The 57,671-nt window shown below is 74.8% G+C and carries 8 protein-coding genes (2 of these 8 only partly in view); 7 read left to right on the top strand and 1 reads right to left on the bottom strand.

Translation table 11 applies throughout. The features are described from left to right. Together ACIF6L_RS24825 and ACIF6L_RS24830 are read left to right on the top strand one after the other, a co-directional pair. Positions 1-1,774, top strand: partial view of a KGGVGR-motif variant AAA ATPase gene (locus ACIF6L_RS24825; RefSeq protein ID WP_396491194.1) — the 3' portion only. 977 nt of this gene lie to the left of the window's left edge; the window shows 1,774 of its 2,751 coding nt (coding positions 978-2,751); its start codon lies beyond the left edge, outside the window; the stop codon is at positions 1,772-1,774. A 277-nt stretch (positions 1,775-2,051) separates the two neighbouring features. Beyond that, positions 2,052-2,888, top strand: coding sequence for an N-6 DNA methylase (locus ACIF6L_RS24830; protein WP_396491195.1), 837 nt, complete (start codon positions 2,052-2,054; stop codon positions 2,886-2,888). 126 nt (positions 2,889-3,014) lie between these two features. Here the strand turns inward: ACIF6L_RS24830 and ACIF6L_RS24835 are convergent, their stop codons facing one another. Further along, complete coding sequence (locus ACIF6L_RS24835) at positions 3,015-4,028, bottom strand: methyltransferase (protein WP_396491196.1); 1,014 nt, start codon at positions 4,026-4,028, stop codon at positions 3,015-3,017. A 271-nt stretch (positions 4,029-4,299) separates the two neighbouring features. Between ACIF6L_RS24835 and ACIF6L_RS24840 the strand changes: the two genes are divergently transcribed. The 5 genes from ACIF6L_RS24840 to ACIF6L_RS24860 form a co-directional block, all read left to right on the top strand. Beyond that, positions 4,300-4,980: a DUF1707 domain-containing protein gene (locus ACIF6L_RS24840; RefSeq protein ID WP_329490239.1), complete on the top strand. Its 681-nt coding sequence runs from the start codon at positions 4,300-4,302 to the stop codon at positions 4,978-4,980. A 406-nt stretch (positions 4,981-5,386) separates the two neighbouring features. Next, on the top strand, positions 5,387-19,729 hold the full coding sequence (locus ACIF6L_RS24845) for a type I polyketide synthase (RefSeq protein ID WP_396492578.1): 14,343 nt from the start codon (positions 5,387-5,389) through the stop codon (positions 19,727-19,729). A 39-nt stretch (positions 19,730-19,768) separates the two neighbouring features. Next, entirely contained in the window at positions 19,769-29,383 is a 9,615-nt protein-coding gene (locus ACIF6L_RS24850) for a type I polyketide synthase (protein WP_396492580.1), read from the top strand. 61 nt (positions 29,384-29,444) lie between these two features. Continuing rightward, complete coding sequence (locus ACIF6L_RS24855) at positions 29,445-49,124, top strand: type I polyketide synthase (RefSeq protein WP_396491769.1); 19,680 nt, start codon at positions 29,445-29,447, stop codon at positions 49,122-49,124. Positions 49,125-49,234: 110 nt separating this feature from the next. Continuing rightward, positions 49,235-57,671: the 5' portion of a type I polyketide synthase gene (locus ACIF6L_RS24860; protein ID WP_396491771.1), read on the top strand. 6,533 nt of this gene lie beyond the right edge of the window; the window shows 8,437 of its 14,970 coding nt (coding positions 1-8,437); the start codon lies at positions 49,235-49,237; its stop codon lies off the right edge, out of view.

Genomic DNA, 57,671 nt, shown 5'->3' on the forward strand with positions numbered 1-57,671 from the left:
CTTGGCCGGAACGGAGATGTTGGTCCGTCAGCTCGGGCAAAAGGCGCCTGCTTTGCAGGGTGTGGACCCGGCTACGTCGATCATCATCACCCAGTACCGGATGGACGCTCACACGGTCCAGGTTGATGCTGCGCGTAGGGCGCTCTCGGCAGCCCTCGGCGCAGCGCTCGGCGGATCGGCCGCGACGGCCGACGACACCGATACCGTAGCCGTGGATACGGCCTTGTTTGCGCAGCCGGTCCTGAGCCCCTTCAGGGAGGAGCTGCTTGCGCTCCCCTCGTCCTGGGACGCGGTACTGGAGGTCGTCTCGTCGTGCGGAGTCGCTGATGGGCTCGAATCGATCCTTCCGGCACCTTCACTGCGCGCCGTAGCCGGGTCCGCACCCTTGGCGCGTGCGGGGGTGGACTACGCGCAATTGCGAGGGAACCTGGCTCGTACCGCCGGCAACCTCGTCTACGCGGAACAGAGCGGCCTGTCGTCTGCCGGTGGATTCCTGGTGACCGAACCGCTTCGTCGCCTGCTCGCCGACCACCGTACCGAGCTGCCCCAGGTCCTCGTCGTAGGGGCAAAGGGAGCGGGTAAGACATTCATGTACGCGAAGGCATGCGCGGCGCGTACGTGGCAGACCTTTGCGGGACAGTCAGGGATCACTGGTGTGACGGTGGAAGCCCCCATCGTTCCTGTCCTGGAATCGGCAAATCTGGAGTCCACGGACTTTGAGCCGCAAGACCTCCGCGATGAATTCGCGGCGCAGCACGGAGGTGGCGCCCACCTGGACATCACCGTGTCCAGTGCGGACCGGCTGAAAGCGGGCCTGGGAAAGCTCAGTGGTCAGGACGAACTCGGTTGGCGGAGTCTCTGGCTGGAGTGCCTTGCTGTGTCATGCGGACTGGAAGTCTCCGATGGCACGACTCCCGAGGAGGCGCTGATCAGCCTTGGTCGGCGGGCCAGGGCGGTATTTGTGATCGACGGCCTCGAGGATCTCCTGCAGAACCTTGACAGCGATGCTAAGCGCACGGCGCTGAGAGTTCTGCTGATCGACGTCCTCGGATGGCTTCGGTCGTTGCGTGGTCGACCCTTCGGGCTCGTGGTGTTCGTTCGCCGGGACCTCGTGACCGGGGCGGTTCGGCAGAACAGTGGTCAGCTGCTTGGTCGATTCAGTCACTATGCCCTGCACTGGAGTAAGGAGGAGGCGCTGAGGCTGGCATTGTGGGTGACCGCACATGCTGATGCCCTGCCCGAGCCTGTCCCCCTGTCCAGGATCACCGATCTTTCGGAGGATGAGCTGATCAATAGCCTCATCCAGGTGTGGGGCTGGAAGATGGGTAGCGAGAAGTCCAGAGAGGCGCGCTCGCACCTGTGGGTCCCCGCTGCTCTCGGGGATTTCAACGGCCAAGTGCAGGCGCGGGACGTCGTTATGTTCCTCGCGACAGCCGCGAAGAATTCAGAGCAGTACAACGACACGGTAGAAGATCGTGTACTCGTGCCGACCGCGATGCGGAAGGCGCTGCTCGAGTGCAGCAGAAACAAGATTGTTTCAGTGGGGGAGGAGGACAAGGAGATCGGCAAGCTGCTGGCGCACATGCAGGGCCTCGGCCACTCCGTCACGGTTCCGTTCGAGCTGGAACAGGTCGACCTGACCACGGCGCAGGCCGATCTGCTGATCGAGTCCGGTGTTTTCAGCAAGGGCCAGGACGGGCGCTTCTGGGTGCCGGAGATCTACCGGCATGGCCTCGGGTTCAACAGCGAGCGGCGTGCCAGGGTGCTCTGGTAACCGGCTGTGCTGTCCTGAGGGTCCCGCCCGTGAAGTGTCGGGCAATTGATCAACTGTGCCACGGCAGCTCTTAGGTGGTGGTCTTCACGGGCGAGGCGTCCATGAAGACCACCACCTATGCGGAACCCCGCTGGTTGTGGGTCGTGACTGGCAGCTGGTCTCGTGCGACCTCGCACCGTGAGGCGCGATCTTGGGGGCGCCGAGCGAGACGGTGTCAGGGTGTGCAGTGCTGGCTTAGGACGACTTGGCGATAGTCGTGTCCTCCCGGAGCAGCGTGGTGAACGCTCTCAGTTGCGCCCGCGCGGAGGGCGAACTCGCCTGGCTCCAGCAGGCGTATGCGCACACCGCACCGGGCGGCCATGTGCTCATGGTGATGCCGGCCTCGGTCGCCTACCGGAAGGCCGGCCGGCGGATCCGTGCCGAGCTCATCCGCCGCGGCATCGTCCGCCAGGTCGTAGCCCTGCCCGGCGGGGTCGCCTCCGGTCACGTCCTGCCGATCCACCTCTGGACCCTGCGACGGCCGGAGGAGGGCGAGCCGCGTCCCGACAGCGTCCGCCTGATCGACCTGACCGAGAACAAGCCCGGCGGCCCGCTGCGGCCGACCGACGCACAGGTCGTCGATGTTCCACTGGTCGATCTGCTCGACGATGTCGTCGACCTCACCCCTGCCGTGCACCTGCCCACTGTCCGGCGCGGCCTCGCCCACGAGTACGAACAGGCTCGTTCCGACCTCGCCGACGCCCTAGCGGGGCTGCAGAGCCGGCTGCCCGAGCTGCGCCGCGGCGACGGTGCGGACCTGTGGGACGGGGCCACCGTCACCGTCTCCGACCTCATCCGGGCCGGTCTTGTCGAACTGCAGGACGGCGAGCCCCGCGTGGTCGGCGGCCAGGTCGACCCCGAGTACCTCGACGGGTTCCTCCGCGCCGGTTCCAATGTCCGCCGCTCCACGTCCCAGAGCGGCTCCTACCGCCTCGACGTCAAGGGCGCCCGCATTCCCCAACGCGAACTTCCCGTCCAGCGGCGCTACGGAGCCTCGTTTCGTGCTCTGCTCGACATGGAGCGGGAGGCCACTCGGCTGGCCCGGGCTGCTCAGCGACTCGCTGAGATCGCGTGAGGGACTGAGAGCTGGAGGTCTCGAACCTGGCGGTACGTGAGCCGGACGGCTGTGGCCGCTTGCGTCGCCGGGACGGCCCGCTGGGCCGCCTCCCCGGGGAGGCGGCCCAGCGGGCCCGGGGGGCGGTCAGGCGAGGGTGCAGGTGGTGACGGTGAGGTCGGCGGGGCAGGGGGTGAGGGAGACGACCTGGAGGCCGGCGGCGGCGGCTTCGCGGCGCATGTCGGTCTCGGTGCGCTCGCGGGTGTTGGGCTCGCCGACGATCATCTTGATGACGTTGCGGAAGGCGGCGCCGGAGTCGTGCTCCGCGAGGGGGTCGATGACCAGGAGGGTCGGGGAGCCGTCGGCGCCGGCGCTCATGGCGCGGCGGATGTTGCCGAGGATCTGGATGCCGCTCTCGGAACTCCAGTCGTGGAGGACGTTCTTGAGGATGTAGAGGTCGCCGCCCTCGGGCACCTCGCGGAGGATGTCGGCGGGGCGGTAGGTGAGTCGTCCGGCGAGGTCCGCGTCGCCCGAGGCGCGGAGTTCGGCCTCGGCCCGCCGACAGGTGTCCGGACGGTCCACGCAGACGCCCTTGAGGTGCGGGTGGGCGGTGAGGATCGCCTTGAGGAGCGTGCCGTTGCCGCCGCCGACGTCGATCACCGTGCGGACGTCCTCGAACGGGACGTGCTCCGCCAGGATCTTGCCGATCGGCCGGGCCCAGTCCTGCATCGCGAGGTCGAAGATCCGCGCGGTCTCGGGGTCCTTCTCCAGGTACTCGTAGAGCGGGACGCCGAAGGCGTGGGGCATGACCGAGGTGCCGGTCCGGACCGCCTCGGCCAGGCCGCCGGCGGCGGCCTGGGCGTAGAGGCCGCAGAGCAGCGCGGTCAGGTGCCGCATCGAGTCGGGGTGGTCGGTGCGGAGCAGCTCGGACTGGGGCGAGTTGGTGTAGCGGCCGTCCTCGTCCCGGGCGAAGATCCCCAGCGCCGTCAGGGCCGTCATCAGGGAGACCAGCGCGTCGCGGTCCGCGTCGACGGCCTTGGCCAGTTCGGCGGCCGTGGCCGGTCCGTCCGCGAGGGCGTCGGCCACACCCAGCCGAGCCGCGGCGCCGACCGTCGCGGACGTCAAGGATCCCATGACAAGACTCACCAGCGACGTTTCCATGGCCCCGTTCACTTCCTAGGCTTAGACGGCAGGTTGCGCATGACGGTTCGTTCGGCCGACGGTAATGCGGGGAGGCGCCGTGCGTCGCGTCGTTCAACTGCCCCGTCCTGAGACGGGAGTTCGAGGCCGGGCGGCGCCCGGGGATCCGGTCCGGCTCGCGGGGGCCACCAGTTGAACACGGCCGAATGTTCCGCTTGCGGTCGAAGGGACAAACCGGTGTCATGTACCGTCGATTCGATGTGACTCCCCAGAGAAGGATCAGGCCGGAGACATGACGGATGACACGGCGTCGAACGGTCGCAAGGCCGGGGACGTGTCCGCGGAGGACATCAGGGCTTCGCACGCCGACCGGGACGAGGTCGTCGAGATCCTCCGCGACGCCGCGGCGGACGGCCGGCTCACGGCCGAGGAACTCGACGAGCGCCTCACGGTGGCGCTGAACGCCCGCACCTTCGGTGAACTGGCCGGGCTGACCCGCGATCTGCCGGTCGCCCCCCTCGCTCCGGTCGTCCCCGCGCCCGCGCCCGTTCCCGCGCCCCCGGTGCGGACGGGCCCGCCGGGCAAGGACATCGTGGAGATCAACCAGCGCTTCGGCACCCTGCGCCGGTCCGGGCCCTGGGAGGTCCCGCGCCGGCTGGACGTCCGCATGCACGGGGGCGACGTCAAGCTCGACTTCACCCAGGCGGTGATCACGCACGACACGCTCGACCTCGACGTCTACCTGAGCATCGGCGGTGACCTGGTCATCGTGGTCAGGCCCGGCATCGTGGTGGCGACCCACGACCTGGCCGTCGGGGTGGGCGACCTCAAGGTCCGCGTGCCCAAGGCGGCCTGGAACGAGCCGACGGAGCTCCGGGTGAACGTGACCGGGCGGGTGCGCGGCGGCGACGTGGTGGTGCGGTACCCGCGGCGGACGCTCGGGCAGTGGATGCGCGGGGAGAGCGCGCTCTGAGGTAGCGGTCGGACCGCGGTCCGGCAAGGGGCGGTGGTCCCGGTGAGGGCGGTGGTCGGCTCGGAGGAGCCGGCCACCGCCCCTTGCGTTGTGCGAGGAGGGTGTGCGAGCGCGCACGCACCGCCCTGGACCTGAATAGCCGGGCGATGGTATTCAATGATGTCCGGTACCCGCGCGCACCGGTGGAACGAGTGCTGGATTCCTCGATTCCCGGGCGTGGTTCAAGTGTTCAACTGCCACGTTGCGCCGCCCAGCAGGGGCTGGATACGTTCCTGTCGATGGTGGGCTCGATCATTTGCAGGTATTGAGAACTCTCGATTTTGCCTAATTTCCGCGGTAATCCCGCACCGCGGCTGTGCAGATCAGAACTGGCATATCCTCGGCAAGCAGGGATGGCGGAATTCACATGGCGAACGAAGAAAAGCTCCGCGATTATCTCAAGCTCGTGACGGCTAATCTGCGCCAGGTCCGCCGTCGCCTGGCTGAGGTCGAGGAGCGGAACCAGGAGCCGATCGCGATCGTCGGCATGGGCTGCCGCTTCCCCGGCGGGGTGCAGGGCCCCGAGGAGCTGTGGAGGCTCCTGGCCGAGGGGACCGACGCGATCGGCCCGTTCCCGCAGGACCGCGGGTGGGACCTGGAGAACCTCTACGACCCCGACCCGGACCACCCGGGCACCTCGTACGCGCGCCACGGCGGGTTCATGTACGACGCCACCGAGTTCGACGCGGGCTTCTTCGGCATCTCGCCGCGCGAGGCGGTCGCGATGGACCCGCAGCAGCGCCTGCTGCTGGAGGTGTCCTGGGAGGCGCTCGAACAGGCGGGCATCGACGCCGCCTCGCTGCGCGGCAGCCGGACCGGCGTGTTCGCCGGCGCCTACACCCAGGGCTACGGCACGGACCCGGCGGTGCAGACCGGCGGCTCGGAGGGCCACCTCCTCACCGGCATCGCGACCAGCGTCACCTCGGGGCGTGTGGCGTTCACCCTCGGCCTGGAGGGCCCGGCCGTCACGGTCGACACCGCCTGCTCCTCGTCGCTGGTCTCGCTGCACCTGGCCGCCCAGTCGCTGCGCTCCGGTGAGTGCTCGCTGGCGCTGGTCGGCGGCGCGACGGTGATCTCCAGCCCGTCCGTCTTCGTGGGCTTCTCCCGCCAGCGCGGGACGTCGGTGGACGGGCGCTGCAAGTCCTTCGCCGAGTCGGCGGACGGCTCCGGCTGGGCCGAGGGCGTCGGCGTGCTCGTCGTGGAGCGGCTGTCGGACGCCCGGCGCAACGGGCACAAGGTGCTGGCCGTGATGCGTGGTTCGGCGGCCAACCAGGACGGTGCGTCGAACGGTCTGACCGCGCCGAACGGTCCGGCGCAGCAGCGGGTGATCCGGGCCGCACTGGCGAACGCCGGGGTCCGCGCCGACGAGGTCGACGTGGTGGAGGCGCACGGTTCGGCGACCACGCTGGGCGACCCGATCGAGGCCGAGGCGCTGATCGCCACCTACGGTCAGGAGCGGACCGAGGGCCGGCCGTTGTGGCTGGGTTCGGTGAAGTCGAACATCGGGCACACCCAGGCGGCCGCCGGTGTGGCCGGTGTGATCAAGATGGTGCTGGCCCTCCAGCACGAGCAGCTGCCCGCGACGCTGCACGCGGACGTGCCGACGCCGCACGTGGAGTGGGCGGCCGGGGAGGTCCGGCTGCTCAACGAGGCGGCGGCCTGGCCGACCGGCGAGCACGTGCGCCGGGCCGGCGTGTCGTCGTTCGGGATGAGCGGCACCAACGTCCACATCATCCTGGAGGAGGCCCCGACCGCGGACGGTGAGTCCACGGGGACGGACGAGCCCTCCGGTGAGGACGCGGACGAGGCGGACGCCCTGGACGAGCCGGTCGGTGAGGCCGGGGTGGTGGCGGTGCTGGAGCCGGCCGGGCCGGTGGCGTGGCCGGTGTCGGCGCAGTCGTCGGAGGCGTTGGCGGGTCAGGCGGATCGGTTGCGGGAGTGGGTGTCGGCGCGGCCGTCGGTGGATCCGGTGGGTGTGGCGTGGTCGTTGGCGGCGACGCGGTCGGTGTTCGAGCACCGGGCGGTGGTGGTCGGTGGCGGTCGTGAGGAGCTGGTGTCCGGGCTGGGCGGCCTGGTGGCCGGGTCGGGTGCGGCCGGGGTGGTGTCGGGGGTTGCCCGTTCGGGTGGTCGGACGGCGTTCGTGTTCGCGGGTCAGGGTGCGCAGTGGGTTGGCATGGGCCGTGAGCTGGCTTTGTGCAGTCCGGTGTTCGCGGCGCGTCTGGCGGAGTGTGAGGTGGCGCTGGCGCCGTATGTGCCGTGGTCGTTGAGTGAGGTTCTGGCGGGTGCCGAGGGTGCGCCTGGTCTGGACGCGGCTGATGTGGTGCAGCCGGTGCTGTGGGCGGTGATGGTGTCGCTGGCGGCGGTGTGGGAGGCCGCGGGCGTCACGCCGGACGCGGTGGTGGGTCATTCGCAGGGTGAGATCGCGGCGGCGACGGTCGCGGGGATGCTCAGCCTGGAGGACGGCGCGCGTGTGGTGGCGGTGCGGGCTCGGGCGCTGACGAGTTTGTCGGTGCTGGGTTCGATGGTGTCGGTGGTGATGCCGTCGCAGGCGGTGCGGGAGATCGTCGAGGGTTGGGGCGAGCGCCTGTCGGTGGCGGCGGTGAATGGCCCGGCTGCGGTGGTGGTGTCGGGTGAGCCGGAGGCACTGTCGGAGTTCGAGCGTGAGTTGGCTTCGCGCAAGGTGCTGCGGTGGCGGATTCCGGCGACGGACTTCGTGGCGCATTCGCCGGCGGTGGAGCCGCTTGAGGCGGTGCTGGCGGCGGAGTTGGCCGGGATCGTGCCGCGGGCGGGTCGTGTTCCGATGATCTCGACGGTGACGGGCGAGTGGTTGTCCGGTACGGAGGTGGACGCGGGCTACTGGTTCGCGAACCTGCGGCGGATGGTTCGTTTCGAGGAGGCCGTCCGTACGCTGCTGGGTGGCGGTTACGGCTCGTTCGTCGAGGTCTCCACACACCCGGTCCTCACCGCCGCGGTGGCGGAGACGGCCGAGGACGCCGGTGTCGCCGATGTCCTGACGGTGGGCTCGCTGGAGCGTGACAACGCGGGGGCCACCCGACTGCTCACGGCGTTCGCGCAGGCCTATGTCGGTGGTCTCGCGGTGGACTGGAAGGTTGTGCTGCCCGCCGCCGAGGTGGTGGAGCTGCCGACCTACGCCTTCCAGCGCCAGCGGTACTGGCTCCAGGCCCCGGCCCGGACCGTCACCGTCGGCGGGGACGGCTCCGGCACGGCGGCGGAAGCGGAGTTCTGGGCCGCCGTCGAGGGCGGCGACCTGGCCCGGCTCGCGGACACCCTGGCGATCGAGGACCAGCAGCGCCTCGCCGAGGTGCTGCCCGCACTGGCGTCCTGGCGCCGCCGGGAGCAGGACCGCTCGGTCACGGAGGCCTGGCGCTACCGGGTGACCTGGGCCCCGGTGACGGAGCAGTCCGCCGGTGCGCCCGCCGGTCGCTGGCTGGTCGTCACCCCGAGCGGCACCGCCGACGAGGCCTTGGCCCGGCAGTGCACGGCGGCCCTGACCGCCCGCGGCGCCGAGGCGGTGTCCCTCGACGTCCCGGCCGGGACGGTCGACCGTGCGGACCTCGCCGCACTGCTCGCCGAGGCGTTGGCGGACGGCGGGGAGCTGTCCGGCGTGCTGTCACTGCTGGCGACCGACGAGACCCCCCTGCCGGCCCACCCGGCGGTGTCCACCGGCCTCGGCACGACGCTCGCGCTCGTCCAGGCCCTCGGCGACGCCGGGGTGGCCGCGCCGCTCTGGGTCGCCACCCGCGGCGCCGTCGCGGCCACGCCGGGCGAGGTGCCGGCCGGTCCGGCGCAGGCCCAGGTCTGGGGCCTCGGCCGGGTCGTCGCACTTGAACACCCCGACCGCTGGGGCGGGCTGATCGACCTGCCCGAGGTGCTGGACGACCGGGCGGGCACCCAGCTGGCCGCCGTGCTGGCCGGCTGCGGCGAGGACCAGGTCGCCATCCGGCAGACCGGTGTGCTGGGCCGTCGCCTGACCCGCGCGCCGCAGCCCAAGGCGGGCCGGGACTGGACGCCGGGCGGCACCGCCCTGGTCACCGGCGGCACCGACGCCATCGGTGGGCACGTCGCCCGCTGGCTGGCCGACCGCGGTGCGTCCCGGTTGGTGCTGAGCAGCGCCGCGGGTCCCGCCGCTCCCGGTGTCGCCGCGCTGGCGGCCGAACTGGCCGCCCGGGGCTCCCGGGTGGACGTGCTGGCCTGCGACGCGGCCGACCGGTCCGAGCTGGCCGGCCTGCTCGACCGGATCGCCACGACCGGCCCCGCGCTGTCCTCCGTCCTGCACCTCGCGGAGGCCATCGACAACCAGCCGGTCGAGAACCTCGGCCTCGCGGACCTCGCCGCCGTGCTCGCGGTCAAGGCGGAGGCCGCGCGGTGGCTGGACGAGCTGACCGCCGACCTGGACCTCGACGCCTTCGTCCTGTTCTCCTCGGTCGCCGCCGTCTGGGGCGGTGGCCAGCAGCCCGGCTTCTCCGCCGCCAACGCCTCCCTGGACGCCCTGGCGGAGCGCCGGCTGGCCCGGGGCCTGGCCGCCACCTCGGTGGCCTGGGGCCCGTGGAGCGTCGGCGCGATGGGCTCCGGGGACGACGCGGCCCAGCTGGAGCGGCGCGGGCTGCGGCTGCTGGGCCCCGACCCGGCCACCCGCGCGCTGTCCCGGATCCTGGACGGCGGCGAGGCACTGACGACGGTCGTCGACGTGGACTGGGCGCGGTTCGCCCCGCCGTTCACGCTGCGCCGGCGCAGCCCGCTGATCGAGCACCTGCCCGAGGTCGCCGGGGCGCTGGCCGGCGACGGGCCCGACCCGGCCGTCGACCGGGAGGCCGGCACGCCCCTGCGCCGGCAGCTGGCCGACCTGCCGGCCGCCGAGCAGGACCGCACGCTGGTCACCCTGGTCCGGGCCGAGGCCGCCGCGGTGCTGGAGTACTCCTCGCCGGAGGCCATCGGCAGCGGCCGGGCCTTCAGCGAGCTGGGCTTCGACTCGCTGACCGCCGTCGAGCTCCGCAACCGGCTGGGCGCCGCCACCGGCCTCAAGCTGCCCGCCACGCTGCTCTTCGACTACCCGAGCCCGGTGGTGCTGGCCGGCTACCTGCGGACGGAGCTGCTGGGCGACCGGACCGCGAACGCCGGTGCGGTCGCCGTCACCGGCCGGGCGGCGGCGGACGACGACCCGGTGGTCATCGTCGGCATGGGCTGCCGCTTCCCCGGCGGGGTGCGAAGCCCGGAGGAGCTCTGGGAGATCCTCGACTCGGGCACGGACGCGATCGGTGCCTTCCCGCAGGACCGCGGCTGGGACCTGGACGGCCTCTACGACCCGGACCCGGAGAACCCCGGCACGGCGTACGTGCGTCAGGGCGGATTCGTCTACAACGCGGCCGAGTTCGACGCCGGCTTCTTCGGCATCAGCCCCCGCGAGGCGCTGGCCATGGACCCGCAGCAGCGGCTCCTGCTGGAGACCTCCTGGGAGGCCCTGGAGCGGGCCGGCATCTCCCAGGCGGCGCTGCGCGGCAGCCGCACCGGCGTGTTCGCGGGTGCGAGCTACGCGGGGTACGGCCTGGTCGGGCCGGACGCCTCGGAGGGCCTGGAGGCGCACCTGCTGACGGGCACCACGACCAGCGTGCTCTCCGGCCGGGTGGCCTACACCTTCGGCCTGGAGGGCCCCGCGGTCACCGTCGACACGGCCTGCTCGTCGGCCCTGGTCGCGGTCAACCTGGCCAGTCAGGCGCTGCGTTCGGGCGAGTGCTCGCTGGCGCTCGCCGGTGGCGCGTTCATCGCCTCCACGCCGGACCTCTTCGTCTGGGTGAGCAAGCAGCGGGGGCTGTCCCCCGACGGCCGGTCGAAGTCGTTCTCGGCCGGGGCGGACGGCATGGGCATCGCCGAGGGCGCGGGCATGGTGGTGCTGGAGCGGCTCTCCGACGCCCGCCGCAACGGGCACCCGGTGCTGGCCGTGGTGCGCGGCTCCGCGGTGAACCAGGACGGCGCGTCGAACGGTCTGACCGCGCCGAACGGCCCCTCGCAGCAGCGGGTGATCCGCGCGGCCCTGGCCGACGCCGGGCTGACCACCGCCGACGTGGACGTGGTCGAGGCGCACGGGTCCGGCACGGTGCTCGGCGACCCGATCGAGGCCCAGGCGGTGATCGCCACCTACGGCCAGGACCGGCCGGAGGGCCGGCCGATGTGGCTGGGGTCGGTGAAGTCCAACATCGGTCACACCCAGGGCGCGGCCGGTGTCAGCGGTCTGATCAAGATGGTGCTGGCGCTGCAGCACAGGAACCTGCCGGCCACGCTGCACGCGGACGAGCCCTCGCCGTACGTGGACTGGTCGGCCGGGGACGTCCGGCTGCTCACGGAGTCGCGGCCGTGGGAGACGGACGGACGGCCGCGCCGGGCCGGGGTGTCCTCCTTCGGGGTCAGCGGCACCAACGCCCACCTGATCCTGGAGGAGGCCCCCGAGCCGGCGGCCGTCGAGGCGCCCGCCGGGGACGACCCGGCCCCGGCCCTCTTCGACGCCCCCGGCGCCGGCGCCTGGGTGGTGTCCGGGCGGACGGCGGACGGTCTGCGCAGGCAGGCGGCCCGGCTGGGCGAGTACCTGGCGGCCCGGCCCGGGCTCGACCCGGCGGACGTGGCCTGGTCGCTGGCGGCGACCCGCTCGGTGTACGAGTACCGGGCCGTGGTGACCGGCACCGACCGCGCCGAGCTGGCCGAGGGCCTGGCCGCGGTGGCCGCCGGGGAGCGCGCCCCCGGGGTGGTCGCCGGCACGACCGCGGCCACCGAGGCGAGCGAGGCGGTCTTCGTCTTCCCCGGGCAGGGCGCCCAGTGGGAGGGCATGGGCCGGGAGCTGCTGGCGGTCTCGCCGGTGTTCGCGGCCCGGCTCGCCGAGTGCGAGCGGGCCCTGGCCCCGCACGTCGACTGGTCGTTGACCGAGGTGCTGGCCGGTGCGGACGGCGCGCCCGCGCTGGACCGCGCCGATGTCGTCCAACCGGCCCTGTGGGCGGTGATGGTGTCGCTGGCCGCCGTCTGGGAGGCCGCGGGCGTCACCCCGGGTGCGGTGGTCGGCCACTCGCAGGGCGAGATCGCGGCCGCGACGGTGGCCGGGATCCTGACGCTCGAGGACGCGGCCGAGGTGGTGACGGTCCGCAGCCGGGCGCTGTCCGGGCTCGGCACCGGCGGCGGGATGCTGTCGGTCGTCATGCCCGTCGCGGCGGTGCGCGAGGTACTGGCCCCGTGGGGCGACCGGCTGGCGGTCGCCGCGGTGAACGGGCCCGCCGCCACCGTGGTCTCCGGCGAGACCGAGGCGCTGGCGGAGTTCGGCGCCGAGCTGGCGGCCCGGCGGGTGATGCGCTGGCCGATCCCGGTGACCGACTTCGTGGCGCACTCCGCCGGGGTCGAGGAACTGGAAGGTGTGCTGACCGAGCGGCTGGCGGGGATCCGGCCGGGGGCCGGGCGGGTCCCGCTGTTCTCCACGGTCGAGTGCCGCTGGATGAACGGCCCGGAGCTGGACGCCGGCTACTGGTTCGCCAACGTCCGCCGCACGGTCCGCTTCGACGAGGCGGTCCGGGAGCTGGCCGCGGCCGGGAACCGGACCTTCGTCGAGGTCTCCCCGCAGCCGGTGCTGACCACCGGGATCGCCGACACGATCGAGGACCTGGGCACGGCCGGCGTCCCGGTGATCACCGGGACGCTGGACCGCGAGAACAGCGGCCCGCGCCGACTGCTCGCGGCATTCGCCCAGGTGCACGTCGGCGGCACGCCCGTCGACTGGCGCAGGGTCCTGCCCGCCGGGCGGCGCACCGACCTGCCCACCTACGCCTTCCAGCACCAGCGGTACTGGCTCACCGGCTCCCGCGCGGCCGCGCCGGTCGCGGCCGGCGGGGACGGCACGTCGTCGGAGGCCGAGGCCCGGTTCTGGGCCGCCGTCGAGGGCGGCGACCTCCAGCAGCTCGCCGACACGCTCGCCGTGGACGGACAGCGCTCCTTCGGCGAGGTGCTCCCGTCGCTGGCGTCCTGGCGGCGCCGCGAACGGGACCGGGACGTCACCGGCGCCTGGCGCTACCGGGTCGCCTGGGCCCCCGTCACCGACCCGGCCCCGGCCAAGCCGGCCGGCACCTGGCTGGTGGCCGTCCCGGCGCACCGCACCGGCCGCACCGCGGACCTCGTCGAGGCGTGCGTCCGCGCGCTGGCCGCGCGGGGTGCCCGGGTCGAGGTCGTCGAGGTCGAGACCGGGACGGCACGGCGCGAGCCGCTGGCCGCCGACCTCGCCCGGGCACTGTGCGACGCCACCGACGAGGCCGCGCCGCGCGTGACCGGCGTGGTGTCGCTGCTCGGCCTGGACGAGACACCGCTCGCGGAGCGGCCCGTGGTGCCGGCCGGCCTGGCAGCCGGCCTGGCCCTGCTGCAGGCAATGGCCGACGCCGCGATCACCGCCCCGCTGTGGACGCTCACCTCCGGGGCGGTCGCCACCGGCCCGGGCGACCCGCTGACCAACCCCGTGCAGGCGCAGGTCTGGGGCCTCGGCCGGGTCGTCTTCCTGGAACAGCCGGACCGCTGGGGCGGTCTGATCGACCTGCCCGCCGTGCTCGACGACCGGGCGGCGAGCCGCCTGTGCACCGTCCTCGCCGGCTGCGGTGAGGACGAGGTGGCGATCCGCCCCGCCGGGATCCTCGGCCGCCGCCTGACCCGGGCCCCGCAGCCCGCGCCCGGCCCGGACTGGACGCCGCGCGGCACCGTGCTGATCACCGGCGGGACCGGAGCGGTCGGCGGGCACGTGGCCCGCTGGCTGGCCGGCCGCGCCGAGCGGATCGTGCTGGCCAGCCGCTCCGGAGCCGCCGCCCGGGGCGCCGTGGCCCTGGCCGCGGGTCTGGCGGCCGCCGGGACGGACGTCGAGATCAGCTGCTGCGACAGCGCGGAGCGCGCCGACCTCGCCGGGGTGATCGACCGGATCGCCGCGGGCGGCCCGCCGCTGACCGCCGTCCTGCACACCGCCGGTGTGCTCGACGACGGCGTCCTCGACGGCCTCGACAACGACCGGCTGGCCAGTGCCCTCGCGCCCAAGGCCGCCGGCGCCGTCCACCTCGACGAGCTCACCGCGGACCTCGACCTCGACGCGTTCGTGCTGTTCTCCTCGGCCGCCGCCACCTTCGGCGGCGCGGGCCAGGCCAACTACTCGGCCGCCAACGCCTTCCTGGACGCGCTGGCGGAGCACCGGCGCTCCCGCGGCCTGCCCGCCCGCTCGGTGGCCTGGGGCCCCTGGGCCGGCGAGGGCGTGTCCGGCGGCAGCGAGGCGGCCCGGCAGCGGCTGCGCCGCAACCGCTGGGAGGTCCTGATGGACCCCGAGCTCGCGGTCAAGGCGCTGGGCGGCGTGCTGGCCGGCCCGGACACCGTGCTGACCGTCATGGACCTGGACTGGCCCGCCTTCGCGGCCGCGCCCGGCCAGGCCCAGATCCTGGACGTGCCGTTCCTGCGCGCTCTGCCGGACGCCCAGCGGCTGAAGGCGGCGCAGCGCACCGAGAGCGCCGGCGGACCGCAGGCCGAGGGCGAGCTGGCCCGGAGCCTGAGCGGCCTGTCGCGGGCCGAGCAGGACCGGATCCTGGTGGACACGATCCGCGACGAGGCGGCCGCCGTGCTCGGGCACGCGAGCTCCGACGACGTCGAGGCCGGGCGCGCCTTCAGCGAGCTGGGCTTCGACTCGCTGACCTCGGTCGAGCTGCGCAACCGGATCGCCACCGCGACCGGGCTGCGGCTGCCGACGACGCTGATGTTCGACTACCCCACCCCGACGGTGCTCGCCGAGCACCTGCGGACGGAGCTGCTCGGCGCCCTGGCCGGGCACGCGTCGGCGCGGGCCGTGCCGACGGCCGCCGTCTCCGACGACGAGCCGGTCGCCATCGTGGCGATGAGCTGCCGGTTCCCGGGCGGGCTCGACACCCCGGAGCAGCTCTGGGACCTGCTGGCGGTCGGCGGCGAGGGCATCTCCGGCCTCCCGCAGGACCGCGGCTGGGACGCGGAGGCGCTCTTCGACCCCGATCCGTCGCACGCCGGGACCAGCTACGCGCGGGAGGGCGGCTTCCTGCACCAGGCGAGCCGGTTCGACGCGGGCTTCTTCGGGATCAGCCCGCGCGAGGCGCTGGCGATGGACCCGCAGCAGCGGCTGATGCTCGAACTGTCCTGGGAGGCCCTGGAGTCCGCCGGACTCGACCCGGCCTCGCTGAGCGGCTCGCGCACCGGTGTGTTCATCGGCGGCTACTCGTCGAACTACGCGCTGGCCAGCATGCAGCTCGGCGGCCAGGACGGCGCCGCGCAGGTCGAGGGCCACCTGGTGACCGGCAACGCGACCAGCATCATCTCCGGCCGGGTCTCCTACGTCCTGGGCCTGGAGGGCCCGGCGCTCACGGTGGACACGGCCTGCTCGTCCTCGCTGGTGGCGCTGCACACGGCCGCCCGGTCGGTGCGGTCGGGCGAGTGCTCGCTGGCGCTGGTCGGCGGGGTCGCCGTGATGGCGACGCCGTGGGAGATGGTGGGCTTCGCCCGGCAGCGCGGACTGGCGGCGGACGGCCGCTCCAAGGCGTTCTCGGCCGCGGCCGACGGCATGGGCATGGGCGAGGGCGCCGGCATGGTGGTGCTGGAGCGGCTGTCCGACGCCCGCCGCAACGGGCACCGGGTGCTCGCGGTGGTGCGCGGTTCGGCGATCAACCAGGACGGCGCCTCCAACGGTCTGACGGCACCGAACGGTCCCTCGCAGCAGCGGGTGATCCGGGCGGCCCTGGCCAGTGGCGGGCTGACCGCCGCCGACGTGGACGTGGTGGAGGCGCACGGCACGGGCACCCCGCTCGGGGACCCGATCGAGGCGCAGGCCCTGCTGGCCACCTACGGCCAGGAACGCGCCGGGGAGCAGCCGCTGTGGCTGGGGTCGGTGAAGTCCAACATCGGGCACACCCAGGCCGCCGCCGGTATGGCCGGGGTGATCAAGATGGTGCTGGCGCTCCAGCACGAGGAGCTGCCGAGGACCCTGCACGTGGACGAGCCCTCGCCGCACGTGGACTGGTCGGCGGGCGAGGTGCGGCTGCTGGCCGAGCCGGTGCCGTGGCCCGCCGGGGACCGCCCGCGCCGGGCCGGTGTGTCGGCCTTCGGGATCAGCGGTACCAACGCGCACGTCATCGTCGAGGAGGCGCCGGCGGCCGTCGAGGCGGAGGAGGCGCCCGAGGACCTCGACGCGCCACCGGTGGTGTCGGGCGCCGGTGCGTGGCTGGTCTCGGGCCGGACGGCCGAGGGGCTGACGGCCCAGGCGGAGCGGCTGCACGACTGGGTGGCGGCGCGGCCGTCGGTGGACCTGGCGGATGTCGCGTGGTCGCTGGCGGCGACGCGGTCGGCGTTCGAGCACCGGGCGGTCGTGCTGGGTACCGGGCCGGCCGAACTGCTGGGTGGCCTGCGGAGCCTGGCCGCCGGGGCGTCTTCGGCCGCGGTGGTGTCGGGTGTGGCGCGGCCGGGTGCCCGGGTGGGTCTGGTCTTCGCCGGTCAGGGTTCGCAGTGGGTCGGCATGGGCCGGGGCCTCTACGAGGGCAGCGCGGTCTTCGCCGAGGTCTTCGACCGGGTGTGCGGGCTGCTGGAGCTGGAGTTGGGCGTCTCGGTCCGGGACGTGGTCCTGGGCGCCGAGGGTGTGGACGAGGCGCTGGCGCAGCAGACGCTGTACGCGCAGGCCGGGCTGTTCGCCTTCGAGGTCGCCGTCGCGGCGGTCCTGGAGGCCGCCGGTCTGACGCCGGACGCGGTGGTCGGTCATTCGGTGGGCGAGGTCGCGGCCGCTTACGTGGCCGGGGTGCTGTCGCTGCCGGACGCGGTGCGGCTGGTGGCGGCACGGGCGCGGTTGATGCAGGCGCTGCCGGCGGGCGGGGCGATGGCTGCGGTGAACGCGCCGGAGGCGGAGGTGCTGGCCGAGCTGGTGCCCGGAGTGGTGATCGCTTCGGTGAACGGCCCGGAGTCCGTGGTGGTTTCGGGTGAGGCCGAGGCCGTCGATCAGGTGGTGGAGCTGTGGCGTGAGCGGGGTCGCCGGGTGCGGCGGCTGCGGGTCTCGCACGCCTTCCACTCGCCGGCGATGGATCCGGTGCTCGACGAACTCACCGCCGTCGCGGCCGGGTTGGAGTACCACCGGCCGAACCTGACGTGGGCGGGCGCGCTTTCGGGTGAGCTGGTCACCGAGCCCGAGGCGGGCTACTGGCCGGCGCAGACCCGCCAGGCGGTGCGCTTCGCGGACGCGGTGGCGACGCTGGCCCGCCAGGGTGTCTCGGTGTTCGTCGAGGTCGGCCCCGACGGGTCGCTCTCCTCGCTGGGCCCGGACATCGTGGCCGGTAGCGGGAGCGAGGGGGCGGTCTTCGTCCCGCTCCAGCGGCGGACCGACGAGAGCGTCACGAGCCTGCTGACGGGGTTGGCTCGCGCGTACGTCAACGGTGCTGCGGTGGAGTGGAGGTCGGTGCTGCCGGCCGGTACGCCGGTCGAACTGCCCACCTACGCGTTCCGCCACCAGCGGTACTGGCCCAAGGGCGTGCAGACCCCGCCGAACGCCGGCGGGGACGGTACCGGCACGGCCGCCGAGGCGCAGTTCTGGTCCGCCGTCGACGGCGGGGACCTGGGCCGGCTCGCGGACACCCTGGCGATCGAGGACCAGCGGCAGCTCGCCGAGGTACTGCCCGCCCTGGCCTCCTGGCGCCGCCGGGCGCAGGACCGCTCGGTGACCGCGAACTGGCGGTACCGGGTCGGCTGGGCGCCGGTGGCCGACCCCGACCCGGCGGAGCTGGCCGGGCACTGGCTGCTGGTGGTCACGCCCGACCAGGCCGAGGAGGAGCTGACGCGGGACTGTGCGCGGGCGCTCGCCGCCCGGGGCGCGGAGGTGGTCACCATGGTGACCACGGAGACCACCGACCAGCAGCGGATGGCCGAGCGGATCGCCGCGACCCTGCCCGAGGCCGGAGTCGCCGGCGTCGTGTCCCTGCTCGCCCTGGACGAGACGCCGCTGCCCGGTCACCCGGTGCTGGCGAACGGCCTCGCCGGGACCCAGACCCTGATCCAGGCCCTCATCCTCCAGGGCGTCCACGCCCCGATGTGGGCGCTCACCCGCGGTGCGGTCGGTGCCACGCCGGACGAGGCGCCGACCAGCCCGGTGCAGGCCCAGAGCTGGGGCCTCGGCCGGGTCGCCACCCTGGAACACCCGGACCACGGCGGCGGGTTGATCGACCTCCCGGCCGAGTTCGACGAGCAGGCCGCGGCGCGGCTCTGCGCGGTGCTCGCCGAGTGCGGCGAGGACCAGGTCGCGATCCGGCCGGCCGGGATCTTCGGGCGCCGGCTCACCCGGGCCCCGCGACCCCGCGACGGCGCGGCGCAGTTCGTGCCGCGCGGCACCGTCCTGATCACCGGCGGGACCGGCGCGATCGGCGGCCACGTCGGGCGCTGGCTGGCCGGCCGGGGCGCCAAGCGGCTCGTCCTGACCAGCCGGTCCGGCGCCGGAGCGGCGGGGACGGCCGCGCTGGCCGCCGAGTTGGCGACGATCGGTGCCCAGGTCGACGTCTTCACCTGCGACGCGGCCGAGGACGCCGCGCTGGCCGGGGTGATCGCCAGGATCGGTGCGGGCGGCCCGCCGCTGACCGCGGTCATGCACGCCGCCGGTCTGGCGCAGGCGACCGCGCTGGACGACGTCTCGGTGGAGGAACTGGCGACGGTCCTGGCCGCCAAGGCCGCGGGCGCCGCCAGCCTCGACCGGCTGACGGCCGGTCTGGAGCTGGACGCGTTCGTCCTGTTCTCCTCCATCGCCGCCACCTGGGGCAGTGGTCTCCAGGCCGGCTACGCCGCCGCCAACTCCTACCTGGACGCGCTGGCGGAGAACCGGCTGGCCCGGGGCCTGGCCGCCACCTCGGTGGCCTGGGGCCCGTGGGGCGGCGGCGGAATGACCGACGCGGAGGGCGCGGCCCAGATGACCCGCCGCGGTCTGCGCCTGATCGACCCCGACCAGGCGATCCGGGCGCTGGCCCAGGTGCTCGACGGCCGCGACCCGATGATGACCGTCGTGGACGTGGACTGGGCGCGCTTCGCGCCGCCGTTCACGCTGCGCCGGCCCAGCCCGCTGATCGAGAGCCTGCCCGAGGTCGTCGAGGTGCTGGCCGGGAAGGGCGGCGACACCGGTCCGGCCGAGTCGCCGGCCGGGAACGCGCTGGCACGGCAGCTGGCGGAACTGCCCCGGGTGGAACAGGACCGCTTGCTGACCGATCTGGTCCGGACCGAGGCCGCCGCCGTCCTGGGACACCCGAGCATCGAGTCCGTCGAGGCCGACCGGGCCTTCAACGACCTCGGAGCCGACTCGCTGACCGCCGTCGAACTGCGCGACCGGCTGGGCGCGGCCACCGGCCTGCGCCTGCCCAGCACCCTGCTGTTCGACTACCCCACCTCGGCCGCGCTCGCCGACCACCTGCGGGCCGGTCTGACCGAGGAGACCAGTCCCGCCCAGCCCGTGCTGGCCGAACTGGACAAGCTGGAGGGCATGCTCGCCGCTTTCGCCGGCGACGACGAATCCACGCTGATCACGAACCGCCTCGAAGTCGTCCTTTCCAAGTGGAAGGAGGCTCGGGCACAGACCGCCGAGACCGGAGTTGCGGAGAAGCTCGAATCGTCAACCGACGACGAAGTCTTCGATTTCATCGGCAAAGAACTCGGAATCCACTGACTCGGCCAACGCCGCGACTTCTTCGACGAGGTGACGTAAGTGAGCGAAGAGAAGCTCCGCTACTTCCTCAAGCGGGTGACCGCTAATCTGCACGAGACCCGGCAACGTTTGCAGGAACTGGAAACGGCCGGTGGTGAGCCCATCGCCATCGTCGGCATGAGCTGCCGCTTCCCCGGCGGGGTACGCGACCCCGAAGCCCTGTGGGAACTGCTGGACGCCCAGCGGGAATCGGTGGCCGGACTGCCCCAGGACCGGGGGTGGGCCTTCGGCGACGCCGACGACCCCGGATCCGGCGCCGCGGAGGTGCAGGCGGGCAACTTCGTCTACGACGCCACCCAGTTCGACGCCGGGTTCTTCGGGATCAGCCCGCGCGAGGCGCTGTCGATGGACCCGCAGCAGCGGCTGCTGCTCGAAGTGGCCTGGGAGGCGCTGGAACGGGCCGGGATCGACCCCGCGTCGCTGCGCGGTTCGGCGACCGGCGTGTTCGCGGGCGCCTCCGCCTCCGGCTACGGCTGGATCACGGGCAAGCAGGGCGAGCTCGACGGCCACGTGATGACCGGCAACGCCACCAGCATCCTGTCCGGCCGGGTGTCCTACACGCTGGGCCTGGAGGGCCCGGCGGTGACGATCGACACCGCGTGCTCGTCGTCGCTGGTCTCGCTGCACCTGGCCGCGCAGGCGCTGCGCTCCGGCGAGTGCTCGATGGCCCTGGTCGGCGGCGCGTTCGTGGCGGCCACCCCGGTGCTGTTCACCGACTTCAGCCGCTCGCTGGGACTGTCTCCCGACGGGCGCTGCAAGACCTTCGGGGCCGGGGCGGACGGCATGGGCGTCGCCGAGGGCGCCGGCGTCGTGGTGGTGGAGAAGCTCTCCGACGCGCGCCGCAACGGGCACCGGGTGCTCGCGGTGGTACGCGGTTCGGCGATCAACCAGGACGGTGCGTCCAACGGTCTGACCGCTCCCAACGGCCCTTCGCAGCAGCGGGTGATCCGCGCGGCGCTGGCCAGCGCCAAGCTGTCGACGGCCGACGTCGACGTGGTGGAGGCGCACGGTACGGGCACCCCGCTTGGGGACCCGATCGAGGCCCAGGCGCTGCTGGCGACGTACGGCCAGAACCGGCCGGAGGAGCGGCCGCTGTGGCTGGGGTCGGTGAAGTCCAACATCGGGCACACCCAGCAGGCCGCCGGAATGGCCGGGATCATCAAGATGGTGCTGGCGCTCCAGCACGAGCGGCTGCCGGCGACGCTCCACGTGGCGGAGCCGACCCCGGAGGTCGACTGGTCGGCCGGTGAGGTGGAGCTGCTGGCCGAGCCCGTCCCGTGGCCGGCCGGGGAGCGGGTGCGCCGGGCCGGTGTGTCGGCCTTCGGGATGAGCGGCACCAACGTCCACATCATCCTGGAGGAGGCCCCGACCGGGGACGCCGAGACGGTGGAGACGCCGACCGGGGACGCCGACGAGGCGGACGCCCTGGACGAGCCGGCCGCGGAGGTGGCTCCGGCTCCGGTCGCTCCGGCCCTGCTGGAGCTCGACGGGTCCACCGCGTGGGTGGTGTCGGGTCGGTCGGCGCAGGGGCTGACGGCTCAGGCGGGCCGGTTGCGGGAGTGGGTGTCGGCGCGGCCGTCGCTCGAACCGGTGGATGTGGCGTGGTCGTTGGCGGCGACGCGGTCGGTGTTCGAGCACCGGGCGGTGGTGGTCGGTGGCGGTCGTGAGGAGTTGGTGTCGGGGCTGGGTGGCCTGGTGTCCGGGTCGGGTGCGGCCGGGGTGGTGTCGGGGGTTGCCCGTTCGGGTGGTCGGACGGCGTTCGTGTTCGCGGGTCAGGGTGCGCAGTGGGTTGGCATGGGCCGTGAACTGGTCTTGTGCAGTCCGGTGTTCGCGGCGCGTCTCGCGGAGTGTGAGGCGGCGCTGGCGCCGTATGTGGACTGGTCGTTGAGTGAGGTTCTGGCGGGTGCCGAGGGTGCGCCCGGTCTGGACGCGGCTGATGTGGTGCAGCCGGTGCTGTGGGCGGTGATGGTGTCGCTGGCGGCGGTGTGGGAGGCCGCCGGTGTTTCGCCGGACGCGGTGGTGGGTCATTCGCAGGGTGAGATCGCGGCGGCGACGGTCGCGGGGATGCTGTCCCTGGAGGATGGTGCGCGTGTGGTGGCGGTGCGGGCTCGGGCGCTGACGAGTTTGTCGGTGCAGGGTTCGATGGTGTCGGTGGTGATGCCGTCGCAGGCGGTGCGGGAGATCGTCGAGGGTTGGGGCGAGCGCCTGTCGGTGGCGGCGGTGAATGGCCCGGCTGCGGTGGTGGTGTCGGGTGAGCCGGAGGCGTTGTCGGAGTTCGAGCGTGAGTTGGCTTCGCGCAAGGTGTTGCGGTGGCGGATTCCGGCGACGGACTTCGTGGCGCATTCGCCGGCGGTGGAGCCGTTGGAGGCGGTGCTGGCGGCGGAGTTGGCCGGGATCGTGCCGCGGGCGGGTCGTGTTCCGATGATCTCGACGGTGACGGGCGAGTGGTTGTCCGGTACGGAGGTGGACGCCGCCTACTGGTTCGCGAACCTGCGGCGGATGGTCCGCTTCGAGGAGGCGGTCCGTACGCTGCTGGGTGGCGGTTACGGCTCGTTCGTCGAGGTCTCGACGCACCCGGTCCTCACCGCCGCGGTGGCGGAGACGGCCGAGGACGCCGGTGTCGCCGACGTTCTGACGGTGGGCTCGCTGGAGCGCGACAACGCGGGTGCCACCCGACTGCTCACGGCGTTCGCGCAGGCCTACGTCGGCGGCCTGTCGGTCGACTGGAAGACGGTGCTGCCCGCCGCCGAGGTGGTGGAGCTGCCGACCTACGCCTTCCAGAAGCAGCGGTACTGGCTGGAGCCCTCGGCCGCGACCGTCGTCCCGGTCGGTGGCGACGGTGCGAGTACGGCCGTCGAGGCCCGGTTCTGGGCCGCCGTCGAGGGCGGCGACCTGGCGCACCTCGCCGAGGAGCTGGAGCTGGACGACCGCCGCTCGCTCGGCGAGGTCCTGGAGGCGCTGACCTCGTGGCGCCGCCGCGAGCTCGACCGGTCGGCGACGGAGAACTGGCGCTACCGCGTCACCTGGGCGCCGGTCGCCGACCCCGCTCCGACCGCGCTCACCGGCCGCTGGCTGGTGCTCGCCGACCGGGCCGACGACGAGCTGACGCAGGACTGCGTCCGGGCCCTGACCGCTCGTGGCGCCGATGTCACGGTCGCCGAGGTACCGGCCGGTGTCACGGACCGGCAGGACGTGGCCGCCGTCATCGGCGGGGCCCTGCCGGGCGGCGAGGTGCCGGCCGGAGTGGTGTCGCTGCTGGCCCTGGACGAGACACCGGTGCCCGAGTACCCGGCGGTCACCCGGGGTTTCGCCGCCACGCTGGCCGTGGTGCAGGCGCTGGGCGACGCGGGCGTCGGCGCACCGCTGTGGGTGCTCACCCGCGGCGCCGTCGCGGCGACGCCGGAGGAGGCGCTGACGAACCCGCTGCAGACCCAGATCTGGGGCTTCGGCCGGGTCGTCGGACTGGAACACCCCGACCGCTGGGGCGGGTTGATCGACCTTCCGGCCGGATTCGACGAGCAGGCCGCAGGACGGCTGGCCGCCGTGCTGGCCGGGTGCGGCGAGGACCAGGTCGCGATCCGTCCGGCCGCGGTCTTCGGCCGCCGGCTCGGCCGGGCCGACCGGCCCCGCGCCCACGCCGAGCAGTGGACGCCGACCGGGACCGTCCTGGTCACCGGAGGCACCGGCGCGATCGGTGGACACGTGGCCGGCTGGCTGGCCGACCGCGGTGCGCAGCGGCTCGTGCTGACCAGCAGGTCCGGGGCCGGCGCCGCCGGTCTGGCCGCGAAGGTCGCCGGCCTGGCGGCCCGGGGCAGCCACGTGGACGTCGTCGCCTGCGACGTGGCCGACCGGTCCGACCTGGCCGGGCTGCTCGACCGGATCGCCGCGACCGGCCCCGCGCTGTCCGCGGTGATGCACGCCGCCGGTGTCGTCCAGCACACCACCGTGCACGAGACCGACCTGGCCGAGACGGCCGCCGTGCTGGCCGCCAAGGCCTCGGGGGCCGTCCACCTGGACGAGCTGACCAGGGGCCTGGACCTGGACGCCTTCGTGCTCTTCTCCTCGATCGCGGCGACCTGGGGCAGTGGTCTCCAGCCCGCCTACGCCGCGGCCAACACCTTCCTGGACGGCCTGGCCGAGCACCGCCGGTCCCAGGGCCTGACCGCCACCTCGGTGGCGTGGGGTTCGTGGGGCGGCGGCGGGATGACCGACGAGGCGGGTGCCGCCCAGGGCAGCCGCCGCGGGCTGATCGTCATGGACAAGGACCACGCCGTCCAGGCGCTGGCCCAGGTCCTGGACGGCGGCGAGTCCCAGCTGACGGTCGCAGACATCGACTGGGCGCGGTTCGCCCCGCCGTTCACGCTGCGCCGGCCCAGCCCGCTGATCGAGAACCTGCCCGAGGTCCGGCAGGCCCTGGCCGGTGACCTGCCGGAGGCCGGCGGGGCCGACCCGGCCGCGGGCTCGGACGCGAGCGCGTCCTGGCGGCGGCAGCTGGCCGGCCTGTCGCGCATCGAGCAGAACCGGCTGCTGGTCAACCTGGTGCAGACCCAGGCGGCCTCCGTGCTGGACTACCCGTCGCCCGAGGCCGTCGAGGCCACCCGGGCCTTCAGCGACCTGGGCTTCGACTCGCTGACCTCGGTGGAGCTGCGCAACCGGCTCGGCGCCGCGACCGGTCTGCAGCTGCCCGCCACGCTGATGTTCGACGCGCCCACCCCCACGGCCGCCGCCGAGTTCCTGCTGGTGCAGCTGGCCGGCGTCCCCGACGGCGCGCAGAGTGCTCCGGTGGTGGCGGCGGCGAGTGACGAGCCGCTGGCGATCGTCGGCATGGCGTGCCGCTACCCGGGCGGGGTGACCGGCCCGGAGGCGCTGTGGGACTTGGTGACCGCCCGGACCGACGCCATCTCCGTACTGCCGGAGGACCGGGGCTGGGTCATCGAGGACACCGCCGACGCGGCCGACGGCGGGCCCGTCCGGGCGGGCGGCTTCGTCTACGACGCGACCGGCTTCGACGCGGGGTTCTTCGGGATCAGCCCGCGCGAGGCCGTGTCGATGGACCCGCAGCAGCGGCTGCTGCTCGAAGTGGCCTGGGAGGCGCTGGAGCGGGCCGGACTGGACCCGGCGTCGCTGCGCGGTTCGGCGACCGGCGTGTTCGCGGGCGCCTCCGCCTCCGGCTACGGCTGGAGCTCCGGGCTGGAGGGCGAGCTGGACGGGCACCTCGTCACGGGGATCTCGACCAGCGTGGTCTCCGGCCGGGTGTCGTACGTGCTGGGCCTGGAGGGTCCGGCCGTGACGGTCGACACCGCGTGCTCCTCGTCGCTGGTGGCGCTGCACCTGGCCGCGCAGGCGGTGCGCTCCGGGGAGTGCACGCTGGCCCTGGCGGGCGGCGTCATGGTGGCGGCCAACCCGCTGCTGTTCGACCAGTTCAGCCGGCAGATGGGGCTGGCGCCGGACGGCCGGTGCAAGCCGTTCTCGGCGGAGGCCGACGGCATGGGCCTGGGCGAGGGCGCGGGCATGGTGGTCGTGGAGCGGCTGTCGGACGCGCAGCGCAACGGGCACCGGGTGCTCGCGGTGATCCGCGGCAGCGCGACCAACCAGGACGGTGCGTCCAACGGTCTGACCGCGCCGAACGGTCCCTCGCAGCAGCGGGTGATCCGCGCGGCGCTGGCGAACGCCGGGGTCCGCGCCGACGAGGTCGACGTGGTGGAGGCGCACGGCACGGGGACCCCGCTGGGCGACCCGATCGAGGCGCAGGCACTGCTGGCCACCTACGGCCAGGAGCGGGGCGGCCGGGGGCCGTTGCGGCTGGGTTCGGTGAAGTCGAACATCGGGCACACCCAGGCCGCGGCCGGTGTGGCCGGGGTGATCAAGATGGTGCTGGCCCTCCAGCACCGGGAGCTGCCGGCGACGCTGCACGCCGCCGAGCGCTCGCCGCACATCGACTGGTCGGCCGGTGAGGTGGAGCTGCTGACCGAGGCGGTGCCGTGGTCGGCCGAGAGCCGGGTGCGTCGTGCCGGTGTGTCGTCGTTCGGGATGAGCGGTACCAACGCGCACGTCATCCTGGAGGAGGCCCCGGCTCCGGTCGCCACCGAGGCGGCTCCGGCTCCGGTCGTTCCCGCGGTGGTCGTGCCCGGCGGTGCTGCCGCGTGGGTGGTGTCGGGTCGGTCGGCGCAGGGGCTGGCGGCTCAGGCGGGCCGGTTGCGGGAGTGGGTGTCGGCGCGGCCGTCGCTCGAACCGGTGGATGTGGCGTGGTCGTTGGCGGCGACGCGGTCGGTGTTCGAGCACCGGGCGGTGGTGGTCGGTGGCGGTCGTGAGGAGCTGGTGTCGGGGCTGGGTGGCCTGGTGTCCGGGTCGGGTGCGGCCGGGGTGGTGTCGGGGGTTGCCCGTTCGGGTGGTCGGACGGCGTTCGTGTTCGCGGGTCAGGGTGCGCAGTGGGTTGGCATGGGCCGTGAGCTGGCTTTGTGCAGTCCGGTGTTCGCGGCGCGTCTGGCGGAGTGTGAGGCGGCGCTGGCGCCGTATGTGCCGTGGTCGTTGAGTGAGGTTCTGGCGGGTGCCGAGGGTGCGCCCGGTCTGGACGCGGCTGATGTGGTGCAGCCGGTGCTGTGGGCGGTGATGGTGTCGCTGGCGGCGGTGTGGGAGGCCGCGGGCGTGACGCCCGATGCGGTGGTCGGTCACTCCCAGGGCGAGATCGCCGCGGCGACGGTCGCGGGGATGCTGTCCCTGGAGGACGGCGCGCGGGTGGTGGCGGTGCGGGCTCGGGCGCTGACGAGTTTGTCGGTGCAGGGTTCGATGGTGTCGGTGGTGATGCCGTCGCAGGCGGTGCGGGAGATCGTCGAGGGCTGGGGCGAACGCCTTTCAGTGGCGGCCGTCAACGGCCCCGCTGCGGTGGTCGTGTCGGGTGAGCCGGAGGCACTGTCGGAGTTCGAGCGTGAGTTGGCTTCGCGCAAGGTGCTGCGGTGGCGGATCCCGGCGACGGACTTCGTGGCGCACTCGCCGGCGGTCGAGCCCCTGGAGGCGTTGCTGGCGGCGGAGTTGGCCGGGATCGTGCCGCGGGCGGGCCGTGTCCCGATGATCTCGACGGTGACGGGCGAGTGGTTGTCCGGTACCGAGGTGGACGCCGCCTACTGGTTCGCGAACCTGCGGCGGATGGTCCGTTTCGAGGAGGCCGTCCGTACGCTGCTGGGCGGCGGCTACGGCTCGTTCGTCGAGGTCTCCACGCACCCGGTGCTGACGGCGGCGGTGGCGGAGACGGCCGAGGACGCCGGTGTCGCCGACGTCCTGACGGTGGGCTCGCTGGAGCGCGACAACGCGGGCGCCACCCGCCTCCTCACGGCGTTCGCGCAGGCCTACGTCGGCGGCCTGTCGGTCGACTGGAAGACGGTGCTGCCCGCCGCCGAGGCGCTGGAGCTGCCGACCTACGCCTTCCAGCACCAGCACTACTGGCTCCAGGCCGCTGCGACGGGGTCCCCGCTGGGCGGCGACGGTGCGAGCACGGCGGCGGAAGCGCAGTTCTGGGCCGCCGTCGAGGGCGGCGACCTGGCCCGGCTCGCGGACACCCTGGCGATCGAGGACCAGCAGCAGCTCAGCACCGTGCTGCCCGCCCTGGCGACCTGGCGCCGCCGGGAGCAGGACCGCTCGGTCACGGAGAACTGGCGCTACCGCGTCACCTGGGCGCCGGTCGCCGACCCCGCTCCCGCCCGGCTGTCCGGGTCGTGGCTGGTGGTGCTCCCCGCCGGGGAGACCGACGGCGGGGTGGCCCGGGGCTGCACGGCGGCGCTGACCGCCCGCGGCGCCGAGCCCGTCGTCCTGGAGGTCACGGCCGAGACCGACCGGAAGCAGCTGGCCGAGCGGATCCGCGCGGTGCGGCCGGAGTCCGGCTTCGCCGGGGTGCTGTCGCTGCTGGGCCTGGACGAGACGCCGGTGCCGGAGCACCCGGTGGTGCCCCGGGGCCTCGCCGCGACGCTGAGCCTGGTGCAGGCGCTGGGCTCCGCCGAGGTGGACGCGCCGCTCTGGGTGGTCACGTCCGGCGCGGTGGCCGGTGGGCCGGGCACCGGACCGGCGAGCCCGGTGCAGACGCAGGTGTGGGGTCTGGGGCGGGTCGTCGCCCTGGAGCACCCGGACCGCTGGGGCGGGTCGATCGACCTCCCCGGGACGGTCGACGAGCAGGCCGCGGGACGGCTGGCCGCGGTGCTGGCCGGCTGCGGCGAGGACCAGGTCGCGATCCGTCCGGCCGGGATCCTGGCCCGGCGGCTGACCCGCGCCCCGCACCCCCGCCCGGCGGAGCGGCCGTGGACGCCCACCGGGACCGTCCTGGTCACCGGAGGCACCGGCGCGATCGGCGGGCACGTGGCCCGCTGGCTGGCCGGTCGGGGCGCGCGGCGGCTCGTGCTGACCAGCAGGTCCGGCGCCGGCGCCGCCGGTGTCGCCGCACAGGCGGCCGAACTGGCCGCCCGGGGCAGCCGGGTGGACGTCGTCGCGTGCGACGTGAGCGACCGGTCCGGGCTGGCCGGGCTGCTCGACCGGATCGCCGCGACCGGCCCCGCGCTGTCCGCGGTGATGCACACCGCGGGCCTCGGACAGGCCACCACGGTCGAGGACACCGACCTGGCCGAGACGGCCGCCGTACTGGCCGCCAAGGCCGGGGGTGCCGTGCACCTGGACGAGCTGACCAGGGGCCTGGACCTGGACGCGTTCGTGCTCTTCTCGTCGATCTCGGCGACCTGGGGCAGCAGCGTCCAGCCCGCCTACGCCGCAGCCAACACCTTCCTGGACGGTCTGGCCGAGCACCGCCGGGCGCAGGGTCTGCCCGCCATCTCGGTGGCCTGGGGGCCGTGGGGCGGCGGCGGGATGACCGACGCCGACACCGGCGCCTGGATGGCCCGGGGCGGCCTGATGGTCATGGACCAGGACCACGCCGTCCAGGCGCTGGCCCAGATCCTGGACGGCCGCGAGGGCTCCGTCACGATCGCCGACGTGGACTGGGCGCGGTTCGCCCCGCCGTTCACCCTGCGCCGGCGCAGCCCGCTGATCGAGGGGCTGCCCGAGGTCGTCGCGGCGCTGGCCGGGGCGGGGGCCGGTGCGGCCGCCGACCCGGACGCGGGCGCGTCCCTGCGGGAGCAACTGGCGGGCCTGACCCGGGCCGAGCAGAACCGGACGCTGGTCAAGCTGGTCCAGGCGCAGGCGGCCGCGGTGCTCGACTACGCGTCCCCCGAGGCCGTCGAGGCCACCCGGGCCTTCAGCGACCTGGGCTTCGACTCGCTGACCTCGGTGGAGCTGCGCAACCGGCTCGGCGCCGCCACCGGCCTGCAGCTGCCGGCCACGCTGCTGTTCGACTGCCCCACCCCGGCGGTGCTGGCCGAGTACCTCTGGAACGAGGAGTTCCGGGACGGGTCCGGTCCGGTGTCCCTGGTGGAGGAGGTCGACCGGCTCGGGTCGGTGCTGACCGGGGCGGCGCCGGACGAGAAGACGCACCAATTGATCACCGATCGCCTGCAGGAGCTCCTTTCCCAGTGGATGGAGGCCGGTGCTCCCACGGAAACCCAGGCGGTCGCGGAGAAGATCGGGTCCGCGACGGACGACGAGATATTCGAGTTCATCCACAAGGAACTCGGCAGGTAAGTGGTTGTCCGTGTGCGCGGATGGCAGGCATGCGTTTCACAGACTGGAATGGTGAGATCCGATGGCGAACGAAGAGACTCTCCGCGACTACCTCAAATGGGTGACGACCGATCTCTACAACACGCGTCAGCGACTGCGTGAGGTGGAGGAACGCAGCCACGAACCGATAGCGATCGTCGGAATCGGCTGCCGGTACCCCGGTGGAATCCAGGCTCCGGAGGACTTCTGGAATCTGCTCTCCACCGGCCGGGACGGAGTCGCCGGAATTCCGACCGACCGCGGCTGGAACATCGAGGAGCTCTACGCGGAGGACCCGGACGGCATATCGCAGGTGCGCGAGGCCGGATTCATCGCGGACGCCAGCGGATTCGACGCGGGGTTCTTCGGTGTCAGCCCGCGGGAAGCGGTGGCGATGGACCCGCAGCAGCGCGTGCTGCTGGAGGTCTGCTGGGAGGCGCTGGAGCGGGCGGGCATCGACCCGACCTCGCTGCGCGGCTCGCTGACCGGTGTGTTCGCCGGCGCCGCGCTCTCCGGCTACGGCTTCGGCACGGACGAGGACCTGGACGTCCACCTGATGACCGGGACGTCGACCAGCGTCATCTCCGGCCGGGTGTCGTACTCGCTGGGCCTGGAGGGCCCGGCGGTGACGGTGGACACCGCCTGCTCGTCGTCCCTGGTGGCGCTGCACCTGGCCGCCCAGGCGGTGCGCTCGGGCGAGTGCACGCTGGCCCTGGCCGGCGGTGTCACGGTGACCGCCATCCCGATCATGTTCACCCAGTTCTCCAAGCAGCTCGGGCTGGCCCACGACGGACGCTGCAAGGCGTTCTCGGCGGAGGCCGACGGCATGGGCATCGCCGAGGGCGCGGGCATGGTCGTCCTGGAGAAGCTGTCCGACGCCCGGCGCAACGGGCACCCGGTGCTCGCGGTGATCCGCGGCTCGGCGATCAACCAGGACGGCGCCTCCAACGGCCTGGCCGCGCCGAACGGCCCCTCGCAGCAGCGGGTGATCCGCGCGGCGCTGGCCAACTCCCGGCTGTCGGCCGCCGACGTGGACGTGGTCGAGGCGCACGGCACGGGCACCACACTGGGCGACCCGATCGAGGCCCAGGCGGTGATCGCCACCTACGGCCAGGGCCGCCCGGAGGACCGTCCGGTCTTCCTCGGCTCGGTGAAGTCCAACATCGGGCACACCCAGGCCGCGGCCGGCGTCGCGGGCGTCATCAAGATGGTGCTGGCGCTGCAGAACCAGCGGATGCCGCAGACCCTGCACGCGCAGGAGCCGTCGCCGCACATCGACTGGTCGGCGGGTGACGTCCGGCTGCTGAACGAGGCCGAGTCCTGGCCCGCCGGCGAGCGGGTGCGCCGCGGTGGCGTCTCCTCGTTCGGCGTCAGCGGCACCAACGCGCACGTCATCATCGAGGAGGCCCCGGCCGAGGAGGCCGAGCCGGCGGAGGCCGTCGACGCCGGCGCGCCGGCCGAGCCCGGCGCCCCGGAGGGTGGGGCGCCGGTCGACGCGGAGGTCGTGGCACCGCTGGTGTCGGGCGCCGAGGCGTGGCTGGTGTCGGGCCGCTCGGCGGACGGGCTGGTCGCCCAGGCGGACCGGCTGCGCGACTGGATCGCCGCGCGGCCGGCCCTGGAGCCGGCCGCGGTGGCGCGGTCACTGGTGACCACGCGCGCGGCCTTCGAGCACCGGGCCGTGGTGCTGGGCACCGACCGGGCCGGACTCATGGGCGGCCTGGGCCAGTTGGCCGGCGGTCAGCAGACCGCCTCGGTCGTCGCGGGGGTGGCGCACGCGAGCGCGCGGGCGGTCTTCGTCTTCCCGGGCCAGGGCTCGCAGTGGCTCGGCATGGCCACCGAACTGGCGGCCGGCAGCCCGGTGTTCGCCGCGCGGCTGGCCGAGTGCGCGGCGGCGCTGGCGCCGTACGTGGACTGGTCGCTCGCCGACGTGCTGGCCGGCGCCGAGGGCGCGCCCGCGCTGGAGGCGGCCGATGTCGTGCAGCCCGTGCTGTGGGCGGTCATGGTCTCGCTGGCGGCGGTCTGGGAGGCCGCCGGCGTGACCCCCGAAGCGGTGGTGGGCCACTCGCAGGGCGAGATCGCCGCGGCCACCGTCGCGGGCATGCTGAGCCTGGAGGACGCGGCCAAGGTCGTCGCGCTGCGGTCCCGGGCGCTGCGGGCGATCACCGGCATCGGCGGGATGCTGTCGGTGACCGAGCCGGCCGCCCGGGTGGAGGAGCGGCTCGGACGCTGGGCGGGCCGGCTCTCGCTGGCCTGCGTCAACGGCCCCTCGGCGGTGGTGGTCTCCGGCGAGGCGGCCGCCCTGCGGGAGCTCCAGGAGGAGCTGAAGGCCGACGGCGTGCGCGAGCGGATGGTCGCGGTCGACTACGCCTCGCACTGCGCGCAGGTGGAGCGGCTGGAGGAGGAGATCACCTCCCTGCTGGCCGGGGTGACGCCGCGCGCTGGGCGGATCCCGATGATCTCGGCGGTCACCGGCGAGATGCTGACCGGCGAGGAGCTGGGCGCCGGGTACTGGTACGCGAGCCTGCGGGCCACCGTCCGGTTCGAGCGGGCGGTGCGGACCCTGGCCGGCCTCGGCCACCAGGTGTTCATCGAGGTCTCCCCGCACCCGGTGCTGATCGCGCCGATCACCGACACCCTGGAGGAGGCCGCCGTCGACGCCGGCCCGGCCGTCCAGGCCGGGCGGGTCTGCGGCACCCTGCGCCGGGACGACGGCGGGGCGCTGCGCCTGCTCACCTCGCTCGCCGAGGCCTTCGTGGCCGGGGTGCCCGTCGACTGGGCGCGGGTGTTGCCCGCCGCCGACCAGGTGGAACTGCCCACCTACGCCTTCCGCCACGAGCGGTACTGGCCGAAGGGCATGCTCGCGCTGCCCGGCGCGGCCAGGGCCGGGAGCGGCGACCCGGCCTCGCTGGGCCTGGGCACCGTCACCCACCCGCTGCTGCGCGCCGTGGTCGAACTCGCCGGCGACGCCGAACTGGTGTGCACCGGACGGCTGTCGCTGCGCACGCACGCCTGGCTCGCCGACCACGCGGTCGGCGGCGTGGTGCTGCTGCCCGGCACCGGCTTCGTCGAGATGGTGGTGAGCGCCGGCCACCAGGTGGGCTGCTCGCTGCTGGAGGAGCTGACCCTGCAGTCGCCGCTGGTGCTGCCCGCGGACGGCGCCGGCGTCCAGGTCCAGGTGGTGGTGACCGCGGCCGACGCCGAGGGCCGGCGCCAGGTGGACGTGTTCTCCCGCCCCGACCGCCCCGAGGAGGAGCAGGTCTGGGTGAAGCACGCCGCCGCGGTGATCGCCCCCGCCCCGGCCGCCGCCGAACCGGAGGAGGACCTCACGGTCTGGCCGCCGCGCGGGGCCGAGGCGCTCGACATCAGCGACCTGTACACCGTGCACCTGGCCGACATCTACGGACCGGCGTTCCAGGGCCTGCAGGCCGTCTGGCGCCGCGGCGAGGACATCTTCGCCGAGGTGGCCCTGCCGGAGGAGGCCGGGGACCCGGCCTCGTACGGGCTGCACCCGGTCCTGCTGGACGCGGCGCTGCTCGCGGGCGTGGTGGCCGAGGCAGCCGAGGCGCAGGAGTCCGGCGACGCCCAGCAGGGTCAGATCCGGATGCCGTTCGCCTGGACGGGCGTCGCGCTGCACGCCGCCGGGGCGCCGGTCCTGCGGGCCCGGCTGCGCCGGGACGCCCAGGGCAGCCTGACGCTGACCGCGGCCGACGCCACGGGCCGGCCGGTGGTGACGGTGGACTCGCTGATCACCCGCCCGGTCTCGCCGGAGCAGCTGCAGAGCGCCGACGACTGGATCCGCGACGCGCTGTTCACCGTGGAGTGGGCGCCGCTGCCGCAGGGCGCGGTGCAGGAGGGACCGTGGGCGCTGGTCGGCGCCGACCGCTTCGCCGTGGCCGAGCAGCTGGCCGCCGCCGGGATCCCTGTGCACGGCTACCCCGGCATCGCCGAACTGGCCGCCGCCACCGCCGAGGGGGAGGTCTCGCCCCGCGTGGTGATCGCCTGCGTGAGCGGCGAGGGCGTCGACGGGACGGCCGTGGCCGCCCGTCAGGTCGCCGGCGAGGCCCTGGAGCTGGCGCAGGACTGGCTGGCCGCGGCCGAGCTGGAGCCCGCGCAGCTGGTGGTCGTCACCCGTGGCGGCGTGGCCGTGCAGGCCGGCGACGCGGTGGCGGACCCGGCCGTGGGCGCGGTCTGGGGCCTGCTGCGCTCGGCCCAGCTGGAGAACCCCGGCCGGTTCGTCCTGGCCGACCTCCCCGCGGACGGCGGTGACGGCGAGGTGGCCGCGCTGCCGGCCGTGCTGGGCAGCGGAGAGCCCGAGGTGGCCGTCCGCGATCGGAAGGGCTACGGCCGGCGCCTGACCCGCCCGTCGGGCGACCTGGTGGTCCCCGACCGGACGGCGGCGGAGCGGCCGGCCGACCAGGACCCGCGGACGGTGCTCGTCACCGGTGGCACCGGAACGCTCGGCGGTGTGGTCGCCAAGCACATGGTGGCCACCGGACGGGCCGGCGGGGCCGTGCTGCTCAGCCGCTCCGGCCCGGGCGCCGCCGGGGTGGCCGCGCTGGCCGCCGAGGTGGCCGAGCTGGGCGGGTGGGTCCGGGTGGTCGCGTGCGACGTGGCCGACCGGGACGCGCTGGCCGGGGTGCTGGACTCGCTGCCGGCCGACTGCCCGCTGGGCTCCGTGTTCCACGCCGCGGGCATCATCGACGACGGCATGGTCGACTCGCTGAGCGCCGAGCGCGTGTCGGCGGTCATGCGTCCCAAGGTGGACGCGGCCTGGCACCTGCACGAGCTGACCCAGGGCCTGGACCTCGACCACTTCGTGCTGTTCTCCTCGGTCGCGGCCGCGTTCGGTGGTGCGGGCCAGGCCAACTACGCGGCCGCCAACGCCTTCCTGGACGCGCTGGCGGGCGCCCGGCGCGCCGCCGGACTGGCGGGCACCGCGCTCGCCTGGGGCCCGTGGATGCCCGAGGCCGGTATCGGCCGCGGCCTGGACGAGGTGATGCTCCGCCGGATGACCGGTTCGGGCCTCGCCGCGCTGAACGAGCAGGAGGGTCTGGTCCTGCTGGACCTCGCCCTGGAGCGGGCCGAGTCCATCCTGGTCCCGGCCCGGCTGGACAAGGCCGGCCTGCGGGCGCAGGCGGCCGCCACCGGCATCCCGCCGCTCTGGCAGGTGCTCGCGGACGACTTCATCCCGCGCCGGGCGGCCGTCACCTCGGCCGCCGGGGCGACCGGCGCCGGCGCCGCGGACGTGCTGCGCCAGCAGCTGGCCGGGCTGCCGGGCACCGAACGCGACCGGGTGCTGCTGGACCTGGTGCGCACCCACGCCGCGGCGGTGCTCGGACACGCCTCGGGCGACGCGATCGAGGCCGGCCGTCCGTTCACCGACCTGGGCTTCGACTCGCTGATCGCGGTCGAGTTCCGCAACCGGATGAACCCGGCGACCGGGCTGCGGCTGCCCGCCACCCTGGTCTTCGACTACCCCAACCCGGTCGCGCTCGCCGCGCTGCTGCGCGAACAGCTCGCCGGCGACCTGTCCGACGTCGTGGACCTCGGCGGTCCCGCGGCGACGGCGGCGCTCGCCATGGACGAGCCGGTCGCGATCGTCGGCATGGCCTGCCGCTTCCCGGGCGGCGCGACCAGCCCGGAGGAGCTGTGGCAGATGCTGGCCACCGGCACGGACGGGCTGTCGACCTTCCCGACCGACCGCGGCTGGGACCTCGACTCCCTCTACAACCCGGACGTGGACAACGTCGGGACCTCGTACACGCGGGTCGGCGGGTTCGTCCAGGAGGCCAGCGGCTTCGACGCGGGGTTCTTCGGGATCTCGCCGCGCGAGGCGCTGGCGATGGACCCGCAGCAGCGGCTGCTGCTGGAGACCTCGTGGGAGGCGCTGGAGCGGTCCGGCATCGACCCCGCGACGCTGCGCGGCAGCCAGACCGGCGCGTTCGTGGGCGGTTACGGCTCCTCGTACCTGGCCGTCACGATGGCCGACGAGGAGGAGGTGGAGAGCCTCGGGGCGCACCTGATGACCGGGAACGCGGCCAGCGTGCTGTCCGGCCGGGTCTCCTACGTGCTGGGCCTGGAGGGCCCGGCGGTGACCATCGACACGGCCTGCTCGTCCTCGCTGGTGGCCCTGCACCTGGCGGCCCAGGCGCTGCGCCAGGGCGAGTGCACGCTGGCGCTGGCCGGCGGCGTCACGATCATGGCGAGCCCGGACGGCTTCCGCGCGTTCTCGCACGCCCGCGGTCTCGCGGAGGACGGGCGCTCCAAGGCGTTCTCGGACGCGGCCGACGGCATGGGCATGGCCGAGGGCGCGGGCATGCTCGTGGTCGAGCGGCTCTCCGACGCCCGGCGCAACGGGCACCCGGTGCTCGCGGTGCTGCGCGGCTCGGCGATCAACCAGGACGGCGCGTCCAACGGTCTGACCGCGCCGAACGGCCCCTCGCAGCAGCGGGTGATCCGCGCCGCGCTGGCCAACTCCCGGCTCTCCACGGCCGATGTGGACGTGGTGGAGGCGCACGGCACGGGCACCACGCTGGGCGACCCGATCGAGGCGCAGGCGCTGCTGGCCACCTACGGCCAGGAGCGCGGCGACCGCGGGTCGCTCTGGCTGGGCTCGGTGAAGTCGAACCTCGGACACACCCAGGCGGCCGCGGGTGTCGCCGGGGTGATGAAGATGGTGCTGGCGCTCCAGCACGAGCAGCTGCCGCGGACGCTCTACGCGGACGTGCCCTCCTCGCACGTGGACTGGGAGGCCGGTGACATCAGGCTGCTGAACGAGCCGGTGCCGTGGCCCACCGGGGAGCGGGTGCGCCGGGCCGGTGTGTCGGCCTTCGGCATCAGCGGCACCAATGTGCACGTCATCGTGGAGGAGGCCCCGGCCGAGGAGCCCGAAGCGGTGGAGACCGTGGACGGGCCGGCCGAGGACGTCCGGTCCGCCGCGGTGGTGGAGCTGGACGGGCCGGCCGCGTGGCTGGTCTCGGGCCGGACGGCCGAGGGGCTGACCGCCCAGGCGGGCCGGCTGCGGGAGTGGGTCGCGGCGCGGCCGGACCAGGCGCCGGCGGAGGTGGCCTGGTCGCTGGCGACGACGCGGTCCGTGTTCGAGCACCGGTCGGTGGTGGTGGGCACCGAGCGCGCCGAGCTGGTCGCGGGCCTGCAGAGCCTGGCCGCCGGTGCGCCGTCGGGTGCGGTGGTGTCGGGTGTGGCCCGCCCGGGTGCGCGGGTGGTCTTCGCCTTCGCCGGTCAGGGATCGCAGTGGGTCGGCATGGGGCGTGAACTCGCCTCGTGCAGCCCGGTGTTCGCCGCGCGCCTCGCGGAGTGCGAGGCGGCGCTGGCGCCGTATGTGGAGTGGTCGCTGAGCGACGTCCTGGCGGGTGCCGAGGGTGCCCCCGCACTGGAGGCGGCGGATGTCGTTCAGCCGGCGTTGTGGGCGGTGATGGTGTCGCTGGCGGCGGTCTGGGAGGCAGCCGGTGTCGCGCCGGACGCCGTGGTCGGTCACTCGCAGGGCGAGATCGCGGCGGCGACCGTCGCGGGGATGCTGTCGCTGGAGGACGGCGCCCGGGTGGTGGCGCTGCGTTCGCGGTCGTTGAAGGTGCTGGCCGGTCTGGGCGGGATGTTGTCGGTGAGCCGGTCGGCCGCGGTGGTGGTGGAGCGGATCGCCCGCTTCGGTGAGCGTGTTGCCCTGGCGGCGGTCAACGGGCCTTCGGCGGTGGTGGTTTCGGGTGAGCCCGAGGCCCTGGAGGAGTTGAAGGCGGAGTTCGAGGCGGAGGGCGTGCGCGCTCGGATGGTCGCGGTGGACTACGCCTCGCACTCGGCGCAGGTGGACCGCCTCGAAGCGGAGATCACCGAGGTCCTGGCCGGTATCGCGCCGCGCCGGGGCCGGATCCCGATGGTGTCCGCGATGACCGGTGAGACGCTGACCGGTGAGGAGCTGGACGCCGCCTACTGGTACGGCAGCCTGCGCGCCACGGTCCACTTCGACCGCGCGGTGCGCACGCTGGCGGGCCAGGGCTACCAGGTCTTCGTCGAGTCCACGCCGCACCCGGTGCTGCTCGGTGCGATGAACGACACCCTGGAGGAGGTCGCCCAGGCGGCCGGGCCGGGCGCCGTGACGGCCGCCGTCTGCGGCACCCTGCGCCGCGACGACGGCGGCGCCCAGCGCCTGCTGATTTCGCTCGCCGAGGCCTTCGTCCAGGGCGCGACCGTCAACTGGCGCGCGGTGCTGACCGCCGCCGAACCGGTCGAGCTGCCCACCTATGCCTTCCGCCATCAGCGGTACTGGCCGCAGGGCGCCCTGGCGCTGCCGGCGGCCGGACCGGTCCTCGGTGGGGACGGGGCGAGCACGGCGGCGGAGGCCCAGTTCTGGGCAGCCGTCGAGGGCGGGGACCTCACGCAGCTGGCCGACACGCTGGCCTTCGACGGCGGTCGTCCGTTCAACGAGGTGCTGCCGGCCCTGGCGTCCTGGCGGCGCCGGGAGCAGGACCGGTCGGTGACGGCCGGCTGGCGCTACCGGGTGAACTGGGCGGCGATCGCCGAGCCCGATGCCCGGGTGCTGTCCGGCACGTGGGTGCTGGCGGTGCCGGCCGGTGCGGGCGAGCAGGCGTGCGCGGCCGCGCTGGCGGCGCGTGGCGCGGAGGTGGTCGTGGTCGAGGTCCCGGCGGGTGCCGTGGACCGGGCCGAGGTGGCCGCGCTGCTGGCCGGCGCGGTCGAGCCGTCGGCGGTGGCGGGTGTGCTGTCGCTGCTGGCGCTGGACGAGGCGCCGGTCGCGGAGTTCCCGGTGGTGGCCGGTGGTCTGGCCGCGACGCTGGCGCTGGTCCAGGCGCTGGGCGACGCCGGGATCGGCGCGCCGCTCTGGCTGGCGACGCGCGGCGCCGTGGCGGCCGGTCCGGGTGAGGCGCTGGCCAGTCCGGTGCAGGCGCAGGTCTGGGGGCTGGGCCGGGTCGTCGGCCTGGAACACCCGGAGCGCTGGGGCGGGTTGGTCGACCTGCCCGAGGTGCTGGACGAGCGTGCTGGTGTGCGGCTGGTCGCGGTGCTGGCCGGCTGCGGCGAGGAGCAGATCGCGATCCGGACGGCCGGGATCCTCGGCCGCCGGCTGTCGCGGGTCCCGCAGCGCGGCTCCGAGCGGAGCTGGGCGCCGCGCGGCAGCGTACTGATCACCGGCGGCACCGGTGCCATCGCCGGGCACGTGTCGCGGTGGCTGGCCGGCCTCGGTGCCGGGCGGCTGGTGCTGACCGGTCGCTCCGGCCCGGCGGCCACCGGGGTCGCGGCGACGGTCGCGGACCTCGCCGCCCGGGGCATGGACGTCGACGTGGTGTCCTGCGACGTGACCGACCGCTCGGCGCTGGCCGGGCTGGTCGACTGGATCGGCGGGACCGGTCCGGCGTTGTCCTCGGTGTTCCACACGGCCGCCGTCCTGGACGACGGCGTGGTCGACCGGCTGTCGGTGGAGCGGCTGGAGACGGTGCTGGCCGCCAAGGCGGCGAGCGCGGTCCACCTGGACGAGCTCACCGCCGGCCTGGACCTGGACGCCTTCGTGCTGTTCTCCTCGGCCGCGTCCACGCTGGGCGGGCCCGGGCAGGGCAACTACGCGGCGGCGAACGCCTTCCTCGACGCCCTGGCGGAGAACCGCCGCAGCCGCGGCCTGGCCGGTCTCGCGGTGGCCTGGGGCCTGTGGGGCGGCGGCGGACTCGCGGAGTCCAACGAGGCGATCCGGTCGCGGATGCGCCGGATCCCGATGCCGCCGATGGACCCGCAGCTGGCCGTCCGGGCGCTGGCCGAGTCGCTGGACGGCCCGGAGCCCGTCGTCACGGTGATGGACGTCGACTGGCGGCAGCTCGGCACCGCGCCGGGCACGGCCGACGTGCTGGACATGCCGCTGGTGCGCGACATGCCCGAGATCCGCCGGCTGGCCGCCGACCGGGCGGGCGTCGCGGACACCACCCGCAACGACGGCGAACTGGCCCACCGGCTCGCCGGGTTGGGCCGGGCCGAGCAGGACCGGGTGCTCACCGACATGGTCCGGGCGCAGGCCGCCGCTGTGCTGGGCCACTCCTCGGCGGAGATGGTGCAGGCCAGGCAGGCGTTCAAGGACCTGGGCTTCGACTCGCTGACCGCGGTCGAGCTGCGCAACCAGCTGAACGCGGCGACCAGGCTGCGGCTGCCCGCCACGCTGGTGTTCGACTACCCCACCCCGGTCGCCATGGCGGAGTTCCTGCGCGGCGAGCTGGTCGGGGAGCAGACGGGCGGGACTCCCGCCCCGGTGGCCGCCGTGGTGGCCCCGGTGGTGGACGAACCGCTGGCGATCGTCGGGATGGCCTGCCGCTTCCCCGGCGGTGCGGGCACTCCGGAGGAGTTCTGGCAGCTGCTGGCCTCGGGCGGCGACGCGGTGGGCGGCTTCCCGACCGACCGCGGCTGGGACCTCGACGGCTTCTTCGACCCGGACGGGGGGACGGCGGGGACGTCGTCCACCCAGTCGGGCGCGTTCCTGCGCGGTGCCGCGGAGTTCGACGCGGGGTTCTTCGGGATCTCGCCGCGCGAGGCGCTGGCGATGGACCCGCAGCAGCGACTGATGCTGGAGACCTCGTGGGAGGCGCTGGAGCGGGCGGGCATCGACCCGGCCTCGCTGCGGGGATCGTCGACCGGTGTGTTCGCCGGCGGCTTCGGGTCCGGCTACGCCATCGGCATGGCGTTGACGGGCCAGGACTCCTCGGGCGTCGAGGGCCACCTGATGACCGGCAACTCGACGAGCGTGCTGTCCGGCCGGGTCTCCTATGTGCTGGGCCTGGAGGGCCCGGCGGTGACCGTGGACACCGCGTGCTCGTCCTCGCTGGTGGCGCTGCACCTGGCGGCCCAGGCGGTGCGCTCGGGCGAGTGCTCGCTCGCGCTGGCCGGCGGTGTCACCGTGATGGCGACGCCGTTCTCCTTCGTCGAGTTCTCGCGCCAGCAGGGTCTGGCGACGGACGGCCGGTGCCGGGCGTTCTCCGAGGACGCCAACGGGACGGGCTGGGCCGAAGGCGCCGGCGTGCTGGTGGTGGAGCGGCTGTCGGACGCGCAGCGCAAGGGCCACAAGGTGCTCGCGGTGGTGCGCGGTTCGGCGATCAACCAGGACGGCGCCTCCAACGGCCTGTCCGCGCCGAACGGCCCGTCGCAGCAGCGGGTGATCCGGGCGGCGCTGGCCAGTGGCGGGCTGACCGCCGCCGACGTCGACGTGGTCGAGGCGCACGGCACCGGTACGACGCTGGGCGACCCGATCGAGGCGCAGGCGCTGCTGGCCACCTACGGCCAGGAGCGGGCCGGCGGGCAGCCGCTGTGGCTGGGGTCGGTGAAGTCCAACATCGGGCACACCCAGGCGGCCGCCGGTGTGGCGGGCGTGATCAAGATGGTGCTGGCGCTGCAGAACGAGCGGCTGCCGCGGACGCTGCACGCCGAGGTGCCGTCCTCGCACGTGGACTGGACGGCCGGTGACGTCAGGCTGCTGACCGAGTCGGTGCCGTGGCCGTCCGACGGGCGTCCGCGCCGAGCGGGTGTGTCGGCCTTCGGGATCAGCGGGACCAACGCGCACGTCATCGTCGAGGAGGCGCCGGCTGCCGTCGAGGCTTCCGCGACGGTGTCGGCTCCGGTGGTGTCGGGTGCCGGTGCGTGGATCGTCTCGGGCCGGTCGGCCGAGGGGCTGACGGCTCAGGCGGGCCGCCTGCGCGAATGGATGTCGGTGCGCTCCGACCTGGCGCCGGTGGATGTCGCGTGGTCGCTGGCGGTGACCCGGTCGGCGTTCGAGCACCGGGCCGTGGTGCTCGGGGTCGGGCGGGACGAGCTGATGGCGGGGCTGGGGAGCCTGGCCACCGGGGCCTCTTCGGGGTCGGTGGTGTCGGGTGTGGCGCGGGCGGATGCCCGGGTGGGTCTGGTCTTCGCCGGTCAGGGCTCGCAGTGGGTCGGGATGGGCCGGGGGCTGTACGAGGGCAGTGCGGTCTTCGCCGAGGTCTTCGACCGGGTGTGCGGGCTGCTGGAGTTGGAGTTGGGTGTCTCGGTCCGGGACGTGGTCCTGGGCGCCGAGGGTGTGGACGAGGCGCTGGCGAACCAGACCTTGTACGCGCAGGCCGGTCTGTTCGCCTTCGAGGTCGCTGTCGCGGCGGTGCTGGAGGCCGCAGGTGTGACGCCGGACGCGGTGGTCGGTCACTCGGTGGGCGAGGTCGCGGCCGCGTATGTGGCCGGAGTGCTGTCGCTGTCCGAGGCCTCGCGGCTGGTGGCGGCGCGGGCACGGCTGATGCAGGCGCTGCCGGCGGGCGGGGCGATGGCGGCGGTCAACGTCCCGGAGGCGGAGGTGCTGGCGGAGCTGGTGCCCGGTGTGGTGATCGCGGCGGTCAACGGCCCGGAGTCCGTGGTGGTTTCGGGTGAGGTCGAGGCCGTCGACCGGGTGGTGGAGCTGTGGCGTGAGCGGGGTCGCCGGGTGCGGCGGCTGCGGGTCTCGCACGCCTTCCACTCCCCGGCGATGGATCCGGTGCTGGACGAACTCACCGCCGTCGCGGCCGGGTTGGAGTACCGCCGGCCGGACATGATGTGGGCGGGCGCGCTCACCGGTGAACTGGTCACCGAGCCCGAGGCGGGCTACTGGCCGGCGCAGACCCGCCAGGCGGTGCGCTTCGCCGACGCGGTCGCCGCGCTGGCCCGCGAGGGCGTCTCGGTGTTCATCGAGGTCGGCCCCGACGGATCGCTCTCCTCGCTGGGCCCCGACGCCGTGGCCGGCATCGGGAGCGAGGAGCCCGTCTTCGTCCCGCTCCAGCGGCGCGACGAGCAGGGGGTGACCGGCCTGCTGGGCGGTCTCGCCCAGGCCTTCGTCAACGGCGCCGGGGTGGAGTGGAGTTCGGTGCTGCCGACCGGTACGCCGGTCGAGCTGCCCACCTACGCGTTCCGGCACCAGCGGTTCTGGCCGGAAGGCATCCTGGCCCTGCCGGTCGCCGGTGGGGACGGGGCGAGCACCGAGGCGGAGGCCCGGTTCTGGGCGGCCGTCGAGGGCGGGGACCTCACGCAGCTGGCCGACACGCTGGCCTTCGACGGCGGTCGTCCGTTCAACGAGGTGCTGCCGGCCCTGGCGTCCTGGCGGCGCCGGGAGCAGGACCGCTCGCTGACCGCCAACTGGCGCTACCGGACCGCCTGGTCCGCCGTCGCCGAGCCCGACTCCGGCGTGCTGTCGGGGACGTGGCTGGCGGTGGTGCCGGCCGGAGCGACCGAGCAGGCGTGCGCGGCCGCGCTGGCGGCGCGTGGCGCGGAGGTGGTCGTGGTCGAGGTCCCGGCGGGTGCCGTGGACCGGGCCGAGGTGGCCGCGCTGCTGGCCGCGGCGGTCGAGCCGTCGGCGGTGGCGGGTGTGCTGTCGCTGCTGGCGCTCGACGAGACGCCGGTGCCCGGCCACCCCGCGGTGACCGGCGGCATGGCCGCCACCCTGGCACTCGTCCAGGCGCTGGGCGACGCCGGGATCGCCGCCCCGCTCTGGCTGGCGACGCGCGGCGCCGTGGCGGCCGGTCCGGGTGAGGCGCTGGCCCACCCGGTGCAGGCGCTCGTCTGGGGGCTGGGCCGGGTCGTCGGCCTGGAACAGCCGGACCGCTGGGGCGGGTTGGTCGACCTGCCCGAGGTGCTGGACGACCGGGCCGGTGCCCGACTGGTCGCCGTGCTCGCCGGTTGCGGCGAGAACGAGATCGCGATCCGGACGGCCGGGATCCTCGGCCGCCGGCTCACCCGGGCCGCCCAGCTCCGCGGCAAGGACCGCTGGGCACCGCGCGGCAGCGTGCTGATCACCGGCGGCACCGGCGCCATCGCCGGGCACGTCGCCCGGTGGCTGGCCGGTCGCGACGCGCCCCGCCAGGTGCTGACCAGCCGTTCCGGCCCCGCCGCGAGGGGGGCGGCGGCGCTCGCCGCCGAGCTCGCGACGGCCGGCTCCGCGGTCGACGTCGTCGCCTGCGACGTGACCGACCGCTCGGCGCTGGCCGGGCTGGTGAGCTGGATCGGCGGGACCGGTCCGGCGCTGTCCTCGGTGCTGCACACCGCGGCGGTGCTGGACGACGGTGTCGTGGACCGGCTCTCGGTCGAGCGACTGGAGACGGTGCTGGCCGCGAAGGCGTTGAGCGCGGCCCACCTGGACGAGCTCACCGCGGACCTGGACCTGGACGCCTTCGTACTCTTCTCCTCGGTGTCCTCGACGATCGGCGCCGCCGGTCAGGGCAACTACGCGGCGGCGAACGCCTACCTGGACGCCCTGGCGGAGAACCGCCGGGGCCGGGGGCTGGCCGCCCTCACCGTCGCCTGGGGTGCCTGGGCCGGCGGTGGCATGGCGGAGTCCAGCAGCGTGGTGCAGGCCCGGGTCAAGCGCGGCCCGATGCCGGCGATGGACCCGCAGCTCGCCGCCCGCGCCCTGGGCGAGGCCCTGGAGGGCCCGGACGCCCTGGTGACGGTGATGGACGTGGACTGGGCGCTGCTGGCCTCCGGACCGGGCGCGGCGGACCTGCCGAAGCGCCCGCTCGTCCGGGACCTGCCGGAGATCCGGCAGCTGGCCTCGGCCGGCGGGAGCGCGGCGGCCGTGGTCCACGCCGAGGGAGAGCTGGCCCACCGGCTGGCCGGGCTCGGCCGGGCCGAGCAGGAGCGGGTGCTCACCGAGGTGGTGCGGGCCGAGGTCGCGGTCGTGCTGGGGCACGCCTCGGTCGACGCGGTCGAGGACCGGCGCGCCTTCAAGGACCTGGGCTTCGACTCGCTGACCGCGGTCGAGCTGCGCAACCGCCTGGGCGTGGCGACCGGCATCCGGCTGCCCGCCACGCTGGTGTTCGACTACCCGACCCCGGTGGTCCTCGCCGAGTTCCTGCGCGGCGAGCTGACCGGGAGGGTGGCGGACGCCGCCGCTCCGGTGTCCACCGCCGTGGCGGTCGCGGCGGCGGACGAGCCGCTGGCGATCGTCGGGATGGCCTGCCGCTTCCCGGGGGGTGCGGGCAGCCCGGAGGAGTTCTGGCGGCTGCTCGCCTCGGGCGGCGACGCGGTGGGCGCCTTCCCGACCGACCGCGGCTGGGACCTGGAGGGCTTCTACGACCCGGAGCGCGGCAACGCGGGGACGTCCTACACCCGGTCGGGTGCCTTCCTGCGGGACGCGGCCGAGTTCGACGCGGGCTTCTTCGGGATCTCGCCGCGCGAGGCGCTGGCGATGGACCCGCAGCAGCGGCAGCTCCTGGAGACCTCGTGGGAGGCGCTGGAGCGGGCGGGCATCGATCCGGCCTCGCTGCGGGGATCGTCGACCGGTGTGTTCGCCGGCGGCTTCGCCTCGGGCTACGGCTTCGGGGTGACGCTGGCGAGCCAGGGCGACTCCGGCTCCGAGGGCCACGTGATGACCGGGAACGCGACGAGTGTGCTGTCCGGCCGGGTCTCCTACGTGCTGGGTCTGGAGGGCCCGGCGGTGACGGTGGACACGGCGTGCTCCTCGTCGCTGGTGGCGCTGCACCTGGCGGCCCAGGCGGTGCGCTCGGGCGAGTGCTCGCTCGCGCTGGCCGGCGGTGTCACCGTGATGGCGACGCCGGGGACGTTCATCGACTTCTCGCGGCAGCAGGGTCTGGCGGCGGACGGCCGCTGCCGGGCGTTCTCCGAGGACGCCGACGGGACCGGCTGGGCCGAGGGCGCGGGCATGCTCGTGGTCGAGCGCCTGTCGGACGCGCGCCGCAACGGGCACAAGGTGCTCGCGGTGCTGCGCGGCTCCGCCGTCAACCAGGACGGCGCGTCCAACGGTCTGACGGCGCCCAATGGTCCGTCGCAGCAGCGGGTGATCCGGGCGGCGCTGGCCAGTGGCCGGCTGACCGCCGCGGACGTGGACGTGGTCGAGGCACACGGGACGGGGACCACGCTGGGTGACCCGATCGAGGCGCAGGCGCTGCTGGCCACCTACGGCCAGGAGCGGCCGGAGGGGCGGCCGTTGCTGCTCGGCTCGGTGAAGTCCAACATCGGGCACACCCAGGCGGCCGCCGGTGTGGCGGGCGTGATCAAGATGATCCTCGCCCTTCAGCACGAGGAGCTGCCGCGGACGCTGCACGCCGAGGTGCCGTCCTCGCACGTGGACTGGTCGGCGGGTGAGGTCAGCCTGCTGACGGAGCCGGTGCCGTGGCCGTCGGACGGGCGTCCGCGTCGTGCGGGTGTGTCGGCCTTCGGGATGAGCGGTACCAACGCGCACGTCATCGTCGAGGAGGCGCCGGCGGCAGTCGAGGCGCCCGAGACGGTGTCGGCACCGGTCCTCTCGGACGCCGGTGCGTGGCTGGTGTCGGGCCGGACGGCCGAGGGGCTGACGGCCCAGGCGGGTCGGCTGCGCGAGTGGATGGTGGCGCGGCCGTCGGTGGATCCGGCGGATGTCGCGTGGTCGCTGGCGGCGACCCGGTCGGCGTTCGAGCACCGGGCCGTGGTGCTCGGAGCCGAGCGCGGCGAGCTGATGGCGGGGCTGGGGAGCCTGGCCGCCGGAGCCTCGTCGGGTTCGGTGGTGTCGGGTGTGGCGCGGCCGGGTGCCCGGGTGGGTCTGGTCTTCGCCGGGCAGGGCTCGCAGTGGGTCGGGATGGGCCGGGGGCTCTACGAGGGCAGCGCCGTGTTCGCCGAGGTCTTCGACCGGGTGTGCGGGCTGCTGGAGCTGGAGTTGGGCGTCTCGGTCCGGGACGTGGTCCTGGGCGCCGAGGGTGTGGACGAGGCGCTGGCGCAGCAGACGTTGTACGCGCAGGCCGGGCTGTTCGCCTTCGAGGTCGCCGTCGCGGCGGTCCTGGAGGCCGCCGGTCTGACGCCGGACGCGGTGGTCGGTCACTCGGTGGGCGAGGTCGCGGCCGCTTACGTGGCCGGGGTCCTCTCGCTGCCGGACGCGGTGCGGCTGGTGGCGGCGCGGGCTCGCTTGATGCAGGCGCTGCCGGCGGGCGGGGCGATGGCTGCGGTCAACGTCTCGGAGGCGGAGGTGCTGGCCGAGCTGGTGCCCGGGGTGGTGATCGCTTCGGTGAACGGCCCGGAGTCCGTGGTGGTTTCGGGTGAGGCCGACGCGGTGGACCACGTGGTGGAGCTGTGGCGGGAGCGGGGTCGCCGGGTGCGGCGGCTGCGGGTCTCGCACGCATTCCACTCCCCGGCGATGGATCCGGTGATCGACGAACTCGCCGCTGTGACAGCCGGGTTGGAGTACCACCGGCCGAACCTGATGTGGGCGGGCGCGCTTTCGGGTGAGCTGGTCACCGAGCCCGAGGCGGGCTACTGGCCGGCCCAGACGCGGGGAGCGGTGCGCTTCGCCGACGCGGTCGCCGCGCTGGCCCGCCAGGGTGTCTCGGTGTTCGTCGAGGTCGGCCCGGACGGGTCGCTCTCCTCGCTGGGCCCGGACGCGGTGGCAGGCATCGACGGTGACGAGGCCGTGTTCGTCCCGCTCCAGCGGCGCGACGAGCAGGGGGTGACCGGCCTGCTGGGCGGCCTCGCCCGGGCCTACGTCAACGGTGCTGCGGTGGACTGGAGTTCGGTGCTGCCGGCCGGTACGCCGGTCGAGCTGCCCACCTACGCGTTCCGGCACCAGCGGTTCTGGCCGGAGGGCATCCTCTCGCTGCCGACGGCCGCGCCGGCGGTCGGCGGGGACGGTACGAGCACCGAGGCGGAGGCCCGGTTCTGGGCGGCCGTCGAGGACGGCGACCTGGCGAGCATCGCCGACACGCTGGCCATCGAGGACCAGCACCGGCTCGGCGAGGTGCTGCCGGCGCTGGCGTCCTGGCGGCGCCGGGAGCAGGACCGGTCGATGACCGCGAACTGGCGCTACCGTGGCGGCTGGGCGGCGATCGCCGAGCCCGACGCCCGGGTGCTGTCCGGCACCTGGCTGGTGGTCGTGCCGGCCGGAGCGGCCGAGCAGGCGTGCGCTGCCGCGCTCGCCGACCGTGGTGCCGAGGTCGTCACGGTCGAGGTCCCGGCGGGTGCCGTGGACCGGGCCGAGGTGTCCGCGCTGCTGGGCGCGGCGGTCGAGCCGTCGGCGGTGGCGGGCGTGCTGTCGCTGCTGGCGCTCGACGAGACGCCGGTGCCGGGCCACCCCGCGGTGACCGGCGGTCTGGCCGCCACCCTGGCGCTGGTCCAGGCCCTGGGCGACGCCCGGATCGGCGCGCCGCTCTGGCTGGCGACGCGCGGCGCCGTGGCGGCCGGTCCGGGTGAGGCGTTGGCCCACCCGGTGCAGGCGCAGGCCTGGGGGCTGGGCCGGGTCGTCGGCCTGGAACAGCCGGACCGCTGGGGCGGGTTGGTCGACCTGCCGGAGACCGTCGACGAGCGGGCGGGTGCGCGACTGGTCGCGGTGCTCGCCGGCTGCGGCGAGAACCAGGTCGCGATCCGGACGGCCGGGATCCTCGGCCGCCGGCTCACCCGGGCCGCCCAGCCCCGCGGCACCGCCCGGTGGACACCGCGCGGAAGCGTGCTGATCACCGGCGGCACCGGCGCCATCGCCGGGCACGTGTCGCGGTGGCTGGCCGGCCGCGAGGCGCAGCGGCTGGTGCTGACCGGTCGTTCCGGTCCGGCGGCCGCCGGGGTCGCGGCGACGGTCGCGGACCTCGCCGCCCGGGGCATGGACGTCGACGTGGTGTCCTGCGACGTGACCGACCGCTCGGCCCTGGCCGGGCTGGTGGAGTGGACGGGGAAGACCGGTCCGGCGCTGTCCTCGGTGCTGCACACGGCCGCCGTCCTGGACGACGGCGTCGTGGACCGGCTGTCGGTGGAGCGGCTGGAGACGGTGCTGGCCGCCAAGGCGGCGAGCGCGGTCCACCTGGACGAGCTCACGGCCGATCTCGACCTGGACGCCTTCGTGCTGTTCTCCTCGGCCGCGTCCACGCTGGGCGCCGCCGGGCAGGGCAACTACGCGGCGGCGAACGCCTTCCTGGACGCCCTGGCGGAGAACCGCCGCAGCCGCGGCCTGGCCGCGCTCACCGTCGCCTGGGGTGCCTGGGCCGGTGGCGGAATGGCCGGGTCCAGCAAGGTGGTCCGGGCGAGGGTCGAGCGGGCCCCGATGCCGGCGATGGACCCGCAGCTCGCGGTGCGCGCGCTGGGCGAGTCGCTGGACGGCCCGGACGCCGTGGTCACGGTGATGGACGTCAACTGGGCCGAGCTGGTGGCCTCGCCGGGCCCGGTGGACCCGCGGGAGATGCCGCTGGTGCGGGACCTGCCCGAGATCCGCCGGCTGGCCGCGGCGGGTGCGAGCGGCGGCGCGGTCCGCGAGGAGGGCGGACTGGCCCGGCAGCTGGCCGGGCTCGGCCGGGCCGAGCAGGAGCGGGTGCTCACCGAGGTGGTGCGGGCCGAGGTGGCCGTCGTGCTGGGGCACGCCTCGGCCGACGCGGTCGAGGACCGGCGCGCGTTCAAGGACCTCGGCTTCGACTCGCTGACCTCGGTCGAACTGCGCAACCGGCTGAACGGTGTGACGGGGCTCCGGCTGCCCGCCACGCTGGTGTTCGACTACCCCACCCCGAACGCCCTTGCCGCGTGGCTGCGAACCGAGGTTGTCTCGGACGAAGCGGTGTCGGTGCCGGTCCTCGCGGAGCTCGACCGGCTCGAAGCCGCCCTCCGCACCGGGTCGATGGCGGACCAGGTGCGGGAGGAGGCCACCGACCGGCTGCGCCGGCTGCTGGACGCCATCGGTGACCAGGCCGCCGACAAGAGCAAGGAACGGCGCGAAGCGGAACTCCGGGAAGCGACCGACGACGAGCTGTTCGCTCTCGTCGACGAACTGGAGTGACGCCTGCCAGGCCCTGACGGGCTCCGTTCGAACCCGGGCTGCCCCGCACACACCGTGCGGGGCAGCCCGCCCCTGACTCTGCCGAAAAACACCATTGCTGGGAGATGACCGTGTCCGACGAGGACAAGCTCCGTAGTTACCTGAAGCGGGCCATCGCAGACGCCCAGGACGCCCGCGCCCGACTGCGCGAGGTGCAGGAGCAGACGGCGGAGCCGGTGGCGATCGTCGGAATGGCATGCCGCTTCCCGGGGGGTGCGGACACCCCCGAGGAGTTCTGGGAGCTGCTGGCCTCGGGCGGTGACGCGGTGGGCGCCTTCCCGACCGACCGCGGCTGGGACCTGGACGGCGTCTACGACCCGGACGGCGAGCGCGAGGGCACCTCGTACGTGGCGCAGGGGGCGTTCCTGCGGAACGCGACCCGGTTCGACGCCGGGTTCTTCGGCATCTCACCGCGCGAGGCCATGGCGATGGACCCGCAGCAGCGGCTCCTGCTGGAGACCTCGTGGGAGGCGCTGGAGCGGGCGGGCATCGACCCGGCGACCCTGCGGGAGAGCGCGACCGGGGTGTTCGCGGGCGGCTTCGCGTCCAACTACGGGATCGGGGTCTCCTGGTCCGCCGAGGCCGGGTCCGGCGTCGAGGGCCACCTGATGACCGGCAACGCGACCAGCGTGCTGTCCGGCCGGGTCTCCTACGCACTGGGCCTGGAGGGCCCGGCGGTGACCATCGACACCGCCTGCTCGTCCTCGCTGGTCGCACTGCACCTGGCGGCCCAGGCGCTGCGCTCGGGCGAGTGCACGCTGGCCCTGGCGGGCGGTGTCACCGTCCTGGTGTCGCCGGGGACCTTCGTGGAGTTCTCGCGGCAGCAGGGGCTGTCGGCGGACGGCCGGTGCCGGGCGTTCTCCGAGGACGCGGACGGCACGGGCTGGGCCGAGGGCGTGGGCATGCTCGTCGTGGAGCGGCTGTCGGACGCGCGCCGCAACGGGCACAAGGTGCTCGCGGTGCTGCGCGGCTCGGCGGTGAACCAGGACGGCGCGTCGAACGGTCTGACGGCGCCGAACGGGCCTTCGCAACGGCGGGTGATCCGGTCCGCGCTGGCGAACGCGCGGCTGTCGGCCGCGGACGTGGACGTGGTGGAGGCGCACGGGACGGGGACCACGCTGGGTGACCCGATCGAGGCGCAGGCGCTGCTGGCCACCTACGGCCGGGAGCGGCCGGAGGGCCGGCCGTTGTGGCTGGGCTCGGTGAAGTCCAACATCGGGCACACCCAGGCGGCCGCCGGGGTGGCGGGCGTGATCAAGATGGTGCTGGCGATGCAGCACGAGGAGCTGCCGAAGACCCTGCACGCCGAGGTGCCGTCCTCGCACGTGGACTGGACGGCCGGTGAGATCGAGCTGCTGACGGCGCCGGTGCCGTGGCCCGCCGGGGAGCGGCCGCGCCGGGCGGCGGTCTCCTCGTTCGGGATCAGCGGCACCAACGCGCACGTCATCGTGGAGGAGGCGCCGGCTCCCGAGACGGCCCGGGCCGAGGCCGTGGCACCGGTGCTGGCGGGTGCCGGTGCGTGGCTGGTGTCGGGCCGGACGGCCGAGAGTCTGACGGCGCAGGCAGGCCGGCTGCGCGCCTGGACGGTGGCGCGTCCGGAGCTGGCGCCGGTGGACGTGGCGTGGTCGCTGGCGGCGACGCGTTCGGCGTTCGAGCACCGGGCCGTGGTGGTGGGCACCGAGCGGGCCGAACTGGTCGGTGGCATCGAGAGCCTGGCTGCCGGGGTCTCCTCGGCCGCGGTGGTGTCGGGCGTGGCGCGGCCGGGTGCCCGGGTGGGTCTGGTCTTCGCCGGGCAGGGTTCGCAGTGGGTCGGCATGGGTCGGGGTCTGTACACGGCGAGCACGGTCTTCGCCGAGGTCTTCGACCGGGTGTGCGGGCTGCTGGAGCTGGAGTTGGGCGTCTCGGTCCGGGACGTCGTGCTCGGCGCCGAAGGTGTGGACGAGGCGCTGGCGCAGCAGACGCTGTACGCGCAGGCCGGGCTGTTCGCCTTCGAGGTCGCTGTCGCGGCGGTGCTGGAGGCCGCGGGTGTGACGCCGGACGCGGTGGTCGGTCACTCGGTGGGCGAGGTCGCGGCCGCGTATGTGGCCGGAGTGCTGTCGCTGTCCGAGGCCTCGCGGCTGGTGGCGGCGCGGGCTCGGTTGATGCAGGCGCTGCCGGCGGGCGGGGCGATGGCTGCGGTGAACGCGCCGGAGGCGGAGGTGCTGGCCGAGCTGGTGCCCGGGGTGGTGATCGCCTCGGTGAACGGCCCGGAGTCGGTGGTGGTCTCCGGCTCGGTCGAGGCCGTCGATGAGGTGGTGGAGCTGTGGCGGGAGCGGGGTCGCCGGGTGCGGCGGCTGCGGGTCTCGCACGCCTTCCACTCCCCGGCGATGGACCCGGTGCTGGAGGAACTCACAGCCGTGGCCGATGGGTTGGAGTACCACCGGCCGGCTGTGCTGTGGGCGGGCGCGCTCACCGGTGAGCTGGTCACCGAGCCCGGGGCGGGCTACTGGCCGGCGCAGACCCGCCAGGCGGTGCGCTTCGCGGACGCGGTGGCGACGCTGGCCCGCCAGGGTGTCTCGGTGTTCGTCGAGGTCGGCCCCGACGGGTCGCTCTCCTCACTCGGCCCGGACGCGGTGGCGGGGATCGACGGGGACGAGCCCGTGTTCGTCCCCCTCCAGCGGCGCGACGCGGAGGGCGTCGCGAGTTTCGTCACGGGTCTCGCCCGTGCCTTCGTGCACGGCGTGCCGGTGAACTGGAGTTCGGTTCTGCCGGCCGGTAAGCCTGTCGAGCTGCCCACCTATGCCTTCCGTCGGCAGCGCTTCTGGCCGGAGGGCGTGGTGCCGCTCACGCCGCCGGCGGCGGGCGGCGGCGACGGTGCGGGCACGGCGGGGGAGGCGCGGTTCTGGGCGGCCGTCGAGGACGGGGACCTGGCGAGCATCGCCGACACGCTGGCCATCGAGGACCAGCGGCAGCTCGCCGAGGTACTGCCGGCGCTGGCGTCCTGGCGGCGCCGCGAGCTGGACCGCCTGGTGACCACGGACTGGCGCTACCGGACGGCCTGGGCGGCCGTGGCGGAGCCCGACGCGCGGGTGCTGTCGGGGACGTGGCTGGTGGTGGTGCCGGCCGGCGCGGGCGAGCAGCCGTGCGCGGCCGCGCTGGCCGCCCGTGGTGCGGAGGTCGTCGTGGTCGAGGTCCCGGCCGGTGCCGTGGACCGGGCCGAGGTGGCCGCGCTGCTGGCCGCGGCGGTCGAGCCTTCCGCCGTCTCCGGTGTGCTGTCACTGCTGGCCCTGGACGAGACGCGCGTGCCGGACCACCCGGGGGTGACCGCCGGGCTGGCGGCCACCCTGGCGCTCGTCCAGGCGCTGGGCGACGCCGGGATCGGCGCGCCGCTCTGGCCGGCGACGCGCGGCGCCGTGGCCGCCGGTCCGGGCGAGGCGCTGGCGCACCCCGTGCAGGCGCAGGTCTGGGGGCTCGGCCGGGTCGTCGGTCTGGAACACCCCGAGCGCTGGGGCGGGTTGATCGACCTACCCGAGGTGCTGGACGACCGGGCCGGTGCCCGGCTGGTCGCGGTGCTGGCCGGTGCCGGGGAGAACGAGGTCGCGATCCGGGCCGACGGGATCCTCGGCCGCCGGCTCAAGCGGGCCGGGCAGACTCGCGACCGGGACCGCTGGTCGCCGCGCGGCAGCGTGCTGATCACCGGCGGTACCGGCGCCATCGCCGGGCACGTGTCGCGGTGGCTGGCCGAGCGCGGAGCCGAGCGGCTGGTGCTGACCAGCCGCTCCGGCCCCGCGGCCGCCGGGGTCGCGGCCACGGCCGCCGAACTGGCCGCCCGGGGTACGGGAGTGGACGTCGTGGCGTGCGACGTCGGCGACCGGTCGGCGCTGACCGGGCTGCTGGCCCGGATCGGGGAGACCGGTCCGGCGCTGTCCTCGGTGCTGCACACCGCCGCGGTGCTGGACGACGGCGTGGTCGACCGCCTCTCGGCGGCGCGCCTGGCGTCCGTGCTCGGGGTGAAGGCCGAAGGCGCGCTGCTGCTCGACGAGTTGACCGCCGACCTCGATCTCGACGCCTTCGTGCTGTTCTCCTCGGCCGCGTCCACGCTGGGCGCCGCCGGGCAGGGCAACTACGCGGCGGCCAACGCCTACCTGGACGCCCTCGCCGAGAACCGCCGCGGCCGCGGCCTGCCGGGCCTGTCGGTCGCGTGGGGCGCCTGGGGCGGCGGCGGGTTCGCCGAGTCCAGCGCGGCGGCCCGGGCGCGGGTCGAGCGCGGCCCGATGCCGCCGCTGGACCCGCAGCTCGCCGCCCGCGCCCTGGGCGGGGCACTGGAGGGGCCGGACGCCGTCGTCACCGTGATGGACGTCGACTGGGCCCAGCTGGCGTCCGCGCAGGGCACGGCGGACCTGCGGGAGGCACCGCTCTTCCGCGAGCTGCCGGAGGTCCGCCGGCTGACCGCCCGGGGCGCCGGGAACGGGGACGGCACCCGGACCGAGGGTGAACTGCCCCGGCGACTGGCCGGGCTCACCCGGGCCGAGCAGGAGCGGGCGCTCACCGACATCGTCCGGGCCGAGGTGGCCGTCGTGCTCGGGCACGCCTCCGCGGAGGCGGTCGAGGACCGGCGGTCGTTCAAGGACCTCGGCTTCGACTCGCTGACCGCCGTCGAACTGCGCAACCGGCTGGGCGTGGCGACCGGCATCCGGCTGCCCGCCACCCTGGTCTTCGACTACCCCACCCCGCTGCTGCTGGCCGGCTACCTGCGGGGCGAACTGACCGGGGACGCGGCCGGACCGGGGCCGGTCCTCGTGGCGGCCGCGGCCGTGGACGAACCGCTGGCGATCGTGGGCATGGCCTGCCGCTTCCCGGGCGGGGCCGGCAGCCCCGAGGAGTTCTGGGAGCTGCTGGCCTCGGGCGGTGACGCGGTGGGCGCCTTCCCGGCCGACCGCGGCTGGGACCTGGACGGCGTCTACGACCCGGACGGCGAACGCGAGGGCACCTCGTACGTGGCGCAGGGCGCCTTCGTGCGGGACGCCACGGAGTTCGACGCCGGGTTCTTCGGGATCTCGCCGCGCGAGGCGCTGGCCATGGACCCGCAGCAGCGGCTGCTGCTGGAGACCTCCTGGGAGGCGCTGGAGCGGGCGGGCATCGACCCGGCGGCGCTGCACGGCAGTGCGACGGGCGTCTTCGCCGGCGGCTACGCGTCCGGGTACGGCTTCACCCTGGCGGGGGAGGGCGGGGCCGGCGTCGAGGGCCACCTGCTGACCGGGAACGCGACCAGCGTGCTGTCCGGCCGGGTCTCCTACGTGCTGGGCCTGGAGGGCCCGGCGGTGACCATCGACACCGCGTGCTCGTCCTCGCTGGTCGCGCTGCACCTGGCGGCCCAGGCGCTGCGCTCGGGCGAGTGCACGCTGGCGCTGGCCGGTGGTGCCACGGTGATGGCCACGCCCGGCATGTTCATCGACTTCTCGCGGCAGCAGGGGCTGTCGGCCGACGGCCGCTGCCGGGCGTTCTCCGAGGACGCCGACGGGACCGGCTGGGCCGAGGGCGCGGGCATGCTCGTGGTCGAGCGGCTCTCCGACGCCCGGCGCAACGGCCACCCGGTACTCGCGGTGCTGCGCGGCTCCGCCGTGAACCAGGACGGTGCGTCCAACGGTCTGACGGCGCCGAATGGTCCTTCGCAGCAGCGGGTGATCCGGTCCGCGCTGGCGAACGCGCGGCTGTCGGCCGCCGACGTGGACGTGGTGGAGGCGCACGGGACGGGGACCACGCTGGGTGACCCGATCGAGGCGCAGGCGCTGCTGGCCACCTACGGCCGGGAGCGGCCGGAGGGCCGGCCGTTGTGGCTGGGGTCGGTGAAGTCCAACATCGGGCACACCCAGGCGGCCGCCGGTGTGGCGGGCGTGATCAAGATGATCCTCGCCCTGCAGCACGAGGAACTGCCGAAGACCCTGCACGCGGACGAGCCCTCCTCGCACGTGGACTGGTCGATGGGTGAGGTGCGGCTGCTGGCCGAGTCGGTGCCGTGGCCGGTGGGGGAGCGGCCGCGCCGGGCGGCGGTCTCCTCGTTCGGGATGAGCGGGACCAACGCGCACGTCATCGTCGAGGAGGCGCCGGCGGTCGTCGAGGCCGCCGAGGTGGTCGAGGCCGTGGCGCCGGTGGTGTCAGGGGCCGGTGCCTGGCTGGTGTCGGGCCAGTCGGCCGAGGGGCTGACGGCGCAGGCGGAGCGGCTGCACGCGTGGGTGTCGGCGCGGCCGTCGGTGGCGCCGGCGGAGGTGGCGTGGTCGCTGGCGACGACGCGGTCGGCCTTCGAGCGCCGGTCGGTGGTGGTCGGTACCGACCGCGCGGAGCTGGTCGCGGGCCTGCAGAGCCTGGCCGCCGGTGTGCCGTCGGGGTTGGTGGTGTCGGGTGTGGCGCGGCCGGGTGCGCGGGTGGTGTTCGCGTTCGCGGGGCAGGGTTCGCAGTGGGTGGGGATGGGTCGTGAACTGGCGGCGTGCAGCCCGGTGTTCGCGGCGCGGCTCGCGGAGTGCGAGGCGGCGCTGGCGCCTTATGTGGACTGGTCGCTGGCCGATGTCCTCGCGGGTATGCCGGAGTTCACGGCGGCGGATGTCGTTCAGCCGGCGTTGTGGGCGGTGATGGTGTCGCTGGCGGCGGTCTGGGAGGCCGCCGGTGTCGCGCCGGACGCCGTGGTCGGGCACTCGCAGGGCGAGATAGCGGCGGCGACGGTGGCCGGGATGCTGTCGCTGGAGGACGGCGCCCGGGTGGTGGCGCTGCGTTCGAAGTCGTTGAAGGTGCTGGCCGGTCTCGGCGGGATGCTGTCGGTGAGCCGGAGCGCCGCGGTGGTGGAGGAGCGGATCGCCCGGTTCGGTGAGCGGCTGTCGCTCGCGGCGGTCAACGGGCCGTCGGCGGTGGTGGTTTCGGGTGAGCCGGAGGCCCTGGAGGAGTTGAAGGCCGAGTTCGAGGCGGAGGGCGTGCGCGCCCGGATGGTCGCGGTGGACTACGCCTCGCACTCGGCGCAGGTGGACCGCCTCGAAGCGGAGATCACCGAGGTCCTGGCCGGTATCGCGCCGCGCCGGGGCCGGATCCCGATGGTCTCGGCGATGACCGGTGAGACGCTCACCGGCGAGGAGCTGGACCCCGCCTACTGGTACGGCAGCCTGCGCGCGACGGTGCACTTCGACCGCGCGGTGCGCACGCTCGCCGGTCAGGGGCACCAGCTGTTCGTCGAGGTGACTCCGCACCCGGTGCTGCTGGGCGCGATGAACGACACGCTCGAAGAGGTCGCCCAGGAGGCCGGCCCGGGCATCGTGCCCGCCGCCGTCTGCGGCACGCTGCGCCGCGACGAGGGCGGCGTGACCCGGCTGGTCACCTCGCTCGCCGAGGCCTTCGTCAACGGCGCCTCCGTGGAGTGGACTTCCGTCCTCCCCGCCGCCGAGCGGGTCGAGCTGCCGACGTACGCCTTCCAGCACGAGCGGTACTGGCCGCAGGGGATGCTGCCCCTGTCGCCGGTGGGTGCGGGCCGGGACGCGGCGTCGCTGGGCCTGGGCGCGGTGGACCATCCGCTGCTGGGCGCGGCGGTCGAACTGGCCGGCGGCGCGGGCCTGGTCTGCACCGGGCGGCTGTCCGTGCGGACGCACCCGTGGCTGGCCGACCACACGGTGGGCGGGACGGTGCTGCTGCCGGGGACCGGCTTCGTCGAGCTGGTGGTCCGGGCCGGGGACCAGGTGGGCTGCGGCCTGCTGGAGGAACTGACGCTCCAGGCGCCGCTGGTCCTGCCCGCCGACGGCGGCGGGGTCCAGGTCCAGGTGGTGCTGGCCGAGGCGGACTCCGAGGGCCACCGCGCGGTCGAGGTGTTCTCCCGCCCCGACGTGTCCGACCCGCAGCAGGACTGGACGCGGCACGCGAGCGGCGCGGTGGCCCCGGCCCCGGCGGAGCGGCCGGCCCCCGGGGAGCTGTCGGTCTGGCCGCCGGAGGGCGCGACCGCGCTCGACGTCGGCGAGGTGTACGCCGTCCGGCTGGCGGAGGTGTACGGTCCGGCGTTCCACGGGCTTCGGGCCGCCTGGCGGCGCGGCGAGGACGTCTTCGCCGAGGTGGCGCTGCCGGAGCCGGTGGCGCGCGAGGCGGGTGCGTTCGGTCTGCACCCGGCGCTGCTCGACGCGGCCCTGCACGCCGCGCTGCTGGAGGGCACGGCCCCGGCGGACGCGGACGGCGGGCCTGGCGAGGTCCGGATGCCGTTCGCCTGGACGGGCGTCGAGCTGCACGCGAGCGGGGCGACCGTCCTGCGGGTGCGGCTGCGGCGGGACGCCCGGGGCGCGCTGGCGCTGACGGCCGTGGACCCGGCCGGCTCCCCGGTGGTGTCGGTGGAGTCGCTGGTCAGCCGGCCGGTGTCGGCCGCGCAGCTGCGGGCCGCCGACAGCGGGGTGTCGGACGCGCTGTTCGTGGAGGAGTGGGCCCCGGTGGCCGAGGTCCCGGTGGCCGAGGTGCCGACCGGGGACTGGGCGCTGATCGGCGCCGACCGGTTCGGTCTGGTCGAGGCGC

The sequence above is a fragment of the Kitasatospora sp. NPDC086009 genome (assembly GCF_044540385.1).
In the GTDB taxonomy this organism is placed as follows: Bacteria; Actinomycetota; Actinomycetes; order Streptomycetales; family Streptomycetaceae; genus Kitasatospora.

Excerpts from the sequence above, each read along its gene's own strand:
- ACIF6L_RS24840 (WP_329490239.1), top strand. The coding sequence starts at position 4,300 with ATGACGGATGACACGGCGTCGAACGGTCGCAAGGCCGGGGACGTGTCC.
- ACIF6L_RS24855 (WP_396491769.1), top strand. The coding sequence starts at position 29,445 with ATGGCGAACGAAGAGACTCTCCGCGACTACCTCAAATGGGTGACGACC.
- ACIF6L_RS24845 (WP_396492578.1), top strand. The coding sequence starts at position 5,387 with ATGGCGAACGAAGAAAAGCTCCGCGATTATCTCAAGCTCGTGACGGCT.
- ACIF6L_RS24835 (WP_396491196.1), bottom strand. The coding sequence starts at position 4,028 with ATGGAAACGTCGCTGGTGAGTCTTGTCATGGGATCCTTGACGTCCGCG.